The sequence below is a fragment of the Saccharothrix coeruleofusca genome, from assembly GCF_017876325.1.
In the GTDB taxonomy this organism is placed as follows: Bacteria; Actinomycetota; Actinomycetes; order Mycobacteriales; family Pseudonocardiaceae; genus Actinosynnema; species Actinosynnema coeruleofuscum.
Genome location: NZ_JAGINV010000001.1, coordinates 4,336,653 through 4,393,164, shown reverse-complemented (window position 1 = coordinate 4,393,164; position 56,512 = coordinate 4,336,653). Strand labels below are relative to the sequence as shown.

The window sequence follows — 56,512 nt, the reverse complement described above, 5'->3', positions numbered from 1 at the left end:
CCGCTGGTCGCGCGGTCGCTGGTGGTGCTGCAGCGGACGGGCGTGGCATGAGCGGGGCACCCAGCTCCACCTACCGGCTGCAGTTCACCCCCGAGTTCACCTTCGCCGACGCCGAGGCGGTGGTGGACTACCTGGACGCGCTGGGCGTCGGGGCCCTCTACGCCTCCCCGCTGCTGGAGGCCGTCAAGGGCTCCACGCACGGCTACGACGTGGTCGACCCGACCCGCGCCCGCGAGGAGTTCGGCGGCGAGGCCGGGCGGGTCGCGCTGAGTCGGGCCGTGCGCCGGGCCGGGCTCGGGTTCGTGGTCGACGTCGTGCCCAACCACATGGCCGTCGACCACGACGACGCCAACCCGTGGTGGTGGGACGTGCTCCAGCACGGCCGCGAGTCCGCCTACGCGAAGTACTTCGACATCGACTGGGAGGCCGGACCGCTGCTGCTGCCCTTCGCGGGCGACGAGGACTCCGAGGAGGAGCACGAGCACTACCGGCTGGCGTTCTGGCGGCGCGGCAACCAGGAGCTGAACTACCGGCGGTTCTTCGACATCACCACGCTGGCCGCGGTGCGCGTGGAGGACCCGGAGGTCTTCGAGGCCACCCACGGCGAGGTGCTGCGCTGGGTCGCCGCGGGCGAGGTGACCGGGCTGCGGGTGGACCACCCCGACGGCCTGGCCGACCCCGGCGGGTACGTGCGACGGCTCAAGGAGCGCTCGGGCGTCTGGGTGGTGGTGGAGAAGATCCTCGGCGCGGACGAGTCGCTGCCGGTGAGCTGGCCGGTCGAGGGCACCACCGGCTACGACGCGCTGCGCGAGGTGTGCGGGCTGTTCGTGGACCCGGCGGGCGAGGCGCCGTTCACCGCGCTGGCGCGGGAGCTGGGCGTGCCCACCGACTTCGACGAGGTCGACCGGGCCAGCCGGGAGCTGGTGGTGGGCTCGATCCTGCGCGCCGAGGTGCGCCGGATCGCCGCCCTGCTCGACCACCCCGACCGGGACCAGGCCGAGCGGGCGGTGGCCGAGGTGATGGTCAACTTCCCGGTCTACCGGTCCTACCTGCCCGAGGGCGGGCGGGACTGGGCCGAGGCGGTGCGCCGCTGCACCAGCCCGGCGGTGGAGGCGCTGGACCGGCAGGTGCGCGCCGACCCGCGCGGCGAGCTGGCCACCCGCCTCCAGCAGACCTCCGGCATGGTGGTGGCCAAGGGCACCGAGGACACCTCGTTCTACCGCTACACCCGGTTCGTCGCGCTCAACGAGGTGGGCGGGGCGCCGGACCGGTTCGGCGTGCCGGTGGCGGAGTTCCACCGCCGGGCCGCCGCCCGCGAGGCGGGCTCGCCCCTGGCGATGACCGCGCTGTCCACCCACGACACCAAGCGCTCGGAGGACGTGCGGGCGCGGCTGGCGGTGCTGGCCGAGGTGCCCGACGAGTTCGCCGAGGCGGTGCGCCGGTGGACCGCCGCGCACCCGATCGACGAGCCGTCGCTGAACCTGCTGGCCTGGCAGTCGCTGGTGGGAGCGTGGCCGATCACCGCCGACCGGATGCGCGCCTACCTGGAGAAGGCCGCCAAGGAGTCCAAGGTCCGCACCACCTGGGTCGACCACGACGAGGAGTTCGAGGCGGCGGTGGACGCCTGGCCCGCGCGGGTGCTCGACGGCGAGGTCGCGGGTGAGGTGGCCGCGTTCGTCGACACCATCGCCCAGCCCGGCTGGTCCAACGCGCTGGGGCAGAAGCTGGTGCAGCTGACCGCCCCCGGCGTGCCCGACGTCTACCAGGGCACCGAGCTGTGGGACCTGTCGCTGGTGGACCCGGACAATCGCCGCCCGGTGGACTACGGGCTGCGGCGCAGGCTGCTGGCCCGCCTCCAGCAGGGCTGGCTGCCCGAGGTGGACGACTCGGGCGCGGCCAAGCTGCTGGTGGTGCACCGCGCGCTGCGGCTGCGCCGGGAGCGGCCGGAGCTGTTCCGCGGCTACCGCCCGGTGCGCGCCGAGGGCGAGGCCGCCGAGCACGCCGTGGCGTTCGAGCGGACCGGTCTGATCACGGTGGCGACCAGGCTGCCGGTGGGCCTGGCGCGCTCGGGCGGCTGGCGGGACACCGTGCTGCCGCTGCCGCCGGGGGAGTGGACCGACGTCCTGACCTCCCGGCCGGTGTCGGCCCCGTCCGGCTCGGTCCGGCTGGCCGAGCTGCTGGACCACTACCCCGTGGCACTGCTGGTGCGAGGAGATCGGTGAGCTTTTCGGTGTGGGCGCCGCTGCACGAGCGCGTCCAGGTGAGGGTCGACGGCCAGGACCACGAGATGACCGCCGGGCAGGGCGGTTGGTGGCACTCGGACGCGGAGGGTCGCGCGGGCGCGGACTACGCCTTCGTGCTCGACGGCGAGCCGCTGCCGGACCCGCGTTCGCTGTGGCAGCCCAACGGCGTGCACGAGGCGTCGCGGGTCTACGACCACGGCGCGTTCCGGTGGACCGACGACGGCTGGACCGGCAGGGCGCTGCCCGGCGCGGTGATCTACGAGCTGCACATCGGCACCTTCACCCCCGGTGGCACCTTCGACGCCGCGATCGAGCGCCTGGACCACCTGGTGGACCTGGGCATCACGCACGTCGAGGTGATGCCGGTCAACTCCTTCGACGGCACCGCGGGCTGGGGCTACGACGGCGTGCTGTGGGGCGCGGTGCACGAGCCCTACGGCGGCCCGGACGGGTTCAAGCGCTTCGTCGACGCCTGCCACGCGCGCGGGCTGGCCGTGCTGCTGGACGTGGTCTACAACCACCTCGGACCGTCCGGGGCCTACCTGGACCGGTTCGGGCCGTACTTCGCGGGCAGCAACGAGTGGGGGCCGGGCCTCAACCTCGACGGCGAGGGCGCCGACGAGGTGCGCCGCTACGTCATCGACAACGCGCTGGGCTGGCTGCGCGACTTCCACGTCGACGGGCTGCGGCTGGACGCGGTGCACGCGCTGGTCGACCGCAGCGCGCTGCACGTGCTGGAGCAGCTGGCGGCCGAGGTGGACGCGCTGGCGACGGCGCTGCGGCGGCCCCTGTCGCTGATCGCCGAGTCCGACCTCAACGACGCCAGACTGGTGACCGCGCGCGAGGCGGGCGGCTACGGGCTGACCGCGCAGTGGGCCGACGACCTGCACCACGCGCTGCACGTGGCGCTCAGCGGCGAGACGCACGGCTACTACCCGGACTTCGAGGGCGAGCTGGCCACCACGCTGCGCCGGGTGTTCCTGCACGCGGGCACCTGGTCGTCCTTCCGCGGCCGCACCCACGGCAGGCCGGTGGACACCGCGCGCGTCCCCGGCTACCGGTTCCTGGCCTACCTGCAGAACCACGACCAGGTCGGCAACCGGGCCGTCGGCGACCGGCTGTCGGCGACGGTGTCGCGGGCGAAGCTGGCGGTCGGCGCGGCGGTGGTGTTCTGCTCCCCGTACACGCCGATGGTGTTCATGGGCGAGGAGTGGGCGGCCAGCACGCCGTGGCAGTTCTTCGCCTCGTTCCCCGACCCGGAGCTGGCCGAGGCGGTGCGCACCGGGCGGCGGCGCGAGTTCGGCAGGCACGGCTGGGGCGAGTCCGAGGTGCCCGACCCGATGGACCCGGAGACCGCGCGGCGCTCGACGCTGCGCTGGGACGAGGTGGACCAGGAGGGGCACCGCGAGCTGCTGGAGCTCTACCGCGCGCTGATCGCCCTGCGGCGGGCGCGGCCGGAGCTGTCGGACCCGAGGCTGGACCGGTTCCGGGTGGAGCAGGACGGCCCGGTGCTGGTGCTGCACCGGGGCGGCCTGCGGGTGGCGTGCAACTTCGGCGGGGCCGCGGAGGTGCGGCTCGACGGCGAGGCTGCGGAGGTGCTGCTGGCCTCGGCGGAGGTGGTCCCCGCCGGGCGGTCGCTGCACCTGCCCGCCGAGTCGTTCGCCGTGGTTCAGCTGTCCGGCAGCCACCCGACCTCGGTGAGCCGCTCGGCCAGCAGCTGACCCGCCAGGGTCACCTGGTCGGCCAGCTGTCTTCGCACCTCCGGCCGCTGGTCGGAGGTGGCGGTGGCCGCGTCGTAGGCCGCGACCAGTTGCCGTGCCGCGTGCACCACCTCCACCCCCGGCCAGTCGACGACCTCGGCTCGCCCGTTGGACTCGCCGGACAGGTGCACCGCGCGCACGGCCTGGCGCGGCCCCAGCTCGACCGCCAGGTCGATCAGCTTCACGGCGATGGTGTGCAGCTTCACGTTGTGGTGCTGCGACATGCGCACCAGCAACTGGAACCCCTGCTGGGGAGTGCAGCCCTGCACGGCCGCGATCAGGCCGGTGGCCTGACCGATCACGGTGCGGGTCTGCACCGCGTTGCGCAATCCGATCACCTCGGCTTCGAGGCTGGCGATCCGCGCGGTCAGCGAATCGTCCTGGCCCATGTCCCCGACCACGGTCGGGCTCCTCTCGCACGTACGGAACTGGTCAGCCTTGCCAGCGGTGCGAGGGACGTGGCGCGGCGAGAGAGCCCGCTCGGCAAGCCCTCAGCGCCTGTTCCTCGCTGACCCTGGTACCCCTGGCGGGGGTGCCCGGTGGCTTGCGGCTGGCTTTTCAACCGCGTGGACGATCACCGTAGTAGAGGCGGGGGAGCGGGGTGAACAGCAGGTACCGGTTTCCGGATGACCCCACCGGGTAATCCTTCGGCGACAACGGCGTCGAGGGAAGGGGAACCGGCCATGGGGGCCGACGACAAGATCAGCAACAAGGCCGAGGAGCTCAGGGGCCGCGCCAAGGAGGCGGTCGGTGACGCCACCGGCAACGAGCAGTGGCAGACCGAGGGCCGCGTCGAGCGGGGCACCGGTGCGCTCAAGCAGGCGGCCGAGAAGGTCAAGGACGCCTTCCGCCCCAACCGCTGATGCCCACCCGCCGCAGCGCCGCCGAGTTCGTGCCCGAAGGCGCGGACCTGGCGGCGCTGCGCTCCGCCGCCCAGACCTGCCGGGGCTGCGACCTGTACGCCGACGCGACGCAGGTGGTGTTCGGCGACGGGCCCGAGTCGGCCGAGCTGGTGGTGGTGGGGGAGCAGCCCGGCGACGTCGAGGACCGCCGGGGCGAGCCGTTCGTCGGGCCCGCGGGCAGGTTGCTGGACAAGGCGCTGGCGGAGGCCGACCTGATCCGCGGCGGCGTCTACCTGACCAACGCGGTCAAGCACTTCAAGCACACCGAGCGCGGAAAGCGCCGCATCCACAAGACACCGGGGCGCACCGAGGTGGTGGCCTGCCTGCCGTGGCTGACGGCGGAGCTGGCGCTGATCCGCCCCAGGCTGGTGCTGTGCCTGGGGGCGACCGCGGCCAAAGCCGTGCTGGGCAACGACTTCAAGGTGACCGAGCGACGCGGGCAGGTGGTGGCGCTCGACGAGTACGAGGTGGTCGCCACCGTGCACCCCTCGTCGGTGCTGCGCGCGCCCGACCGGGACGAGGCCTACCGCGCTTTCGTGGCCGACCTGCGCGGCGTGCGCGAACACCTCGGGAAGCTCGGGAAGTAGAACGGCCCCCGGATCACTTCCCGCCTCGCGGCGGGCCGAGCTGGACTGAGCTCGGGATCACGGGGGCCGGGTGGCCGCCTGGTATTCACCAGGACCACCGTCGCCTGGGAAAGGCCAGGTCCTAGCGGACAGCCACCTCACAAGTCCTGCAGCTATACAACTTCGGACCACCTCCTTCCTTGTGTACTGCGAACCTATGCGCTGCCGGGCGGGGCTCGCAACGGAAAATCCGCGTGAGGTTCGCCATGCGTCGAACTACAGCTGCATGGTGTCGATGTCGCTGTTGGCCCGGACGAACCCGGCCGCCAGGATCGTGGTGGGGTGCGCGTCGCCGAGCACCCGGCGGAAGCTCTCGACCACGCGCGCGTGCCGCCGCGAGGACTCGTCCCGCTCCCCGGTCCGGCGCAGGTCGATCGCCAGGTTGAGCGCCACGGCCAGCGTGGAGGGGTGCTCGGGGCCCAGCACGCGGCTCGACCTGCGCAGCGTGTCCTCGTCCGCGGCCAGCGCGCCCGCGTGGTCGCCCAGCGCCGCCAGGTCGCTTGCCAGGTTGGTCGAGGCGACCAGCGTGAAGGGGTGGTCGCTGCCGAAGAGCCGCCGCAGCGCGGAGGTCGCGGCGGCGTTGAGCTCCTGGGCGTGGTGCGGGTCGCCGGACAGCCGGTGGGCCACGGCGAGGTTGGTCGCCGCGATCAGCGTCGTCGGGTGCTCCTCGCCCTGGGTCTCGACGAGCAGGCGGTGGCTCCGCTCGGCCAGTTCCGCCGCGCCGGGCGTGTCGCCCAGGTGCCGCAGGACCACCGACAACGTCATCAGGGCGGTGGCGGAGTCCAGGTGCTGTTCGCCGTACTTGCGCCGGTAGCGGCGCAGGCAGTCCTCGGCCAGCGTCCTGGCCCCCTCGTGGTCGCCCGCCCGGCAGCGCGCGACGGCGAGGTTGCGCACCGCGCCGATCGTGGAGGGGTGGTCGTCGCCGAACAGCTCGCGCTGCCGCCGCAGCGTGCTCTCCTGCATCGACCTGGCCGCCCGGTAGTCGCCCAGTTCGCGCAGGTCCATCGCCAGCCCGTTGAGCGACCGGAAGGTCAGCAGGTGGTCGGCCCCCAGCACGGTGGTCCTGCGGTCCAGGGTGTCCTGGTCCAGCAGGCGGGCTCTGCTGAACAGGCCCATCAAGCGGTAGCAGCCCGCCAGGTTGTTGGCGTACCGCAGGGTCGCCGGGTCGTCCTCGCCCAGGACGCGGCACGCCTTGGCGTAGACGGTCTCCTGCAGTCCGAGCTCTTCCGCGAACCTGCCCTCGGCGCGGTAGCCCGCCGCGACCGTGTCCATCATGCTGATGACGGTTTCGTGGTCGTCACCCAGCTGCGCGCGCAGTTTCTCGTAGGTGGTGTGGTTGAGCCCCGTCGCCTCCGCCACGCGGCCCGCGCGGAGCAGGCCCGACGCGTGCAGGCGGGACATCTCCAGCGTGTCCAGGTCGTCTTCGCCGCGGATCGACCGCCACGCCCGCACGCCCTGCCCGGACAGCTCGATCGCACCGTCGTAGTCGCCGCTGGCCAGCAGGTACTTGACGAAGTTGATCATCAGGGCGCAGGTCCAGCTGTCCGTGCACGCGATCGCCTCCGACATCACCGCGTGCGGCAGGAGCGCGGCGTAGCGCGGCCACGTCGAGGCCACGGCGGGGTAGTTCGGGTCGCCGTTGACCAGCAGCATGTGCACCGCGTGCCGCATCCGCTCCCGCTCCTCGGCGTCGAGGCGGTCTTTCACCACCGCCTGGACCAGGCGGTGCAGTTGGAGGGTGTTGTTCCGGTGGTCGATCTTGGCCAGGCCGTAGCGGGTGATCTCGCGGGTCGCCCGGTCGAGCTTGATCGGCGCCCTGAGCGCCTCGGCCAGCGCGTCGGGCACCGGGGCGTCGCGGATGCCGCGGAACAGCTCCAGGGAGATGGGCTCCGGGCCGAAGAACGCGCACACCCGCAGCAGCTGCAGGGCCGCCGGGTGCTCCTCGGCCAACCGGTTGAGCGGGACGCTCCACGCCGCGGCGATGGGCAGCCGGTCGTCCGACGCGCCCGCGGCCGACCGCTGCGCCCGGTCCTGCTCCAGCAGCCGCAGGTACTCGGCGACCGCCATGCCGGTCTGCGCCCGCCACGCCGCCGCCTGCTCGATCGCCAGCGGCAGGTCGCCCAGCGCCTCGGCCAGCGCGTCCGCGTCGGCGTCGGCCAGCTCCCGGTCGCGCCGGTGCAGCAGCTCGATGCTCTCGGCACGGGTGAACAGGTCGACTTCCACCGGGTGCGCGTGCTCGTCCCAGGCGGGGTTGCGCGAGGTGATCACGACGTGGCCGGTCCCCGAGGGCAGGAACGGCAACAGGTCGTCGGGGTCGTCCGCGTTGTCGAACACGAGCACCCAGCGGGAGTAGGGCTTGCTGTCGCGCAGCGCCGCCAGCACCGCGGGCACCGCCGCGTCCGCCGTGCTGGGCAGCCCGAGGCGCTTGGCCAGGTCGATGAAGCTCGCCTTGACCTGCGCCTGCCGCTCGGCGGGCACCCACCACACCAGCTCGTAGTCGGAGGCGTGCCGGTACAGGTACTCCACGACCGTCTGGGACTTGCCCACGCCGCCCATGCCGTGCAGCGCCTCGGGCAGCACCGCCGTGGTGCCGCCTTCGGCCAACCTCCTGCGCAGCAGGTCCAGCAGTTCCTCGCGGCCGGTGAAGTCGGGGTTGCGCAGCGGGACCTCACCCCACACCGAGGGGCGCCGGTCGGGGTCGCCGCTGTCGGTCCCGTCGCCCTCCGAGGAGCCACCGCCCCGCTGCCGCGCTCCCGGCAGCAGGGCCGCCAACCGCTTCGCCCTGGCCAGGTAGGGCCCGGACAGCGCGCGGAACACCGCCGCCTGCACGCGCACGTGCCGCAGGTCCTCGGGCAGCGCCGAATCGGGGTCGTCCAGCGCGGCGGCGAAGTCGCGCAGCGCGGTCGCTCCCGGCGGGGCCTGCTCCGCCACCAGCCGGGCGACCCGGACGGTGTCCGAGCGCCGTGCGGCGGCCAGCAGCTCCTCGCGCACACCGGGGCGGAAGTCGTAGGCCGCCACCGCCGGGTCCGCCGCCCGGTCGCGGACCAGCAGGCCCCCGAGCACGACTTCGGCCAGCACCGACAGGCCGCTGCGGGGCAGCAGCGCCCGTTGCACCAGCTTCATCGTCGGCAGGTCCAGCGGGGCCGCCGCCAGCAGGCCCGCCAACCGGAACGCCGCGGTCGAGGCGACGGTGCGGAAGTTCAGCACCCGCTCCCGCGCGGTCGGCTCGACCGCCGGCTCCTCCGCGGCCTCCTCCGCGGCCTCCGGCGCGCTCTCCCCGTCGAACGGCCGCACCAGCGCCGCGGTGCACTCGACCCACTCCGGGCCCGGCGCGCTGACCAGCCGCGCCCACGCCGTCGTCCAGGTCCCCGGCAGTTCGAGCACCGGCACGGGGGTGGCGGGAGCCCCGGCGACAGCGCTGAAGCCGAGCTCCGGCCGGACCGCCGAGACGCGCAGCCGCCGGTTGGCCACCCAGGGGGCGGGCGCGGACAGCCGGACCCGCCGCGCGTCGAGCCCGCCCCAGTGCCACAGGCGCTGCTCGAGCACGTGCACCACGGCCACCGGCATCCGCTGCGCCCACTGGTGCAGCACGTGCTCCGCCGCTCCGCTGTGCCAGGCCCCGCCCACCGCGTCGGTCAGCACCAGCACCAGGCGCCTGCCGGTCGGATCGGTCAGCCTGGCCCAGCGCACGGGCTTCGCCTCGGCGTTCTCCGGGCGCAGCACCACCTGCCCTGGCCGGTCCACCGAGAAGTCCGCGTGGTGCAGCCGCACGTCGCGGAACGCGCCCTGGCGGGTGAGCAGGTCGTGGAACTCCCGCGCGGTGTGCCGCCAGATGGCCATCGACGGCGAGTCGTCCACGACCAGCGCCACCTCGAAGCGGTGCCAGGCAGCGGGCCGCCACTCGGGCACCCACAGGGCGTCCTGCGCCGCGCGTTCGGCGGTCCGCTCCTCGTCGAGCACCTGCCGCCAAGGCGAGGGAGCGCTGCGCATCAGCGGCCGCAGGGCACGGGCGATCCGCGTCCGGGCGGGCAGGGCGGGCAGTGCCGTCGGCACGGCCACGCCTGGTCCGCCGTCGTGGGCGCGCTCTTCCGCGCCCACGACAGCGGACCACTCCCACGCCCGCGAGGCGGGTGGTGGGTCCTCCGGGTCAGGCGGCGACGAGGACCGCGCACCTCCCTCCGGCGGACCCGCCGCGGAGCCGTCCGCCGAGGCCGGGGACAGCGGAGGCGGAGACCACGCGGCGGGGGCCGCGCCCCGCAGGCGCAGCGCCAACCACAGCGCGTCGCGCAGCTCCCGGTGGGTCAGCTCACGGGTGCCCAGTGCCGCCTCGGTCGGAGGGGTGCGCTCGCCGGCGCCCGCCCTCGCGCCGGTGGACGCACCCCTCCCGGCGCCGGTCATCCCACTTCGGCCGACAGCGGGTGCCAGATCGCCCGCAGCAGGTCTTCCCAGTCCCGGTCGGGCCGGTACGCGCCGGAGGTGACCAGCTGGGCGGCCAGGTGCACGGCGTTGAGCAGCTGGTCGGAGGCCAGTCCGCCGACCTCCTGGCTGCGCTCCAGGAAGGTGCTGATCAGCCGCGCCAGGTCGATGCCCTCGGCCTGCCCGAAGTGCGCGGCCACCATCTGCCCCAACTGGTCGTAGTCGGGCGGGGGCACGTGCAGCCGCAGGCAGCGGCGCAGGAAGGCGGGCGGGAACTCGCGCTCGCCGTTGCTGGTGATGATGACGATCGGGAACTCGCGGCAGCGCACCGAGCCCTCGTGGACCGTGGCCGTGCCGCCGTGGTCGGCGGTGAGCACCTGCACCTCGGGCCTGCTCTTGGCGATCCGGACCAGCTCGGTGATCTCGTACTCGCCCTCCTCGAACACGTTGAGCAGGTCGTTGGGCAGGTCGATGTCGCCCTTGTCCAGCTCGTCGATGAGCAGCACCCTGGGCAGGTCGTAGGGCAGCAGGGCGGTGCCCAGCGCGCCGAGGTGGATGTAGTCGCCGATGTCCGGGTCCGCCGCGCCCCGCCCGCCCGCGCCCGCCGCCTGCACCCGGCCGATGGCGTCGTAGCTGTAGAGGCCGTCGCCGAGCTTCGTGCGGCTGGTGATCGGCCACCGCAGCACCGGTCCCAGGCCCAGCTCGCGGGCGATCAGGTAGGACAGCGACGACTTGCCGGTGCCGGGGTTGCCGGTGACCAGCAGGGGGCGCCGCAGGTGGATGGCGGCGTTGACCATCGCCACTTCGTCGGGGTAGGGCGTGCGGGGCGTGGTCAGCGCCCGGCCCAGGTGGCGGTCGGCTTCCCCGCCGTCGTCCAGCGGTCGGGGCGCGTTGCCCCGACCCGTGAACCTGCGCCACGGCGGCGCCTCGGGCCACGGGCCCACGGGCTCGGTCGCCCGTTCCGCGGTCCCCCGGTAGACGTGCCACGGCGGACCGGGTTCACCGCTCGGCCGCTGCGCACCCGCGCTCGCGTTCATGCCGCTGAAACTCCTTCCGGTGGGGTCGGGCGGACGGGCGCCACCACCCGCGCGGGGTCGTCCCACAGCACGGTCAGCGCGGCGCCGCAGTGGCGGCTGCCCGGACCCTGGTGGAAGGCGCCGGTGCGGGCCAGCCGGACCCGCTCCAGCAGGTCCCGCGGATCGCTGTCGTGCAGCAGGCGCCGGGCCGCGTCGGTGAAGGCGGCACCGCAGTCCTCGCGGTGCCACAGCATCACCGGCACGCCCGCGCGCAGCCCGACCGCGACCTCGTCGCGCCCGGCCGACTCCGCGCGCGGCGGTGAGCTGAGCACGAGCGAGACGGCGGAGGGCTTGCGGTCGAACGCGGCGATGAGCTCGCGCAACCCGTCGGCGCTGCCGTCACGGCCCCAGCAGCCCGCCTCCTCGGCGATGGCGCCGCTGCCCTCCAGCTGGGACCGCAGCTCGCGCCAGCGCGTGCGCCACATGCGGTGCCACTTCCGCTTCCCCATCCGCTCCAGGCTGCGCACCACGACCGGGTAGCGGCAGCCCAGCGGTTCGGGGAGCGGGTTGTCGGTCTCCCACGGCCACTGGTCCACGTCGAGGTTGAGGACCTCGGCGGAGAGGACGAACTCGACGTGGATGGCGGGGGCCTGCTCGCTCCACGCGGCCTCCACCTCCTCCAGCACGTCGGCGACCCGGTGCTTGACCGAGGCCAGATCGCCGGTGTGGTCCTCGCCGCGCTCCGGGTACCAGCCCCCGGACAGGTCGAGCTGCCGCCAGTGCAGGAGGCGGTAGACCTCGCCGGAGGTGCCCTCCGGCTGGAGCTGGAAGACCACGTAGGCGTTGGCGGGCCGCGCCTGCGCGGGGGCGGGCGAGCCGAGCTTTCGCCGGAGGTCGTCGAGTTCCGCGGTCAGACCCATGTCGACGGCGCGGGCATCGGACCACCGGCGCAATTCCGATGCCAGTTCGGCGGAGGTTACCGCGGCGACGCGCTCGACGAAGAGCAGCGGTTTCGGCAACCCGTCCGGTTCGGCGTTGAGGGTTTCCAGCAATCGGAGGGCGTCGAGCGGGGTCGACCGCTCGCGCAGCGGGGGCGCCGAGGGGCCCGCCGTCGCCCGGTAAATCTCCGGGAGGTCGTCCACGACCACGCCGCGCAGGAGGTCGAAGACGGGACGGCGCTCTTCGTGCGACCACAGCGGAAGCGCGCTCATGCCGCGCACGGCCGCGCGCACCTCGGCCATGGGTTTCGATTCCTGCTCTATCCGGCCTAATACCCGCACTAATGCGGATAAACCATCGGGTCGCTGTCCGCACACCTCGACGATGCTGAACAGGTGGCCGAATGCCAGTCGGTGCTCCTCGACCGGCAACTCCTCGCGCAGTTCATCGCACAGCATCCGGACGAGGAGGTTCCGCCCGTTCCGGTCGGCCAACGACGGTATCCGCCGCAAAGCCTCCACCAGCGGCCACAGCACGCCCCGCGCGGAGCCCCCTTGCGTCCACACCCGTGTGCTCCCTCGTGGTCGACGGAGTGCCCGATCGCGCACATCGTAAGGCTGAATCCGGCGATCGACTTCAGTTTCCGCCGCGCAACCAATGGCGCGCCGCGGTTTCGACCCCGCGCACGGCTGTCGAGTCGCCTTCGAGTTCGCGAACGGCGGCCAGCAGGTTGGCCAAGCCGTCCTCGTAGTCCAAGCACGTGCGCACCAGTTCGACCACCTGCAACCGAGGGCGGCGCTGATGCGGCACGGCCTGCCGAACTTGCGGTGGGAGCAGGCCGAGCAGCGTTTCGCGGCCCGCCTCCTCACGCACGCTCGGCACCTCCAGCAGCGCGTCCACCAGGCTCGACAGCCGCTCGGCGGGGCTGGTCGAACGCTGCGACGACTGGGGGCTCGGCGGTGTGGAATACTTGATCCACGCCTTCACCCGCAGTTCTTTCACCCGCACGAAGACCGGGTGGAACTTCTCGGGCTCGGTTCGCGGGTCGTGCCGGACCACGTCCCGGTGGAAACCATCGGAAACGATTACCGCGATCGCCTCTGCGGATTGCCGCAGCGCTTCCCGTAGTTCTGCGGAGTCGAGCAGCCTGCTGGCGTGGATGACGCCTTCGCCGACGATGCCGTGGTCCACCCGGCGCACCTCGCCCGCGTGCAGGGCGAATCGCAGCCGAATGCGCTCGGGCGCCGGGGCGAGGGCGTTGTGGTCCTCCAGTTCGGCGGCCAGTTTCGGCAGCACGTCGGTCAGCAGGACGTTCTTGGGGGTGCTCGCGGGCACCAGGACGAGCGCACCGTCGCCCCCGTCCTGCACGACGCACCGGTCCCAGTCGATCGACGCCTGGGCGAAAGCGTGGCGCAAGGCGCGGTTGAGCCCGTTGTGCACCGCCGCGCGGTGGTGGTCGGTTCTCTCCGGGGCCCCGTACCGCTCGACGTCGACCACCAGGATCGTGTGGTGCAGGGGCAACTCATGCGATAACACGAACGATCACCTCGATCGGCTCCGGGGATCGGTTCCGGACAGCGGACACGAGGCAAAGGTAACCACCGCCGACCTCACTCGTCAGCTTTTCACCGGACGAGCGCGACAGGGTGAAGTCTGTTTTCCGCCGGATTTCGGGTTCCCCGCGCGACAAGGTGATCCACATGGACATCGGGAACAGGGTCGCGTTCGTGACGGGTGGCAGCCGGGGGATCGGCGCGGCGGTGGCGGTGCGGCTGGCGCGCGCCGGGGCCGAGATCGCGCTGACCTACCGGGACAACGCCGACGACGTGGTCGAGCGGATCAAGGGCATCGGGCGCCGCGTGGTGGCGATCAGGGCGGACAGCGGGGACGCCGAGGCCGTCGCGGCCGCGGTCGAGGAGGCGGCCGGGACGCTGGGGCGGTTGGACGTCGTGGTCAACAACGCCGCGGAATTCCCCGTCGGACCGCTGGAGGCGTTCTCGGTCGACGAGTTCGACCGGACCTTCGCGGTGAACGTGCGCGCGGCGTTCGTCGCCGCCAAGGCGGCGCTGCCGCACCTGGGCGAGGGCGGGCGGATCATCAGCGTCGGCAGCAACCTCGCCGAGCGGGCGGTCTTCCCCGGCTTCTCGCTCTACACGGCCAGCAAGACGGCGCTGGTGGGCTTCACCAAGGGCTTGGGCAGGGAGTTGGGGCCGAAGGGGATCACGGTCAACCTGGTGCACCCCGGCCCCACCGACACCGACCTGAACCCGGCCGACGGCCCGAACGCCGAGCACATCAGGGGGATCACCGCGGTGGGCCGCTACGGGCGGCCCGAGGAGGTCGCGGAAGCCGTGGCGTACCTGGCGTCCCCCGAGGCGGCCTGGGTCACCGGAGCGGTGCTGAACGTCGACGGCGGCTTCACCGCCTGAGTGCGCTTGGATGGCCCGACTCGCGTGATCGGGGACCGCGACGCGAGCCGGGCCGTCCGGGGCTGCTCGGCGCGGATCAGCCGACGTTGACGTCGACGCAGGCGTAGAACGCGTTGCTGGTGTCGCCGATGTTCCAGATGGCGAGCACCTTCTGCCTGCCCGCGGGCAGGGTCACGGTGTGCGACACGGTGGCGCCGGGGATCTGGTTACCAGCGTCGAAGTAGCCGACGCGCGTGCCGCCGACGTAGTACTCGTAGTTGGCCGTGCGGTGCCGGACGGTGAAGGTCCAGTTGAAGGTCACGTCGCGCCCGACGTTGGTCACCCTCCAGCCCTTGTTGTCGTCGTTCAGGTCGGCGAACCGGGACACGCCGCCGTTGCAGCTGCGCAGCCCCTTCGGGCCCTCGACGCTCTGCGGCTCGTACTTGATGTCGCCGCAGGGCACCAGGTTCTGGGCGCACTGGGCCTGCCTGCTGGGCGGCGAGGAGATGTAGCCGTGGGCGAACGCGGGGGCGCTCGGCAGCGCCACCACCATCAGCGGCGCGGTGAGGGCGCCTGCCACCATCGCGGCGACCCTCTGGCGGATCTTCGTCATGTCAGCTCCCATTGGACGGGCGGAACGCTGGAGGCGAACGCCTACCTTCTTGGCAGCGGTCTTGCGGAGGACCGCATTGGACGAGTCGTTCACCAATGCGGCGGCCGGTCTAGACCATACTCTCCGTGAGCAGCAGGTGACAACTAGTCGGATCACCGGTTCCAGCTGCTCGTGCTCCGCGGGTGAGGCGATGGTGCCCGGGGCGAGGTGGTGAGCGGGGCCGCAGACCGGGCAGCCGGTCGCGAACCGCCGTCGCGCTCCCGGTCAGCCGCCTGCTGTGAAGTCGGTCAACTGGGGATCGAGAGCGCCGGTCAGCTCGGCGACGAGCAGTTCGGTGAGCGTCCCGTCGAAGGTGTGCCGATCGAATTCCACGTCCCACAGGATTGGCCAGCGGTCGGGGTCCGGGTTCGACGTGTCCCACCACAGGACGTCACGGCCCTCGGTGGTCGCGCACAGCAGCAACCCACCGGGGTCCGGGTGGATCGGCCGAGCCCCGCCGGGCTCGTCGGCGAACCAATCACGAAGGCCGTTGGCCTGCACCTCGTGCTCGGCCGGGAGATTGTCCGGGGAGACGATGAAGATCCCGCCCACGACGAGATCGCCGTAGCCGTCCATGAGCCGCTTGTAGTCCGTCGGAAGCCCGATGCCGACACCGTCTTCGACAGCGGTCCAGTCGTGGGCATGACTGGACGGGTCGTACAGCAGGCCGGACATGTCGTAGGCGAGGCCGGTGGGGAAGCAAGCCAGGACAGCGCGCAACCGTGCGAGTGGGGCGAGATCCATGCGCTGATCCTCCCGGCCCCATCGCGGCACGAACTCCACCGCGTGTCACAGGTCCCTGGCCTTGTCCAGCAGTACCGGTCAGACAGCCTCCAGGACGAAGAACAGGAAGCTCAGGAAGGAACCGGAGGGGAACCGCGCGAGTTCGTCGGGGAAGAGCTCGCGGGCTTGCGGTGCCGGGGGCGGTTCGCTGATGACGGCCGTGCGGAAGCCCGCCGCGGTGAAGGCGTCGGTCATCGCGTGCAGCGGCCGGTGCCAGTAGGTGAGCACGGCCTTCTGGCCGTGGAAGGTGTACTCCTGGGACCACTTGCTGATCGCGAAGTAGTCGGCTTCGCGATCCACCAGCTTGAGGATGATGGGGTGGTTGACCGCCACGATCAGCCTGCCGCCGGGCTTGAGCACGCGGCGCAGCTCGGCCAGCGGTGCCGCCCAGTCCTGCAAGTAGTGCAGCACCAGGGCGGCGATGGCGTCGTCGAACGCGGCGTCGGGGTACGGCAGCGGACCGGTCAGGTCGGCGACCCGCAGGTCCGCGTCGTCGCCCAGGCGTCGCCGGGCCAGCTCCACCATCTTGGCGCTGCGGTCGAAGCCCGCGACGACGGCTCCCCGGTCGCGCAGTCCGGCCGACACGGTGCCCGAACCGCAGCCCGCGTCGAGGATGCGCCTTCCCGCCACGTCTCCGGCCAGGTCGAGGATCGCGGGTTGCGCGTAGTAGGCGTTGATGAGGCTGGTCTCGTTCTCGGCCGCGTAAGCCTCGGCGAAGCTGTCGTAGTCGTTCTCCGCGACCGCTTCGGCGCCTCGGGTGGAATTGCCTGCTTCGGTGGACACGGCGCCCATGCTGCCGAATGATCGGCAAGGATGTCGGTGAATCGCGATCACCGGTAGGGCGGTCCGCCGGGTTCGCGGGCCGGAACGAGGACGTGATGTCGATCGAGGTTCGCCCCGCCCGCCCCGCCGACCTCGAAGCCGTCGCCGGGTTGCGGTGGCGCTGGGTGGCCGAGCGGGACGGACCGCCCGGCACCGACCGCGACGAATTCGTGCGCGGGTTCACCGCGTGGGCACGTGAGCATGCGGCCACGCACCGGTGCCTGGTGCTGGTGGATGAGGACCGGGTGATCGGAATGGGGTTTCTCGCGATCGTGACGCGCGTGCCGACGCCGCCGAGGTTCTCGCGGGCCTCCGGCGACGTGCAGTGCGTGTACGTGGTGCCGGAGGCCCGTGGCGGCGGATTGGGCGGCCTGCTGGTCGACGCGATCCTGCGCCTGGCGGTGGAACTCGGGCTGGAGCGGGTCACCGTGCACTCGTCGGAGCGCGCCGTGTCGGTCTATGAGCGGCACGGGTTCGCCGTGTCACCGAACCTGCTCCAGGCCTGGACGCGGCCGAATTCGCCGACAGGCGGGAAAACTGGATGAGTCGACCGTCCTCTGAGGACGTTCGCGGTGTCGTCCTCACGTCCTGCCGGGGTTCCGGTTCGCGTCGCGGCGGTAGGTGTAGAGGATGAGCCCTTCGGCGAACCTGCCCACCTCGTCGTACAACGCGCGAGCCGGGGCGTCCGCCAGGGTGTTCCAGTACAGGCGTGGGGCGTCGTGCTCCTCGGCGTCCCGCGCCACCCACTCGATCAGCGCCGTCCCGAAACCTCGCCGCCGGGCCGCCGGGGCCACGAACAGGTCCGCCAGGTAGCACCTCCCGGCTCCCCAGACGCCGGGGTGGAACAGGTAGTGCGCGATGCCGACCACCTCGCCGTCCATCCGAGCGGCGGCTCCGCGGATCCGCTCGGCGTCGAGGAGGAGCCGCCAGGTCCGCTCGTAGCGCCCGTCGTCGACCTCGACGCCGAAGTGCTCGTGGTGGCCGCGGGCCAGCACCTCCCAAGCCGCGCGGTCGGGTTCGGCCAAGGAGCTGATCTCGATCACGGTGCCCATCCTGGCCTGACCGGTCGCGCGCGTGGTGGATCTCGTCGGCGTCACCGCGCACACCGCGATGCGCGCGGTGGCCCGGCGGATTGCGCCATCGGGGTGAGGATTTCCGCTGATTCACTTCCCGATCGCCGACCGGAATAGACCTGTTGGCCTCTCCCCGGTATCCGGCTGGACGCTGACGGGCCTGTTCCCCCTCGGGCATGATGGGGCGTGCCGGCACGAGAGGCGGTCGACATGGCAGTGAAATCGACGGATGAACTCCCCTCGGAGGTGCTCGACCTCACCTCGACGACCCTGTTCGAGATGAGAGCCCTGCGCACCCCCGAGCTGGAACGGGCCATCCAGCACACCATTCGCGAAATCCGGCTGGGCCGGTTCGGCGACTGCGTCCAGGGACAGCGTGACTAGTGGCGACGCGGCCGCCGCCGGACCGGGCACGCACCGATTGCCCCGTTTCGTCTTCGACCAGTTCCTCACCGGAGCGGTGTCGAGCGCGGGAATCGCATTTCTGCGGAAAGGGCAGTACAGCCTGCGCAGGCTGAAGTTGCGCGTGCTGGCGGACGCGGCGGCCGAACTCGCCCACCGGCTGGGGCCGTTCGCCGACGTCGACGCCGCCTGGCGGGTTCTCGCCGAAGTCGAGCGGTCCGACGCGGCCGTGGTCGAGGACGTGCTGCTGTACCCCTCGGTGGGGGTGTGGCTGAGCCGGGCGCTGCGCCACGTGCTGGGCGGCATCGAGGACCCGACGCCGATGTGGTCCGAGGTCGGCGGGTTCCACGCCCTCGCGGCGGCGGCCGCGGTGCGCGGCGGAGTGCCGTGCGAGCTGGCCGTGCCGGTGGTGCACGGCTCGGTCGCCCTGCCCTCGGTGGGGCTGTTCCGGCTGTCGACCGGTTTCCCGGTCGGTCACGCGCGGTTGCGCAACACCGCGAGCGAGACCGTGGTCACCGCGTTCGGGAGCACCTCGCCCGCGCGGTTCGAACCGGTGAAGCGGTACTCCGAGCACCGCCGGGGACACCGGGTGCGAGTGGTGTTCGACGACCTCGACCCCTACCGGGGGTTCGGCGGCCCGAAAGCCGCCGACCCCTTGGACGACAACGAGTACGACCAGTGGCGCAAGCTCATGGGCGAGGCGTGGGACCTGCTGACCGCCCACCACCCGAGGTGGGCGGAGGAGCTGTCGGCGACGCTGGCGACCGTGATCCCGCTGAGCGCCGAGCACGACGTCTTCGCCGCTTCGTCCTCCGCCGCGTTCGGCGGCATCGCGATGTCGCCCAAGCGCTCGGCCACCGAGTTCGCCGAAGCGCTGGTGCACGAGGTGCAGCACTCCAAGGTCAACGCCCTGCTCGACCTCGTCGACCTGCACCACGGCGACGAGACGCCCCGCTACTACGCGCCGTGGCGCGACGACCCGCGGCCCGTCGTCGGCATGCTGCACGGGATCTACGCCTTCATCAGCGTCGTGGAGTTCTGGAACGCCCAGCGCGGCTCCGCGCCGCCCGCGCTGGCCCGGCGGGCCCACTACGCCTTCGGGCTCCGCACGCACCAGGTCGGCCAAGCCGTGCGCACCCTGCTCGCGGTGGAGGGGCTGACCGGGTTGGGCCGCGAGTTCGTCACCGCGGTGGCCGACCGGTTGGCCGCCTGCGGTCCGGTGGAGCTGCCGGGGGAGCTGGCCGCGACCGTCGAGGCGATCACCACCGAGCACCGCGGCCGGTGGCGGGTGCGCCACGTCCGGCCCGAACCCGCCGTCGTGGCGGAGCTGGCCGACGCCTGGCTGAGCGCGGGCAGCGCGTTCCCCGTCGTCGGGCCCGACCACGTCGTGCCCGCGCCGTCGTCGGGTGGGTCTCGCCTGGGCGAGCTGCTCAAGCGCCGCGCGATGGGGACCGACCGGCTCGACTTCGGCGACGGTCCGGATTCCGCCCTGGTGCGGGGCGACCGCCGTGGTGCGGTCGAGGGCTACGCCGCGCTGATCCGGGCCGCGCCGCACGAGGAGGCGGCGTGGGTGGGGCTCGGCCTCGCCCTCGGCTCGACGGCGCTGCGGCGCACCCCGGAGGTGGTGCGGGCGGTGCACCTGGCGGCGACGCGGTCCGGCGCGGCACCGGACCCGGTCGAGCTGGCGGCCTGGTTCGACCGGACCGCCAGCTGAGACCACCTCACAGCTGCATGGTGTCGGTGTCGCAGTTCGCCCTGGCGCTCTGCCCCGCGGCGATCGTGGCCGGGTGCTCCTCGCCCAGCACCTTGCGGAAGTTCGCGACCGTCGCCGCGTGCAGCACCGCGGCCTCGGTCTTCTCGCCGAGGCCGTCCAGGTCCAGCGCCAGGTTCAGCGCGACCGCCAACGTGGACGGGTGCTCGACGCCCAGGACGCGGGTGGTCCGCTCCAAGGTGTCCCGGTCGAGGTCACACGCCGCCTTCAGATCGCCGAGGGCGGCCAGGTCGCTGGCCAGGTTGGTGGCCGCGACGAGGGTGTAGGGGTGGTCGGCGTCGAAGACCTCCAGCAGGTCGTCGTGCGCCTGCCGGTCGATCTCCAGCGCCTGCGCCACCTCGCCGCGCAGCCGCAGCGTCACCGCCAGGTTCAGCGCGGCGATGATGGTGTAGGGGTGCTTCTGGCCCTGCACCGCGCGGAGCACCTCGTGGCTGCGCCGCGCCCGGTCCCGCGAACCGTCGAGGTCGCCCAGGTGCCGCAGGTCGGTCGCCAGGTTCATCATCGCGGTCGCGGTGTCCGGGTGGTTGTCGCCGTGCCTGCGGCGGTAGAGCAGCAGGCACTTCTCGGACAGCTCCTTGGCCCGCTCGTGGTGGCCCGCCTTGCGCAGCGCGACCGAGAGGTTGCGGGTGGCGCCGATGATCAGCGGGTGGTCGGGCTCGAACACCTCCGCCGCGGCGGCCAGCACGTACTCCTGCTCGCCCGCCGCTTGGCCGTACTGGCCGACCTCGCGCATGTCCATGGCCACCGCGTTGCGGGAGCTGAAGGTCTGGGGGTGGCTGGTCCCCAGCACCGCCGTGCGCCGCCTGAGGTTCTCCTGGTCCAGGTCCAGCGCCCGGCCGTACTGCCCCATGAGGCGGTAGCAGCTGGCGAGGTTGTGGGCGTACCTGAGGGTGTCCGGCTCGTCCTCGCCGAGGAGGTCCCGCGCCCGCGAGTAGACCTTCTCCTGCAGTTCCAGCTCCTCGGCGAACCTGCCCTGCGAGCGGCGGTCGGCGGCCACGGTGTCGAGCATGTCGATGACCGCCTCGTGCTCCTCGCCGACCACTTCCTGGAACAGCCGGAAGGTCTTCTCGTTCAGCCGCGCGGACTCCTCGTTGTGGCCGAGCCTGCGCATGGCGATGGCGTAGCGGCGGGACATCTGCAGCGTGTCCAGGTCCTTCTCGCCCAGGTGCTCGCGCCACGACCGCACGGCCTGCTCGGCCAGGTCGCGGGCGCCGCCGTAGTCGCCGCTGCTGAGCAGGTAGCGGACCAGGTTCTGGATCAGCTGCCGGACCCACTTGTCCTGGCACTCCACCGCCCGCGACACCAGCGCGTGCGGGAGCAGCTCGGCGTAGCGCGGCCAGTTCACCGGCGTGTCCGGGTCGGCCGGGTCGCCCTTGAGCAGCAGGATGTGCACCGCGTGCCGCATGGTCCGCTGCTCGTCCGGGTCGAGGCGGTTCTTCAGCACGGTCTGCACCAGTCGGTGCAGTTGCAGCGCGTTGTTGCGGTGGTCCAGCTTCGCCAGGCTGTACCGGCTGATCTCGCGCACCGCCCGGCTGAGCTTGATCGGGTCGCTGAGCGCGTCGCTGAGCGCGTCGGGCACGGGCACGTCGGTGACGCCGCGGAAGAGCTTCTGGGAGATGGGTTCCGGGCCGAAGAAGGCGCAGACCTGGAGCAGTTGCAGCGCGGCGGGGTGGTCCTCGGCCAAGCGGTTGAGCGGGACGTTCCAGGCCGCCGCCACCGGCAGCTGGTCGGCGCTGGACGTGCCCGCTTCGAGCAGTTCGGTGCGGTTCTGCTCCAGCAGGCTCAGGTACTCCGAGACCTGCATGCCGGTCTGCGCCCGCCACGCCGCGGCCTGCTCCACGGCCAGCGGGAGGTCGCCGAGGGCTTCGGCGAGCGCGTTGGCCTCCTCCTGCTCCAGGTCACCCGCTCGCCGGTGCAGCAGCTCGATGCTCTCCTCGCGGGTGAACAGGTCCACCTCGACGGACCGGGCGAACCCGCCCCACTCGGAGTTGCGCGAGGTGACGACCACGTGGCCGGTGCCGGTGGGGAAGAACTGCCGGACGTCCTGCGGGCGGTCGGCGTTGTCGAACACCAGTATCCAGCGCTTGTACGGCTCCCCCTTGCGCAGCGCTTCCAGCACGGCGGGCACCGCGGTGTCCGCCGAACCGGCCGTGGCCACACCCAGCCGCCGGGCCAGCTCCACCAGGCTCGCGGTGATCTGCGCCGGGTGCTCGGCGGGAATCCACCACACCACCTCGTACTCCGAGGCATGTCGGTGGATGTACTCGACGACGGTCTGCGACTTGCCGACGCCGCCCATGCCGTGCAGGGCCTCCGGCAGCACCGCGGTCGTGCCCGGCTCGGTCAACCGGACGCGCAGCTGCTCCAGCAGTTCCACGCGGCCGACGAAGACCGGGTTTGGCAGCGGCACCTGGCCCCAGACCTGCGGCTGGTTGCTGGTGGGACGTCGTTGGCTGAACGCGGGGGAGGCACCGGGAGTGGTGGAGGTACCGGGAGTGGCCACGTCGTCTTCTCCTTCCGGCGGTGCTCCTGTTTTCACCGCGGGTACCTGCTGCGCGTCGATGATCTTCACGGGGGCCTCCCGGTTCGCCTTCGATGTCGGATCACGCCCTTCCGGCCGTACTGGTGGGGACGTGGCGTCGAGGCGTTGCCCAACGGCGAGCTGCCCGCCGGGGAACTGGTTTGCGGGGAACTGGCTCGCGGGGAGGCGGCCGTGGCTGAGCAGGGAGCGGTAGATCCGCTTCGACCTGCGGGCGTAGGGGCCGCTCAGCGCCCTCAGGACGGCGGCCTGCACGCGGAGGTAGGGCGCGTTCTCCGGGGAGACCTCCGGCTCCTCGGTGTGGTCGGGGGCGTCCAGGGCGGCCCCGAAGTTGCGCAGCGCGGCGATGTGCGGGCCCGCGTGCTCGTCCAGGACCCGCGCCACCCGCGCGGTGTCGGCGCGGCGGCAGGTGGCCAGCAGCGCCTCCCGGACGCCGTCGTCGAACTCGTAGGCGACGGCGTCGGGGGTGCCCGGCGAGTCGGGCAGCCTGCGCATCAGCCCGCTCAGCATCACCTCGGCGAGGGAGGTCGTGTCCGAACCGGGCAGCAGCACCCGCTGGACCAGCTTCATCAGCCGCACGCTCAGCGGCGTCGCCGCCAGCAGGCCCGCGAGCTGGAAGCCGTCGGCTGAGGCGTAGGTGCGGAACCGGCGCACCCGGTCGGCGGCCGAGAGGCGCTCGTCGCCCTCGTGGTCCACCGAGGGGGCCTCGCCCTGGGGGCCGACCAGGGTGGCGGTGGTCTCGACCCACTCCGCGCCGGGGGCGGTGACCAGCCGCGCCCACCCCGCCATCCACTCGGCCGACAGGCCGAGCACCGGGACCGGCACCAGGTGGGGGGCCTGCCTGCCCGCCGCCACCCGCAGCAGGCGGTTGGGGGCACCCGCCGCGGGAGCCGACAGGCGCATCCGCCGCGCGCTCAGCCCGCTCCAGCTCCACAGGCGCTGGGCGAGCACCTGCACCACGGCCACCGGCATCCGCTGGCCCCACGCGTGCAGCACGTGGCCCGCCGCGCCGCTGCGCCAGGCGGGTTCGGTGGCGTCGGTGAGCACCAGCACGATCCGGGTGCCGGTGGGTTCGGCCAGGTGGCGCCAGTGGTGCCGGGCGCCGCCCTCGCCGCGCAGGGCGAGAGCGGCGGCGTCGGTGCCGGAGCTGTCGAGCAGGTAAGTGCGGACGTCCCGGAACGCGCCCTGCCGCCGCAGCAGGGTCTGGAACTCCTCCACGGTCTGCTGCCAGATGCTGCCGGTCAGCGAGGTGTCGACGACCAGCGCCACCTCGTAGCGGCGCCAGGGCTCGGCCCGCATCACGGGAATCCACAGGCCGTCCTCGGCGGCGCGGACGGCGGTGGCGACCTCGTCCAGCGCGGAAGCGCGCGGCGAGGGGGCGCTGCACGACACCGGCCGCAGCGCGCGGCTGATGGCGCCGCGGTCGGGCAGTCCGGGGACGGTGGGCCACGCCGACCGGGCGACCGGTCCACCGTCGCGGGACCGGGCACCGCCCGCGGGCACCATGGTGACCGGGCCGGGAACCCACTTCTCCAGGGCCGGTGAACGAGGGGGCGGCCGGTCCCGCTCGGCGACCGGCGCGGAGTCGGACGCGGGATCGGGGCTGGGATCGGGCGGGGCGTCGGACGGGGGAGCGGGTGGGGGACGCTCGTCCGGGGGCTCGGCGGGGGTGGGGGAGTCGGCCGGTCGCGGGGCGGGTGCCTGCGCGTCGGGCAGCAGCGCCCGGCCCGCCAGCCACAGCGAGTCGCGGACCTCTGCCAGGGTGAGGTCCGCCGTGCGCAGCGCTTCGCCGCGGTGACCGCCGGGCGGGTCGAGGTGCTGGAGCACCACCTCCCGGACCGGGTGCCCGTTGTGGGACGCGGTCATCCCGGCTCCGCCGGGTGCGCGTCGAGGTCGTGGGCCAAGCGACCGCCCACCGTGCTCGCCGCCGTGCTGTTCACCGCGTTCCCCACCGCGTTTCCCCCCGCGTTCCCCACGGGGGCGCGGGGCTGGGCGGGCACGACGGGGCGGTCGGGGTCGTCGTAGAGGACGGTCAGCGCGCCGCCGACGTGGCGGCTGCCGGGGCCCGCGCGGAACGCGGCCGTGCGGGCGCGGCGGGCGCGCTCCAGCAGGTGCTGGTCGTCGGCGTCGTGCAGCAGCTTCTCGGCCAGGGCGGTGAACTCGGCGGAGGCGCAGTCCTCCCGGTGCCACACCATCACCGGCACGCCCGCCCGCACCCCGGCGGCCAGCTCGTCCCAGCCCGGCGTGTCGGGCCGGGGCGGCGCGCTGAGCACCAGGCAGACCAGGTCGGGGCGGTCGTTGAGGGCCGCCATCAGCTCGCGCAGGCCGTTCTCGCCGGTCCGGCCGCGGCAGCTGGACCCGGCCCGCACCGAGTTGCCCGTCCTGAGCTGGTCGGTCAGCTCCGCCCAGCGCTTGCGCCACGCGCCGTGGTAGCGGCGTTCGGCCAGCCGCACGGCCACCGGGTACCGGCAGCCCATGGGCTCGTCCAGCAGCGGGTCGTCGTCCCACGGCCACTGGTCGACGTCGAGGTTGACCGTGTCGCGGCCGAGCACCCACTCGATGTGGATCTCGGGGTCGTAGGCGGCCCACTCGTGCTCGACGCGGCTGATGATCTCGGCCACCCGCGACTTGATCGCCTCCAGCGTGCCGGTGACGTCGTGGCCGGGCAGGGGCGCCCACTCCTCGCGCAGGTCGAGCTGGTGCCAGTGGCGCAGGCGGAACACCTCGCCGGTGGGGCCCTCCGGCTCCAGCTTCAGCACCAGGTAGGCGGGGGAGCTGGGTGGGGGTGTGCCGACCGGGACCGCGCCGTGCCCCAGTTCGGCGCGCAGCGCCTCCAACTCCTCGGTGAGGTCCATCTCCGCGGCCCGCTGGTCGGCCCAGCGCCGCAATTCGATGGCGAGTTCGGCGCGCACGGCCATGGCGACGCGCTCGACGAACAGCAGCGGCAGGGGTATTCCAGAAGGAGTGGAATTCAAGGTGCCCAGGACCCGGAAGACCTCGGGGTAGGTCGTCTGACCGCGGAGCGCGGGGGCGTCGGGGCCCGCGACTTCCCTGTAGATGTCCGCGATCTCAGGAACGACCACTCCAGCCAGCAATGTGAACAGTCTTCCCAGTTGGTCCTGTTGGAACAACTCTAGCGGAGTCAATTCGTCGATGACGCGGCGGACCTCGTAGAGCGGTTTGGCGTCCTGCTCGATCAGAGTGAGAACCCGCAATAATGCGGAAAGGCCATCCGTGCGTTGCAGGCAGGCCAGTGCGAGGTTGGACAGGTGGATGCCCTGGTGGTGGCTTTCCGGCACGGACAAGGGCTCCCGCAGCTCGTTGCCCAGCAATTGGACGACGGTGTTGCGACTGGCCAAGTCGTTCAGGCAGGACACCCGGCGCAGCGCCGAGACCAGCGGCAGGAGCAACCGCCGTCCCGTGCTGTCCTCGGCTTCCAGCATCCCTCGCACACCACCCGCGCTGTCGTCTCCTACGTCGTCTCTCCGGGGTGCTCGCGCGTTACCGCGCCGCCGCGGAATCGCGCGGCCGAGCGCCCGCCACTGCGGATTCCTGCGGCGTGCCGCAGTGCCCGCCCACGCGAGGTCGGGCCGCCCACCCTAGTGAAATGCGGTGCCGGTCAGCCACGGATTACCCATAGTCGCAGGTGGTGGTGGTCGGGTGTGGCGCGAGAGCGCGTGGTCCGGCAAAGCGACCACCTCCAGTGGAAGGTGCATGGCCACCGCTACCTAGCCACGTCGGGGCTTCGGCGTCAACCGCTGGCCAAGGTGCAACTCGATCAGGCGGTCAGATCTAGGGTGAACGCTCGAGTTCGGCCCATGCTCTAGGCAACGACCGCGCGACGGTGAATTTGTCGCCTGATCGGACGTACTTATCAAGAATCTTTCGGACCGTAATCGAGCGGGACGGCTGTCGCGCCGGATGACCTACTCCGCGGTCGCGAAACAGCACCGGAATCTCGGACTTCCGTGACGCGGCGTGATTCATCCCACCGGGGCGGTGCTGGCGCGCACGCGCAGGGTCGTGGGCAGGGTGCGAGTGGCCGGGCCCGCCCCGCCCAGGCACTCCAGCAGCAGGTCCACCGCGGCCCGCCCGCCCGCATGGGCAGGGCCACCGTGGTCAGCGGGGGCGCGCACATCGCGGCGTAGAGGATGTCGTCGAAGCCGAGCACGCTGACCCGCTCCGGCACGGCCACCCCCAGCTCGGCGAACCGCGCGAGCACCCCCAGCGCCATCAGGTCGTTGAAGGCGATGACCGCGGTCGCCCCCGTGGCCAGCGCCAGGTCGGCCGCGCCCGCGCCGCCCGCGAAGTTCGGGTCGAACGGGCCCAGCTGGTGCACCGCCACGCCGTGCTCCTCCGCCGCCGGGAGCAGGCCGCGCAGGCGGCGGTGGTTGGACCAGGCGCCCGCCGGTCCGGAGAGGTAGGCGCACTCGCGGTGGCCCAGCGCGGCCAGGTGCGCCACCGCGTCCGCCATGCCCGCCGAGCTGTCCATCAGCACCGAGGGCACGCCGGGCAGGACGCGGTTGATCAGCACCGTGGGGCGCACCGAGGCCAGCTGGGCCAGGTGGTCGTCCGCGGCGAACGGCGCGCACAGGATCAGCCCGTCCACCTGGCCCGCCATGCCCCGCACCAGGACCTCCTCGGTGGCCGGGTCCTCGCCGCTGTCGCTGAAGAACACCGAGCAGCCCACCTCGCGCGCCCGCGCCTGCACACCGCTGAGCACGCCGGGGTAGAACGGGTTCTGCAGGTCCGGCACGACGATGCCGAGATTGCCTGTGCGACCCGTGATCAGGCTGCGGGCGGCGCGGTTGGGCTGGTAGCCCAGCTCGTCGGCGACGTCGAGCACCCGCTGCCTGGTGGTCTCGCGGACCAGGGCGGGGGCGCTCAGCGCGCGCGACACGGTGGACACCGACACCCGAGCCTCGCGGGCGACGTCCCGGATGGTGACCGGCATGGCTGAGAGGATGCGAGGGGGCGCGCGGGCCCGTCAAGATCCGCGCGCGGCGGTGATCGCGTCCTCCAGCACGGCCAGGCCCTCGGCCAGCAGGACGTCCGGGATCACCAGGGGCGGCAGCAGGCGGACCACGTTGCCGTACGTGCCGCAGGTCAGCACGACCACCCCGGCGGCGTGGCAGGCCGCGGCCACCCGCCCGGCCACTTCGGGAGTCCGATCGGCGAACTCCACGGCCAGCATCGCCCCCCGACCGCGGACCTCGGCGACCAGCGGCGAGTCCAGCGCGCGCAGCCGGGGCAGCGCGGTCGCCCCGATCCGCCGGGCGGCGGCGCCCAGGTCCAGCTCGCGCATGGTGTCGATGGCGCCCAGCGCGGCGGCGCAGGCGATCGGGTTGCCGCCGTAGGTGCCGCCGAGGCCGCCCGCGTGCACCGCGTCCATCACCTCGGCCCGGCCGGTGACCGCGGCCAGCGGCAGGCCGCCCGCGATGCCCTTGGCGGTGGTCACCAGGTCGGGCACCACGCCCTCGTGGTCGCAGGCGAACCAGGCGCCGGTGCGGCAGAAGCCGGTCTGGATCTCGTCGGCCACCAGCAGCACGCCCCGTTCCCGGCACCACCGGGCCAGCGCGGGCAGGAACCCCGGCGCGGGCACGACGAACCCGCCCTCGCCCTGGATCGGCTCGATCAGCACGCACGCCAGGTCCTCGACCCGCTCGATGGCGGCGATGGCCCGCCGGGCGGCCTGCTCGCCGGTCAGGCCGTCGTGCAGCGGGTAGGAGCCGGGCACCCGGTGCACCTCGGGGGCGAAGGGGCCGAAGCCGTGCTTGTAGGGCACCTCCTTGGCGGTCAGCGCCATGGTCAGGTTGGTGCGGCCGTGGTAGGCGTGGTCGAACACCACCACCGCGGCGCGCCCGGTGGCCCGTCGGGCGATCTTGACCGCGTTCTCCACCGCCTCCGCGCCGGAGTTGAGCAGCACCGAGCGCTTCTCGTGGTCGCCGGGGGTCAGCTCGCCCAGCCGCTCGCACACCTCCAGGTAGCCCTCGTAGGGCGTGACCATGAAGCAGGTGTGGCTGAAGCGGTCGACCTGCTCGCGCACCGCCCGCGCCACCCGAGGCGCCGGGTTGCCCACACTGGTCACCGCGATGCCCGAGGCGAGGTCGATCAGCCGGTTGCCGTCCACGTCGACCAGCAGGCCGTCCTCGGCGCGCTCGACGAACACCGGCAACGCCGAGCCGACCCCCGAGGCCACCGCGCTCCCCCGGCGCGCGGTCAGCTCGCGGGAGCGGGGACCGGGGATCTCGGTGCGCAACCGGGTCATGCCCCCAGCATCCGCTCGCGGACCTGGCCGCGCACAGGACCGGCGTGCCCCTCGATCGCGGGGATTCGGCGATCATGGGGTTTGCGGCCCGTCCGGCACGGGTACGAAAGCCCGAATGGCGAGTCGGCGGCGCGGGAGGCCAGCGGCATGTGGGACGGCGAGCTGACCGGTCAGGTGGTGGGTGGGCGGTACGCGCTGGGCGAGCTCTACGGCTCCGGCGGCATGGCCGACGTGTACCGGGCGCGGGACACCCGGTTGGACCGCCCCGTCGCGGTCAAGGTCTTCCAGGGCGTGGCCACCTCCGGCGAGGAGGTGCGGCTGGACCGCGAGGCGCGGGTGCTGGCCGCGCTGCGCTGCCCCGGCCTGGTCGCCGTCTACGACAGCGGCGTGTTCCGCGGCCACCCCTACTTCGTGATGCAGGCCGTCGAGGGCGGCACGCTGCGCGCGCGGATGCACGAGGCGCTGTCCCCGGAGTCGGTGGCCAACCTCGGCGTCCAGATCGCCAGGGTCCTGGCCCACGTGCACGAGCGGGGCGTGGTGCACCGCGACGTCAAGCCCTCCAACGTGCTGCTCGACGTCGACGAGCGACGCGCCTACCTGACCGACTTCGGCCTGGCGCTGCAGCCGCAGCTGACCAGGGTGACGCGGTCGGGGATGATGGTCGGCACCGCGGGCTACCTCGCGCCGGAGCAGGTGCGCGGCGCCGAGGTCACCCCGGCCGTCGACGTCTACGCGCTGGGTCTGATGCTGCTGGAGTGCCTGACCGGGCGGCCCGAGTACCCCGGCGGCGACACCGAGGCCGCGCTGGCCCGGCTGCACCGCCCGCCGCGCATCCCGGCGGGGCTGCCGGAGCCGTGGGGCGAGGCGCTGGCCGCGATGACGGACTCCGACCCGGCCCGGCGGCCCACCGCGGCCGAGTGCGCCGAGCTGCTGCGCTCGGCGCAGCTGGCCAGCGGGCAGGCCCCGCCGCTGGACGAGGTGCTCACCGCCGAGGTGGAGCCTGCCGCCGCGAACGAGGCCCCGCCGTCCCGCCGCCCGGTGGGCGCGCTGGTGGCGGGCGCGCTGGCCGCGGTGGCGGTCACCTCGGCGGTCGTGCTCAACCTGGACGGCCCGCCGCCCGCCCAGCAGCGCTCCGAGGGCACCGCGACCACGAGCGAGCAGCCTGCCGCGCGAACCACCGCGCCCCCGCCGCAACCCGCTCCCTCGACGGTGACCGTGGTCCAGCAGATCCCCGTCCCCACCCAGCCCCAACCGCGACCGAATCCCGACCCCCAACCGGACCAGCAGGTTGACCACGAGCCGGAACAGCAGGTCCGCGAACGCCTGGAAGCCGCCAAGTCCGAGGGCAAGTCGAAGGCCACCCCACCCGGCAAGGCCAGGAAGGAATCCGACGGCGACCGCTGACTCCGCCACACCCGCCCTGGCGCAGCCGGGTCAGTTCAACGCGGGCAGCAGCTCGCCCTTGGCGAAGTCCAGGAACTCCCGCTGGTGCTCGCCGCCGATCTGGATCAGCGCCAGGTCGGTGAAGCCCGCGTCGCGGAACTGCCCGACCGCCTCGACGATCGGCCCGACCTCCGGGCCGCACGGGATGCTCTCGGCCACGTCCTCCGGCCGCACGAACTGGGTGGCGCCCGCGAACCCGGCCGGACCGGGCAGCTCGGAGTTGACCTTCCAGCCGCCGCCGAACCAGCGGAACTGCTCGTGCGCCCGCGCCACCGCGGCGTCCCGGTCGCGGTCCCAGCAGATCGGCAGCTGGCCCACCTTGCGGGCCCCGGTCCCGTCGCCCTGGAACACGTCCCACTCCCGGCACAGCTCGGCGTCCGGCTCGGTGGTGATCATCACGTCGGCGAGCGGGGCGAACTGGCGCACCGACTGGCCGCCGGAGACCGCGACCCCGATCGGCACGCGCTGCTCGGGCAGGTCCCACAGCTTGGCCGAGTCCACCCGGAAGTGCTCGCCCGAGTAGTTGACGTAGCCGCCGTCGAACAGCAGGGAGATGATCTCGACCGCCTCGCGCAGCATCTCGTGGCGCACGTTCACCGGCGGCCAACCGCCCCCGACCACGTGCTCGTTGAGGTTCTCACCCGCGCCCAGCCCCAGGGTGAACCGGCCCTGCGACAGCAGCTGCACGGTCGCCGCCTTCTGGGCGACCACCGCCGGGTGGTAGCGCACGGTCGGGCAGGTCACGTAGGTCATCAGCTCGACCCGCTCGGTGACCTGGCTGACCGCGCCCAGCACGCTCCACGCGTACGGGGCGTGCCCCTGCTCCTCCAACCACGGGAAGTAGTGGTCGCTGATCACCTCGAAGTCGAACCCGGCCTGCTCGGCGAGCCCGGCATGCTCCACCAGCGCCCGCGGCCCGGCCTGCTCGGTCATGAGCGTGTACCCGATGCGCATGGCAGTACCTCCTGTGTTGGATTGACCTGGCTCCGGCGCGGTGGTCGGTTGGGAGGATGTCCTCGGCCGGTCGAGCGGGCGGGTGACCGGTGACCGGGGCATGGGGTGGAGGCGTCCGGACCTCTAGACGTCGGCGAAGGGGAGGTCGGTCAGGTCGGCGCGCAGGGCGTCGAGTTCCTGGTAGACGGCGGTCGCGCCGCGCTCCAGCAGTTCGGCCTCGGCGAACCCGCCGGTGAGCAGGCCCACCACCGGCAGCATCGCCTTGCGGGCGGCGTCGCAGTCCCACACCGAGTCGCCGATGACGACCGCGCGCCCCGCGTCCACCTTGCGCAGCGCGACCTCGATCAAGTCGGGGGCGGGCTTGCTCTCGGCGACCTCGTCGGAGGAGGTGGCGGCGAAGTCGCGGGCGTCGAGCAGGTCCAGGTAGTGGTCGACGTGGTGCTTCTTGCCGGAGCTGGCCAGCACCACGGCCAGGTCCTGCTCGGCGGCGGCGGCGAGCAGCCGGTGCGCGCCCTCCAGCGGCTGGACCTCGGCCAGCATCGGCTCGAACTCCTCTTCCCACGCCGCGCGCAGGTCGTCGCCGCGCTCGTCCTCCACCCGCTGCCCGGCGACGGCGGCGACCAGCTTGTCGCCACCCATGCCGATGGCGCGGTGCAACTTCCAGGTGGGCACGGTCAGGCCGTGGCGGCGGAACGCGCGGAACCAGGCGACGGCGTGGTGGTAGTTGGTGTCCACCAGCGTGCCGTCCACGTCGAGGACGAGCGTGTTGGTCATACCGCTCGGGTTAGCCCGAGCGGCGCAGGACCAAACCGGTTCAGATCTCCGCCAGGAAGCCCTCCACCAGCGCCACCCACTCGCGGGGCGCTTCCAGGGCGGGGGCGTGCCCGGTGGCCAGCTCGGCCCAGCGGGCGCCGGGGATCGCGTCGGCCAGCGCGCGGGTGCGGGCCGGGGTGATGAGCCGGTCGTGCTTGGTGCCGATGACCAGGGTCGGCACCGCGACGCGCGGGGCGTCGTCGGTGAGGTCGACCCGCCGCACGAGGTCGACCTGCGGCTCGGAGCCCTCGGGCACGGTGGCCGCGATCAGCTCCTCCAACCCGGCCAGCTGCACGGGGTCCATGCCGCGCTGGAACGGCTCGCCCAGCGCGGTCGACACCAGGAACCTGGCCAGCTCGGCGCGGTCGCCGCGCAGCAGCCGCTGCCAGCGGGCCAGCCGCGCGTCGGTCTCCGCGTCCACCTTGTCCAACCCGGCGGTGAGCACCAGCGCGCGGACGCGGTCGGGGTGGCGGACCGCCGCGCGCACGGCCACCGCGCAGCCCAGGGAGAAGCCCAGCACCGCGAACTCCTCGGCCGGGCCCGCGGCGGCCACCAGCCGGTCGGCCAGGTCGTCCAGCTCCAGCCTGCCCGCGACCTCCGGGCCGGGGTGGTCCACGCCGATGACCTGGCGGCCGCGCGACAGCGCCGGGACGGTCGAGCCGAAGTTGGCGCGAACCGTGCCGCCCGCGCCGGGCACTAGGAGTAGTGGAGGAGTCACTCGATCGATTTTGCCGGACGCTGCGGCGTGAATCAGTCGACGTGGTTCCGATCACATCGCGGGTTCGGCCTCGGTCGCGGTCGGCGGGGCGACCGGGCGGCGCAGGCACACGCGCGTCGCCGGGTCCAGCCCGCGCGCGGCCTCGGCGGCCACCACCGCGCGCAGGCCCGGTGTCGGCTCGGTGATCTCCTCGAAGCCCAGCCGCCGGTAGTAGGGGGCGTTCCACGGCACGTCGCGGAACGTCGTCAGGGTCACCGCGGTCAGGCCCTCGTCCGCCGCCCACCGCCGCACCCGGTCCAGCAGCGCCGCCCCGATCCGCTTGCGCGCGTGATCGGGGTGCACGCTGATCTGCTCGACGTGGGCGTTGCCGTCGACCACCTCGACGGCGACCCAGGCGACCGGGTGCGGGTCGAGGGCCACCCACACCCGCGAGCGCTCCAGCACCGCCAGGGGCATCGGCTCGTCGTCGGCGATCCAGGGCATCCCGATCTCGCGGAACGCCTCGCCCGAGGCGACCTCGATCGGCGGCAGCAGGGGCAGGTCGGCGGCGACGGCCTCGCGGATCTCCACGCGCTGATGATCAGCCGTCGGTGAAGGCGCGCTCAACCTCTTTCCCCAGCGCCTCCAGCAGCCGGGCGGCCAGCTCGCCGTCGGGGCGGTCCAGCTCCAGCTCGGCCACGCTGCCCGCCGCCCCCGCCAGCTCCACCCGCAGCCGCGCGCCGCAGCCGTCCTCGGCCAGCGGCTGGAACACCAGCAGCAGCCGGTCGAAGTCGGCGGCCAGCCGGTACTGCCTCGGCTTGTCGTGGCAGCTCAGGATCAGCACGTCGCCGTTGCGGCCGAGCACGCCCAGTGGTTCGGGCAGCCACGAGGCCAGCCGCTCGGGCTCGGCGGCGGTGGCGAAGACCAGGTCGGGCAGCGCGGCGATGTCACGGCGGGCCCGCGCCGGCGTCACCGCGCCGCCCCCGCCGAGCGGCGCGGCGACCCCTGGCCTGCCGGGGCGGGCACCGCCCGGCCGGACACCGCGGCGGCCGCGTCGGGGTAGCGGGGGAACAGCCGGTCCAGGTCGGTGCGCTCGAACACCCGGCGCACGTGCGGCGGCACGGCCGCCAGCCGCAGCCAGCCGCCCTCCCGCTGCGCCCGCGCCCGCGTGCGCACCAGCGCGCTCATCGCCTGCGCGCCGCAGAAGGCCACCCCGGACATGTCCAGCACGATCCGGTTGCGGCCCTCGGTGATGAGCCGGTCGAGCTTGTCCAGCACCTTGCGCGCTCCCGTGAGGTCGATCTCCCCGGTCACCCCCACCACCGCGCACCCCGTGCGGTGGGTCACGACCGACAACGCCAGCATCAACGCTTCCTCTCACGCCACCCAGCAGATCTCGTCATCGCTGCCCGGCGCCTCGTCCTGCAGGCTCAGCAGCAGCCCCTCCCTGGTGGACCAGGGGCAGATGTCCACCACGTCGTGGCCGGTCACCGCCATCAGCGCCTCGGCGACCACCGCGCCCGCCGCCGACTGGGCCGCCCGGTGCGGCGAGATGCCGGGCAGCCGGGCCCGCTTGCGCGCGGGCATCGCGGCCAGCCGGGGCGCCCACCGGCGCAGGTCGGCCAGCCGCAGCACGCGCGGCACGTGCGGGCCGTCCCGCTGGGGTCGGGCACCTGTCAACCTGGCCAACTGCTGGAACACCTTCGAGCAGGCCACCCCGCGGTGGCCGCGCACGTCCACGTCCGCCAGTCCCGCGCGCACCCGGTCGCGCACCAGGGCGGGGTCAGCGCTGGAGCGGGCCAGGGTGCGCGCGCCCAGCGGCAGCGACCGCACCACGCGCGGCTGGCCCGCCTCGCCCGCGGCGAACTCCACCGTGCCGCCGCCCACGTCCAGCACCGCCAGCGGGCCCGCCGACCAGCCGTACCAGTGGCGGGCCGCCACGTAGGCCAGCCGCGCCTCCTCCTCGCCGCTGAACACCCGCAGCGCGATGCCGGTGCCGCGGTGGATCTCGGCGAGCACCTCGGCGCGGTTGGGGGCGTCGCGGATGACGGAGGTCGCGAACGGGACCAGCAGCGGCACGCGCTCGCGCCGGGCCGTGCGCCCGGCCTCCCGCACGGCGAGCACGAGCTGGTCCAGCCCCGCGCGGGTGATGCGGTTGTGTTCGTCCAGCGCCAGGTCCAGGCGCAGCCTGGTCTTGTGCGACAGCACGGGGTGCAGCGGCGACCCGTCGACCACCAGCAGGTGGGCGCTGAAGCAGCCGACGTCGAGGACACCCACCCGACCTGGTCTTCCGGACATGCCACCGCCCCTGCTCGACCGCCACCGACTTGAGAGCTGAAGCGGAATTCCCACTCGTCGGTGAGGTCAAACCACTGGAAGACGGGAAATTTCCGAAACGCACGGCGATCCGGACCCCAGGAGGAGTGCCCGTGATCGCGAACCCGGTGTCACCCTACCGGTGGGGCCGAGGCGGTGCGTGACACGACCGCGCGGGTGCGGGCCGAGCACCGGCGTCAGCCCAGCTCCACCCAGACCACCTTGCCGCTCGGCGTCGGCTCCGCCCCCCACGAACTGCCCAGCGCCGCGACGATGAGCAGGCCGCGCCCGCGCGCCGAGTCCACCTGCACCGGGCGCGGCTGCGGCATCGCCGACGAGGTGTCGGACACCTCGATGCGCATCCCCGCCGCCGTGCGCGACACGGTCAACCCCAGTGGCCCCGAGGCGTGGTCCACGCCGTTGGACACCAGTTCGGTCACCACCAGCGCCGCGTCGTCGGCCAGGTCGTCGGACAGGCCCCAGGCGCCCGCCGCCTCCGCCACCACCCGACGCGCCCGCGCCGACGAACCGCCCTCGGCGGGCAACGTCACCGCGATCGCAGCCGCTGGCTCGTTCCGCACATCCGCTCCCGTTGATCGGCTGTCACCGCATGGTCGCACATCGGTCTCTTCCACCACCCAGTGGTCGCGCCCTGGGTCGTCGTGTTGCACGATCTGTGGCGGCACGGCACCCCGTCGTGCGGAGAGGCTCGGTGTGATGGACTTGCAGGTGCGCAGTGAGGTCCGGGGGAGCTGGACCGTCGTCGCGGTGGAGGGCGAGCTGGACGCCGACACCGTGCCGGTGCTGTCCGATCACCTGGAAGGGACAACCGGCGGCCAGGTGGTCGTGGACCTCAGCGGGGTGCCGTTCATGGACACCACCGGCCTGTCCCTGATGCTGGACTGGCACCGCCGCCTCGACGCCGCGGGCGGCCAGTTCCGGATGGCCTGCCTGCAGCCCTCGGTGCACAAGCTGTTCCGCCTCACCGAGCTGACCGAGGTCATGCGCATCCACGACACGATCGCCTCCGCGACCGCGCAGTGACCGCCGCACCCACCTGCTAGTCCTGGTCGACGCCCAGGTAGAAGGCGATCAGGCGGAGCAGGTGGTCGGTGTCCACGGGCTTGGTGACGTAGTCGGTGGCGCCCGAGGCGAGGCTCTTCTCGCGGTCCCCCTTCATCGCCTTGGCCGTCACCGCGATCACCGGCAGGTCGGCGTAGCCGTCCATGGCGCGGATCGCCGACATCGTGGCGTTGCCGTCCAGCTCCGGCATCATGATGTCCATCAGGACCAGCGTGATGTCGTCGTACTGCTCCAGCGCCCGCACCCCGGTGATCCCGTTGTCGGCGTAGATGACCTGCAACCCGTGCAGCTCCAGCACGCTGGTCAGCGCGAACACGTTGCGCAGGTCGTCGTCGACGATGAGCACCTTCTCGCCGTGGAACCGCAGCGGCGCGGGCGGCAGCTCGGCGGGCGCGACCAGCGCCTCGGCCACCGGCTCGTCGACCGGGGTGATCAGCTCGGGCAGCGCGTCGGGCTCCGGCGCGGGCACCGCCGCCTGGCCCTGCGCGACCAGCGGCAGGTACAGCGTGAAGGTGCTGCCGTAGCCCGGTTCGCTGCGCACGTCCAGCCTGCCGTCGAGCAGGGCGGCCAGCTCCCGGCTGATCGACAGGCCCAGCCCGGTGCCGCCGTACTTGCGGCTGGTGGTGCCGTCGGCCTGCTGGAACGCCTCGAAGATCACCGACAGCTTCTCGGCCGGGATGCCGATGCCGGTGTCCTGCACGTCGAACGCGACCGCGCCGCCCGACCTGCGGATGCGCAGCCGGATCTCCCCCTCGTGGGTGAACTTCACCGCGTTGGACAGCAGGTTGCGCAGGATCTGCTGCAGCCGGTGCTCGTCGGTGTGCAGGGTGGCGGGCACGTCCGGGTCCACCGTGACGTCGAAGGCCAGCCCCTTCTCCGCGGCCAGCGGCCGGGTCAGCGACTCCACGTAGGCCACCACGTCGGCCACCCGCACCGAGTCGGTCTGCACCTGCATGTGCCCGGCCTCGACCTTGGTCAGGTCCAGGATGTCGTCGATGAGCTGCAGCAGGTCGGTGCCGGAGGAGTGGATGGTCCTGGCGAACTCCACCTGCTTGGGGTTGAGGTTGCCGTCGAGGTTGTCGGCCAGCAGCTTGGCCAGGATCAGCAGGCTGTTCAGCGGCGTGCGCAGCTCGTGCGACATGTTCGCCATGAACTCCGACTTGTACTTCGACGCCGAGGACAGCTGCCGGGCCCTGGCCTCCAGCTCCACCGAGCCCGCCCGCAGCTCCTCGGTCAGCCGCTGCGACTCGGCCAGCAGGCTGTCGGTGCGGGCGTTGGCCAGCATGGTGTTGACGTTGACGCCGATGTTCTCCTTGAGCTGGTCGAGCAGGTCCAGGTGCACGTCGCTGAACTCGCCGAACGAGCCGAGCTCGATCACCCCCAGCGTCTCGCCCTGGAACAGCACCGGCACGATCACCAGGTTCGCGGGCGCCGCCGCGCCGAGCCCGGAGCTCACCTCCACGTACCCCGGCGGCACGTCGGTGACCAGCACCGTCTTCTTCTCCACCGCCACCTGGCCGACCAGCGACTCGCCCGGCGCGTACCGGGTCGGCCGCTCGCCGCGCGGCCGGTAGCCGTAGGACGCGGTCAGCTCCAGCACCTCGGAGTCGTCCGCGACCAGGAAGAACGCGCCGTACTGGGCGGAGACCAGCGGGGTCAGCTCGCTCATCACCAGCGACGCCATCGCGCGCAGGTCGCGGTGGCCCTGCATCTGCCCGGACAGCCGGGCCAGGTTGGTCTTGAGCCAGTCCTGCTCGCGGTTGGCCCTGGTGGACTCCTTGAGGTTGCTGATCATCCGGTTGATGTTGTCCTTGAGCTCGGCCACCTCGCCGGAGGCGTCCACGGTGACCTGCCTGGTCAGGTCGCCCGCGGTCACCGCGGTGGCCACCGCCGCGATGGCGCGCACCTGGCGGGTCAGGTTGCCCGCCAGCTCGTTGACGTTCTCGGTCAGCCGCTTCCAGGTGCCCGACACGCCCTCGACCTCGGCCTGGCCGCCGAGCTTGCCCTCGGTGCCGACCTCGCGGGCGACGCGGGTGACCTCGTCGGCGAAGGACGACAGCTGGTCGACCATCGTGTTGATGGTGGTCTTGAGCTCCAGGATCTCGCCGCGCGCGTCCACGTCGATCTTGCGGGTCAGGTCGCCCTGGGCGACCGCGGTGGTGACCTGGGCGATGTTGCGCACCTGGTTGGTCAGGTTGTTCGCCATCGAGTTGACGTTGTCGGTCAGGTCCTTCCACGTGCCGCCGACACCGGGCACCCGCGCCTGGCCGCCCAGGATGCCCTCGGTGCCGACCTCGCGGGCGACGCGGGTGACCTCGTCGGCGAACGCGAGCAGCGTGTCGACCATCCGGTTGATGGTGTCGGCCAGCGCCGCGACCTCGCCCTTGGCCTCGACGGTGATCTTCTTGGACAGGTCGCCGCCCGCCACCGCGGTCGCCACCGTCGCGATGCTGCGCACCTGGGTGGACAGGTTGTCGGCCATGACGTTGACGTTGTCGGTCAGGTCCTTCCAGGTGCCCGCCACACCGGGCACCCGCGCCTGGCCGCCCAGCCTGCCGTCGGTGCCGACTTCGCGGGCGACGCGGGTGACCTCGTCGGCGAAGGCGGAGAGCTGGTCGACCATCGTGTTGATGGTGCTCTTGAGCTCCAGGATCTCGCCGCGCGCGTCCACGGTGATCTTCTGGGTCAGGTCGCCGCCCGCCACCGCCGTGGTGACCTGCGCGATGGAGCGCACCTGCGCGGTCAGGTTGTTGGCCATGAAGTTGACCGAGTCGGTGAGGTCGCGCCAGGTGCCCGCGACGCCGGGGACCTGGGCTTGGCCGCCGAGTCGTCCTTCGGTGCCGACTTCGCGGGCGACGCGGGTGACTTCGTCGGCGAAGGCGGAGAGCTGGTCGACCATCGTGTTGATGGTCTCCTTCAGCTCCAGGATCTCACCGCGCGCGGCCACCGTGATCTTCTGCGACAGGTCGCCGCGTGCCACCGCCGTGGCGACCTGGGCGATGTTGCGGACCTGGCTGGTGAGGTTGCCCGCCATGAAGTTGACCGAGTCGGTGAGGTCGCGCCAGGTGCCCGCGACGCCGGGGACCTGGGCCTGACCGCCCAGCCTGCCGTCGCTGCCGACCTCGCGGGCCACGCGGGTGACCTCCGCCGCGAACGAGGACAGCTGGTCGACCATCGTGTTGATGGTGGTCTTGAGCTGCAGGATCTCGCCGCGCGCGTCCACGTCGATCTTCTGCGACAGGTCGCCCTGCGCCACCGCGGTGGTGACCTGGGCGATGTTGCGGACCTGGCTGGTGAGGTTGCCCGCCATGAAGTTGACCGAGTCGGTGAGGTCGCGCCAGGTGCCCGCGACGCCGGGGACCTGGGCTTGGCCGCCGAGTCGTCCTTCGGTGCCGACTTCGCGGGCGACGCGGGTGACCTCGTCGGCGAAGGCGGAGAGCTGGTCGACCATCGTGTTGATGGTGTCCTTGAGCTCCAGGATCTCGCCGCGGGCGTCGACGGTGATCTTCTGGGTCAGGTCGCCGCCCGCGACGGCGGTGGCGACCTGGGCGATGTTGCGGACCTGGCTGGTGAGGTTGCCCGCCATGAAGTTGACCGAGTCGGTGAGGTCGCGCCAGGTGCCCGCGACGCCGGGGACCTGGGCCTGGCCGCCGAGTCGTCCTTCGGTGCCGACTTCGCGGGCGACGCGGGTGACCTCGTCGGCGAAGGCGGAGAGCTGGTCGACCATCGTGTTGACGGTGTCCTTGAGCTCCAGCATCTCGCCCGCGACGGTCACGGTGATCTTCTGCGACAGGTCGCCCTGCGCCACCGCCGTGGCCACCTGGGCGATGTCGCGCACCTGCGCGGTGAGGTTGCCGGACATGAAGTTCACCGAGTCGGTGAGGTCCTTCCAGGTGCCGCCGACGCCGGGCACCTCGGCCTGGCCGCCCAGCCTGCCGTCGGTGCCGATCTCGCGGGCCACGCGGGTCACCTCGCCCGCGAACGTGCGCAGCGTCGCGGTCATCGAGTTGAAGCTCTCCACCACCGCGGCCACCTCGCCGCGCGCGGCCACCGTGATCTCCTGGGACAGGTCGCCCTCGGCCACCGCGGCCAGCACCCGGCTCAGCTCGGCGGTCGGCCGGGTCAGGTCGTCGATCAGGCCGTTGACCGAGTCCACGGCCAGCGCCCAGCCCGCCGGGCCCGCGCCGGAGGCCATCCGGTCGCCCAGCCTGCCCTCCTGGCCCACCCCCTGGCGCACCCGCACCAGCTCGCCCACCAGCCACTGGTTGCGCTCGGCGATCTCGTTGAACACCTCGGCCAGCTCGGCCGCCACGCCCCCGCGCGGCACCACCAGGCGGCGGCGGAAGTTGCCGTCGCGCATCTCCCGCATGGCGGTCAGCAACCGGTCGAGGGTCACGTCCGTGTCGTCCTGAGCGGTCGTCACACCAGCCTCCGATGTCGCCTCTGAGGTCCGCCTGAGGTCCGCCTGATGTCCGCGGTCTGCGTCAAGCCTGCCACTGTCCGCACGCCGCCGTGCCGGGGCGGTCCGATAAGTTGGGTCCGACCCGACACACAGGAGCCGCGATGGCCCAGGGGTACCGGAACGGCACCGAGGCGGGCTTCGACCTCGACGGCTGGCGGCTGCTCGTCGACGGCTTCCGCGAAGCCGTCGTGGTGCTCGACCCGGACGGCGTGGCGCGCCTGGCCAACTCCATGGCCGCGGCGCTGTTCCCGGACGTCCGGGTGGGCGAGCGCGCGCCCGAGCCGGGCGGGCGGCGCCAGGACCTCGGCGGCGGCTGGACCGCCTGGTACCGGGACGCCGACGAGCTGCTGGACCGGCTCTCGCGGCGGCTGGTCGAGCTGACCGACCGGGCGGCGGCGGTGCGGGCGGTGGTGGAGGTGGCACCCGCCGATCACCCGGTGGTGGTGGTGCCGGGGGCGCGCGGAAGGCTGGAGTGGTGGCGCCGCACGCCCGCCGGGGACGTGGCGGTCAGCCGCACCACCCGCCAGGTCGCCGACGGCGTGCCGGGCCTGGCCGCCGTGCTCGCGCGCGAAGTCGACCACGCGCGGCTGGACGAGCCGGGCGAAGGGCCGTGGGGCCTGCCGCCGGGCGTCGGGCCGCCCGCGCTGGCCGTGCCGCTGACCGACGGGGCGGCGCTGGTGTGCTTCCGGTGCTCCTGCGACGTGCCGATGCTGCGCCGCTTCGCCGAGCGCGCCGCGGCCGCGCTGGAGGCCGGGACCAGGTTCGGCGAGCAGCAGCGCACCGTCGAGGCGCTGCGCAGCGGCCTGCTGCCCAGTTCGCTGCCCAGCGTCGCGGGCGTGCGGCTGGCCGCCGTGTTCGAACCCGCGCACCGGCGGGCGGCGGTGGGCGGCGACTTCTACGACGTGCACCCGCGCGAGGACGGCAGCGCCGCGTTCGTGCTGGGGGACGTGGCGGGCAACGGCATCGAGGCCGCCGTCCACAGCGGCCGCGTGCGGCAGAGCCTGCACACCCTGCTGCTGGTGGAGCAGCGGCCCGCGCAGCTGCTGCACCTGCTCAACGCGGCGCTGCGGGCGGCGGGCAGCAGGCTGTTCACCACCGCGGTCGTGGGCAACCTGGTGCCGGTGCAGTCCGGTGGGCTGCGGCTGGCGCTGGCCACCGGCGGGCACCCGGTCCCGCTGGTGCTGCGCGCGGACGGGCGGGTGGACGAGGTGCCGGTGCACGGCGGGATCGTGGGCGTGCTGCCGGAGGTGCGGTTCCAGCAGGTCGAGCTGTCGCTGGCGCCGGGGGAGTCGCTGCTGCTCTACAGCGACGGCGTGACCGAGGCCCGCTCGCACCGGGACCGCCGGGAGCTGTTCGGCGACGAGCGGCTGCGCGCCGCGCTGGCCGCGTGCGCGGGCGAACCCGCCGAGGCGATCGCCGAGCACCTGCGGCGGGTGGTGTTCGAGTGGCTGGGCGACACCGAGCACGACGACCTCACCCTGCTGCTCCTCCAAGCCACCCACTGACCGCGTCGGCAAGTACCACCCGAGCCCCGTCCCAGGGCGTTCAACTACTACCCGTGCGCTTCGGGTAGTGGAAAACGGCCACCGCGGACCCGTCGGGTAGTACTTGCAGGCGCTGGAAATCGGGTGAGCTGGGTGTGGAGGGCTGCCAGACTGCCGGGATGACCGCTGACCGGGATGTGGACGCGAACAGGCTGGCCGCGCGCTCGCTGGCCGAGGGGGACCCGACGGGGTGGTTCGAGCGGCTCTACGCCGAGGCCGCGACGGGCTCCGCGATCGTGCCGTGGGAGCGCGACGCCCCCAATCCGCTGCTGGCGGACTGGACCGCGCGGCGAGGCCTCGACGGCACGGGCAAGCGGGCTCTGGTGGTGGGCTGCGGGTACGGCGTGGACGCCGAGCACGTCGCCTCCCTGGGATTCCGCACCACCGCCTTCGACATCTCCGAGACCGCGATCCGCAGCGCGCGTGAGCGCTTCCCCGCCTCCGCGGTGGACTACGTCGTGGCCGACCTGCTGGACCCGCCCGCCGAGTGGGCGGAACAGTTCGACCTCGTGGTGGAGTCGATCACGGTGCAGTCCATGCCGCTGTCCGTGCGCGACCGGGCGATCGCGGGCGTGGCGCGGATGGTCGCACCGGGCGGTGAGCTGCTGGTAATCGCGGGCATCCACGACGGGGGCGAGCACGCGGACAACCCGCCCTGGCCGCTCACCCGCGAGGAGTTGGAGTCGTTCGCCGTGGGCGGGCTGCGGCTGGAGCACGTGGAGCGGGTCGCGGAGGCGCACCGGTGGCGGGCGGTGTTCCGGCGGGGCTGAGGCAACCTTCCGCGCCCGCCGTGTTGTCGTAGGGGTGTGGCGGGTGCACCCGAGGGGTTCGAGGAGTTCGTGGCGGGCGCGTCGCCCCGCTTGTTGCGCACGGCGTACCTGCTGACGCGCGACCAGGGGCACGCGGAGGACCTGCTGCAAACCGCGCTGGCGCGCGCCTGGTCGGCGTGGCGGCGGATCACCGTCGACCCCGAGCCGTACGTGCGGCGGATCATGGTCAACACCTACGCCACGTGGTGGCGGCGCAGATGGCGTGGCGAGGAGCCGACACCGCTGTTGCCGGAGGGCGCGAGTGCCGCGCCCCAGGACGCGGTGGCCGAGCGCGAGTGGCTGTGGCAGGCGCTGGGGGAGTTGCCGCGCAGGCAGCGGGCGGTGCTCGTGCTGCGGTTCTTCGAGGACATGACCGAGGCGCAGGCGGCCGGGGTGCTGGGGTGCTCGGTCGGCACGGTGAAGAGCCAGACCAGCAAGGCGCTCGCGAAGCTGCGGCTCGACGAGCGGTTCAGCGCGGAGGAGTCGCGGCGATGAACCTCACCGATCTCACCGATGTGCTGCGCGACCGCGCGGAGGTGCCCGACGGCACCGCCCACGCCGCCCGGCTGGAGGGGGTGCGGACCAGGGTGCGGGCCACGCGGCGCAGGCGGGTGCTGAGCGCGGCGGTGGTGCTGCTGCTGGCGCTGGCGGGCACCGCGTACGTGGTGGTCGCCCCCGCCCGGCACTCCTCCGAACCCGCCGTCCCGAAGGAGTTGTACGGGGTGGAACCCTTCGCCGAGTACGAGAGCGGAACCCGCATCGTGGCTTCGGCCTATCAGTCGCTGCCCGAGCGGACCGTCGTGACGGCCTTCGTGCCCCGGAGCCCGGACGTGACGGTCTTCCACCGCTGCGGGACCGACAACGGTCGGCCCTGGCTGTACACCTTGCGCGTCAACGGCAGGGAACTCGACTCCTCCTCGTGCTCGGTGGGGGGCAGTGCGACCATCCGGCACGAGGACTGGGCGGTGTTCGGCATCGAGATCGGGAAGCGCTCTTCCGTCGAGTTCCACGTGACGGGGACGGGGGACTTCGGCGCCACGTCGCCCGGCCCGCTGCCGAAGCGGGGCGCCATCGGCATCGCGGTCGGGGAAGCCGTGCCGCTGAGCGAGTACCGGTTCCCGCCGCGCCCGGACACCCTGGTCGACTTGGCCGAGGCGACCAGGGGGGAGGACGCGGTGGTGCGCGCCGACCCGGCGGACCCCGCCGCGCCGGTGAAGACCACCTTGGCGTGGCCGGGGGTCGCCGCCCCCCAGTTCCTCAGCGCCACGCCCGGCGAGTTGCGGCTGCTCGTCAACGGGGTCGAGGTGGGCAAGCACGTCAGCTGGGACTACCGGGCGGTCCTGGCGGGAGGGCTGCTGCTCAACGACTTCGCGCAGGACAACCATGGGCTGAACCTGGTGGAGGGGCAGCCGGTCGAGGTCGAGGTGATCCCCTCGCGGACCACCGGGGACTGGGCCGTCTACTTCATCCGGTGGTGACGCCTCAGCCCAGCAGGGCGCGCGCGGTCAGGCCCAGGCCGACCACGAGCACCAGCGCGGCGGTGAGGGCGGGCAGGGCGGTGAAGCGGTCGCGCCACCGCTCCACCGCCGTCAGCCGGTCCCGCAGGCGCACCAGCAGCAGGCCGACCGCCGTCAGGGTGGCGGCCATGCCCAGGCCGTAACCCAGCACCAGCAGGACGCCGAACCAGGTCCGGCCCAGCGCCACCGCGCCCAGCAGCACCACCAGCGCCGAGGGGCTGGGCACCAGGCCGCCCGCGACTCCCATGCCCACCAACCCGGCCCGACCCACGCGATGCCCGTGCCCATGACCGTGCCCATGACCGTGCCCGGCGGGGACGAGTTCGCGGTGCCGGGCGGCGGAGCGCAGCAGCGCCGCGCCCACCCCGGCCACGATCAGCCCGCTGGCCACGCCCAGCCAGCGCAGCACCGACTCCCCCGCCAGGGCGCTGCCCGCGCTGATCACCAGTCCCAGCACCAGCACACCGGCGGTGTGCGTCGCGGTCACCGTCGCCCCGACGACCACCGCGTCACGCGCGGTGCCCGAGCGACCCGCCAGGTACGCCGCGATCACCGTCTTCCCGTGCCCCGGCAACGCCGCGTGCGAGGCCCCCAGCACCAGGGACAGCAGCACCGCCAGCACGCCCACCAGCGGCGTCAGCGACCGGCTGCCCGCGAACGAGGTGAACGCCGAGGTCGCCGCGCCCAGCACCGGTCCACCCGCCGAAGACGCGGCGGCAGGGGCCTCGCCGCCCGCGCCCGCGCGCACCGCCAGCGCCACCGACCGCATGTCCGGCGGGTCGGTGAGCAGGTCCTGCGGGTAGGACCGCAGCTCGTCGCTGACGCTGGTCGCGGGTACCGGCGAGTCCAGCGCCACGCCCCGGCCCACGGCGGTCATCTCCCGCCAGCCGATGCGGTCCGCGCGGTAGTCGCCGCGGACCACCACGCTCGACGCCGGGGCGGCGTCGGCCCGCACCAGGCAGGTCAGCCGCGTCGTGGGCAGCCCGGCCTCGCCAGGGGGGAACTCCACCGCGCTGGAGCGTACCGCCGTGGCCACCGCCCGGCCGTCCACCTCCACGGTGGTGGCCCGGTTCACCTCGGCGCACTCACGGGCGGCGTAGTCGTCCACTTCGGACGGACGCTGCTGGAGCGTCGGGATCTCCGCGATGTCCACGACCGCGCGCAGCTCCACGTGGTCGGGGTGCACGGTGATGCCGTGGTAGTGGTTGACCGTGAAGTTGCCCAGCGGGTGCGCCGATGCCTCGGCGGGCACACCGAGGAACAGCAGCACCAGCGTGAGCAGGAGGGCCGCTCTCACCGCAGGCCCGCCAGCGTCGCGGTGGCCACCGGGGCGTCCACGGGGGAGAAGTGCGGGTTGATCCGCAGCGCCTCCTCCAGCGCCCCCGCGGCCTCGTCCCGCCTGCCCAGCGCGGCCAGCACCACGCCGCGGTGGAAGGCGAACACCGCGTTGCGCCAGCCGGAGGACGCGGCGCGCTCGGCGAAGCCCAGCGCCTCGGCGTCGCGCCCGTTGAGGTGCAGCGCCCACGCCAGCGCGTCGGCCACCAGCGGGTGCTGCCTGCGACCCCACTCCGCCTCGGCCAGCCGCAGCGCCTGCGCCGCGTCACCGCGGTCGGCGGCCACCACCGACGCGGCCAGGTCGTCCGGCACCAGTCGGAACTGCTGCGCCAGCACGTCGAACTGCCGCGCGGCCTCCTCGTGGCGGCCCGCCGCGCGCAGCAGGTTCGCGTGCTCGTGCAGGTACTGCGGCAGCGGCGTGCGCGCGACCAGCTCCGCGTAGGTGTCCAGGGCGCGGTCGCGCTCACCGCGCGCGGCGGCGACCTTCGCCGTGCCCTGCAACAGGGTCGCGTCGCGGGGGTCGAGCCGCAACCCCTCCTCGTAGTGCCGGGCGGCCAGGTCGAGCTGCCCGTTGTCGAACGCCAGCTCACCCAGGTGGTAGCGGCAGAACACCACCTCGGCGGGCGCGGACGCCACGCCCAGCGCCCGCTCCAGCGCCTCGCGCGCCGCGGTCACCTCGCCGCGCTGCTCCATGTCGTACGCGGCCCTGGTGAACGAGGCGACGCCCGGTTCCAGGTCCAGCATCCGCTGCACCGCCGCGGTCGCCTCCGCCGCGGCACCCAGCTGCGTGAGCGCGTCGGCGAGCACGCCGTGGGCCTCGGCGGTGTCGGGCAGCAGCGCGGTGGCCTTCTGCCCGAAGTCGCGGGCCGCGGCGAAGTCGTGCCGCGCGTTGGCCAGCGCGCCCAGGCCGAGGTAGGCCCAGCCGTTGTCGGTGGGCCGGTGCCGCACGGACTCGTCCAGCGCGCCCTGCGCCTTCTCGTAGTACGACGGGTCGCCGGTCACCCTGGCCTGCTCCACGTACGCCGAGCCGAGCGCGGCCCACGCCTGCGCGTCGGACGGGGTGCGCCGCAACTTGTCCTGCGTGGCGGAGATGGTGCGGTGCAAGGCGGATTCGGCGACAGCGGCGACCGGTTGCGGGGTGTCCGATGTGGACACCGACGACACGGCGGTCACCAGGAGCGCGACGCCGCCGACGATGGCGGTGACCGCGAGGAGCCGGAACATGGTGCCTCCACGGTGGGACGACCACGGGGGGCGCTAGGCAGGGCGCCCCCCGTGGGGTGGACTACTCGCTCGGGGAGACCTGCTGGCCGCGGTGCCGCAACACCCAGCCGCCCGCGCCGATCAGCAGGATCGCGAGCAGTCCGCTCAACAGCGGCGCGGTGGGCACGCCCGTCTCACCCGCTGTCGGCTTGACGGCGACGTCGGTGCCGCCGGAGTTGACCGCGACGTTGTTGGGCAGCGCCACGTAGGGGAAGGAGTTGCCGAAGGACTGCTCGTTGGCGTCGACCTTGTCGCCCGCCGCCAGCGCGGCCACCACGCCGCTGACCGCCGCGCCCTCCAGCGCCTGCAGGCCGATGTCGAGCACGTCGTCGGTGAGCCTGCGGCCGTTGGGGAAGCCCTGGTTGTCCTGGGCCAGCACGCCCAGCCGGTTCGGCTCGCCCGCGGGCGCGACGCCCATGTTCAGCCGAAGCTGCTCGGAGGGCACGAACCTGCGCTTGTCCACGTCGGCGTTGTTCAGCTGGGAGTTCAGGTCCGCCTTGATCGGCCCGCCCGCCTTGGTGGTGATGCCGGTCAGGAAGATCTCGGCCAGGTCGGTCCGGGGGCCCTCGGGCGCGGGAACCCGGTAGATCGCCTCGACCAGCTTGGGCACCTCCGGGTCGTTGACCCGGTCCACCAGTTCCTGGACCTTGGCGTCCTTGTCCGGGGTGAGGGAGTTGAACGTGTCCTTCAGCGCCGCGGGCACCACGACCTCGTTGACCAGCGGGTTGCCCAGCCGGGAGACCTGCACGAAGTCGCCGTGGGCGCGGGACTTGCCCGGCGTCAGCTGCATCGACTGCCGCTCGGCGTCGCTCCACACGCCGATCACCGGGTTGCGCTCGTGGTCGCCGCGCAGCGCCAGCACCGCCTTGGGCACCTGGAGGGCCAGCGTGTTGACGTTGTAGCCGCGCAGCGTGTCCTGCCCGACCTCGGACAGGTCGCCGCCGTAGAGCAGGTCGAACACCCGAAGGTCCAGGAAGAACGGGTCGTCGGCCTGACCCGCGAACGCCTTGCCCCCGCCGCCGATCTCGGTGATCGCCTGCTGGCGCAGCGCGCCGTAGTCCGGCATGGACTTGGGGCCGTTGTTGGACGGCGCGACCTTGCCGTGCTGCACCAGCTTCTTGGCGTTGCCCTGCTCGTCGATCAGCTCCAGCGTGTAGGTCTGGCGGAACAGCAGGTTCTCGTCGTCCAGCGAGGTGACCGCGCCGTTGCTGTAGAGGAAGGTCCCGCCGCCGCGCCGGTCGTCGTCGCGGAAGGTCCACCGGAAGGTCAGGTCCGCCTTGGCGTCGCCGTCGTTGTCGATGTTGATGTCGTAGCGGGCGTCATCGGCGAACGGGTAGAAGTTGGGGCCGCCGTTGGGTTCCTGGAACGGGGCCCAGTTGGCGATCAGCGTGACGGTGTCGGGGCGGTCCGGGCTGACGAACGCGTACAGGTCCGTGCCGTCCACGGCGGGGTCGCCCGCGATCAGCGGGGCCTCGCGGTGGCTGGACGCGCCCGCGGGCCCCGGCGCCGCGCCGACCAGCCCGGCGGCCAGCGCGGCGGTGCCGACCGCGGTGAGCGCGGCGACCGCCCTGGTCGTCCGCCGCGCGGTGTGCGGTGATGCCATGCCCAATCCTTCCGTCGGGTACGCCAGGCAATTCGGCGTGCGCGGGCATGGCGTTCAGAAAGTAGGGGTCGGCGCGACGTTTCTCCAGGTCGGAGCAACGTTCGAAAAGGGAACCCAACCCGCCCGGAGGACACCCGATGCGCCTGCAAGTACTACCCGGCCCCTCTGCCGAGGCCGTCGACTACTACCCGGCCTCAAGGGCTGCCGAACCGCAGTTCAGCGTGCCTCCCTCCGCCTGCCCCCGAGAGGATGGTGTGGTGAGTCCGCTCAACCGTCGTTCGGTGCTCGTCCTCGGCACCGCCGCGGCCCTGCCGGGACTCGGGTCCGGCACCGCACCCACCCGGTACGTCGCCGAGTTGGTCACCGCCCTGCACCGCGACTGCCAGGCGGCCAAGTACCGCGAAGTGGGCCGCGCGCTGCCACGGGTCGGGGAGGCGGTGGAGCGCTTGGTCACCGACCGCCGGAACAGGCAGACACTTGCCCTGAGGTGTGGCGTGCTGATCGCCCAGGCGAAACTGGCGACCAAGCTGGGTGATGGCGTCACCGCCTACGCGGCCGCGGAAGAGGCGTTGCGCACCGCCGAAACCACTGACGACCCGATCGGTCGTGCCAGGGCGGCCTACTGGCTGACGTGCGCCCTGCTGAAGCTGGCCGATCCGGAAGAGGCCGAGCGCAACGCGGTCGCGGCGGCGGAGGTCGTGACGGGGCTCGACCCGCGCAGCCTGTCCTGTCGCGGATCGCTGGTGCTGATCGGCTCGGTCATCGCCGCTCGCAGGGGCGACGCGGCGGAGGCGCGGCGGAGGCTGGCGCACGCCGCGCGACTGGCCGACCGGCTGGGGCGGGACGGCAACATCGGCTTCAGCGCTTTCGGGCCGACCAACGTCGCCATCCACCGGATGTCGGTGGCGGCTGCTCTGGGTGATCCCGACGCGGTGCTGTCCTCGGGCGAGCGCCTCGACGTCGACTCGATGCCGCCCGGCTTGCTGGGGCGGCGCGGGCAGTACCACCTGGAGAGCGCGTGGGCGCACAGCAGGCGTGGCGAGCCCGTCTCCGCGGTGGTCCACCTCTTGGAGGCCGAACGGGTCGCACCGGAACTGGTGCGCGCCGAGCGCACCAACCGGACCGCCCGAGCACTGGTGGAGGACCTGCTCGCACAGCGGCACCCTCGTGCCGTGCCCGGCCTGCGCGGCTTGGCCTGCCGGACGGGGCTGCTCGCGTGAGCCCGTCCGACCGCTGCGCCTACGTGGTGGCCTCCGCCGCGCCCCCGGTCCTGCGCGTGGCGGATCTCGTCACGCGGCTGATCGGCGACGGCTGGCGGGTGTGCCTCGTGGCCACGCCCACCGCCGCCTCCTGGGTCGACCTCGACGCCATCGCGGCAGGCACCGGTTGCCTCGCACGCCCCGCCCCCGACCCGCCGGGGCGGGGCACGCCGCTGCCGAGGGCGGACGCGGTGCTGGCCGCGCCGCTGACCTTCAACTCCGCCAACAAGTGGGCGGCGGGTATCAGCGACAACCTGGCGCTGGGCTTGCTGAACGAGCTGCTCGGCGTCGACGTGCCGGTGATCGCCGCCCCGTGCGTGAAGGAGTCGCTGCGCCGCCACCCGGCCTACGGCGACAGCGTCGCCAGGCTGACCGCCGCGGGTGTCGTGCTGGTGGACGCCGTCGCCGGGCGCGGGCCGGACGGCTTGGTCGCCTTCGACTGGGCGCGCCTGGCCGACGCGCTCCACCACGCGGCGGCCGATCCCGATCAGGCCCGCGTGCGGCCCACGTAGACGTCGCGCGCCCGGTACAGCGTGTCGCCCGACGGCCCGGAGGAGCCCGAGGAGCCCTCCATCTGGAGGTTGATGATGATCCACATCGGCTGGTTGACGAAGTTGGCGCCGCGGTGCTGCCCGACCCACTTGTCGTCGACGTAGTAGTGGATGTCCACGTCGGTGGCGCTGACCTTGGCGATCCAGGCGCGGTAGGAGTGCCAGGCGCCGGGATTGGCCACCGGCGTGGTGGTGCTCGACCAGCCGCCGTCCGCGTTGCGGTAGGTGTTGGACCAGTTCCTGGTGTCGCCCTTGTACTCCAGGATGTCGCTCTCCGGCGGCCAGCTGTTGACGCCGGTGAGCCAGAACGCGGGCCAGGTGCCGCGCGCGGGCGGGGCCTGGAACTCGCCCTTGACCTCCCAGTTCGGGAACTGGTCGGTGACCCGCACCTGCTGCTTGGCGTGCACCGCGCCGGAGTGGTAGCGGATGGGCAGGTGCGGGTCCGCCGAACTGGTGCCCTCGTCCCAGTTGATCCGGCTGGCCCTGATCGCCAGCACCCCGGAGCCGTCCAGGAAGACGTGGTTGTGGTCGGAGGCGCTGGCGTACATGCGCGCGCTGCCGTTGTGGTCCGAGCCCCAGGGGTAGCGGTAGTTCCACGCCGATTCCAGGGCCGAGTAGCTCGCGAACGAGCCGCTGAGCACGGTTTCCCAGGTGGCCGCCCGAGCGGTCGCGGTCGGCAGCGCGACGCCCGCCGCGCCCGCGCAGCTCGCGGCCAGGAACCCCCGTCGACTGAGTGCCATGACGTGAACCTCTCCGTTCGGCTCGACACCGGACGCGGCGGCAGGCGCTTCTGAAAGCGCTTTCCCCGACCGTAGGGACGCGGCCCGCCGCGCGTCAACAGCGCAGTTCGCCCGCCGCCGCCCGGAACACCGCGTCGGCCACCCGCGCCAGCGGCGGGGAGTCCAGCTTCCACTGCTGCCAGTGCAGCGGCACGTCCACCGGGCGGTGCGGGGACAGCCGGACCAGCTCGACGTCCAGCCCGGCGATCTGCGCCTCGGTCAGCAGCGCCCAGCCCGCGCCGGAGGTGACCGCGTCGACGAACACCGGACCGTCGGGCAGGTGGTGCCTGGGACCGGTCGCCTCGCGGCCGGTGGTCTCGCGGCAGAACTGGTCCTGCAGGTCGTCCTTCTCGTCGAAGACCACCACGGGCGCGTCCGCGACCGACCCCGGCGACAGCCACCGCGCGGCGAACTCCGGCGTGGCCACCGCGTGGTAGCGCATCCGGCCCAGCGGTCGCGCCACGCAGCCCTGCACCGGGCGCGGGGACGAGGTGACCGCCGCGACCACCAGGCCCTGCCGCAGCAGCTCGGCGGTGTGGTCCTGGTCGTCGCGGTGCAGCTGGAGCACCAGGCCGGGATCGCCCGCCAGCTCGCGGACCACCACGCGGAACCACGTGGACAGCGAGTCGGCGTTGACCGCGACCTGCACCCTGGTCGGCTCGGTCAGCAGGCCCAACCCGGTATTGACGTCCCGCTCCAGCAGCGCCAACTGCCTGCCGTAGCGGGCGATCACCGCACCGGACTCGGTCAGCCGCACGGGCTTGGCGCGGACCAGCAGCACCCGCCCGGTGCGCTGCTCCAGCACCTTGATCCGCTGGCTCACCGCGGACGGCGTCACGTGCAGCGCGCGGGCCGCGCCGTCGAACGTGCCCTCGTCGACCACGGCCAGCAGCGTGCGCACGCACTCCGGCGGCAGGTCCACCATCACGAGCGCTAATGGTACTGAAGAAAATGTAGCTGGCCTTATCAGCTGGGGCTTCTTAGCGTCGTGCCGTGATCCCGCTGCAAGCACTGGCCGCCGGCCTGGGTACCGGACTGTCCCTCATCGTCGTCATCGGCGCGCAGAACGCCTTGGTGCTGCGCCAAGGCGTGCTGCGCCAACAGGTTCCGGCGATCGTGGCGATCTGCGCGGTCTCCGACGCGCTGCTCATCGCGCTGGGCGTCGGTGGTGTCGGGACGGCGCTGACCTCGTGGCCCGTCGCGCTGGAGGTGGTCCGCTGGCTGGGGGCGGCGTTCCTGGTCGGCTACGGCGTGCTGGCCGCCCGACGGGTGCTGCGCCCCGGCGCGCTGGTGGTGGGCGGCGCGGCCCCCGCCGCCGCGGTGCTGACCTGCCTGGCGCTGACCTGGCTCAACCCGCACGTCTACCTGGACACCGTGCTGCTGCTGGGCACGGCCTCCACCGGCTGGGGCGACGCGCGCTGGTGGTTCGCGGCGGGCGCGATGACCGCGAGCGCCCTGTGGTTCTCCTCACTGGGCTTCGGCGCGCGCAGGCTGTCCACCGCTTTCGCCCGCCCCGCGACCTGGCGCGTGCTCGACGCCTCGGTGGCGGTGGTGGTGACCGCCACCGGCATCTCCCTCGCGCTGGGCTGAGCGGGACTCGCGGCTAGGGCGCGGGGGAGTTGGCCTCGGGCACCAGGACGCGGGGCGTGCCGGTGCCGTCGGCGGGCACCGTCCAGACGTCGTTGGTGCCGTCGCCGCGCTGCACCCCGTAGACCACCGCCGAGTCGTCCCACCACGCGGGCTGGTCGTCCACGCTCCGCGTCTCGGCCAGCGGCGTGCTGCTCAGCGTGGCCAGGTCCATGACCGACAGCCGCCAGCCCCGCCCCGGGGCGCCGTCTACCGCCGCCTTGTAGGCGATCCGCCTGCCGTCGGGGGACAGCGAGGGGCACTCGACGTTGTCCACCAGCGGGCGCAGGGTGCGCGCGGCGAAGTCGCCCACCACCAGGTAGCGGTGGCCGCCGGTGGACATGGTGGCGTAGAACCGGTTGTCGTCGGCGGTGAACGTGACGCCCCAGAAGTTGCGGTCCGCGGCCTGGCCCGGTTCCCCGTCGACGGTGAACTCCTCCAGCGAGGTGACCAACGCGCCGGTGCGGGTGTCCAGCACGCCCGTGCTGGTGGAGAACCCGCCCGCCGCGTATGAGTGCCCGTCGACGAACAGCGTCCACGCCACCATGCGCCCGCTGGCCGACACCCTGGCCCGGTTGGGGAACCCGGTCAGCGGCACGGTCCGCAGCTCGCGCAGCCCCTCGTCCAGCACCACCAGCGCACCGGCCGCGAGCGCTCCAGCCGGGCGCAGGCAGGCGATCGTGCCCCCGGCCGCGTGCGCGCGGTCGCACCGCTGGCCGGTCACCTCGCGCGGCCCGGCCGGGTCGGCACGCGACACCGCCGACAGCCTGCCGTTGCTCAGCACGTGCATCCGGGGGCCGGTGACCGGCGCGGACGGCAACGGCTGGGCCGGGTCGGCGGCCAGCCGGGCGTACCCGACCGCCACCCCGCCCAGCACCACCGCCGCCACGGCGGTGACCGCCAGCCTGCCGCGCCGGGACAGCGCGGTCACGACCGGCGTCCCAGCAGCGCGGCCGTGCCCACGAGGGCCAGCGCCACACCGGCCGCGGCGATCCAGCTCGCCGCCTCCGGGCCGAAGTGCTGCCACGCCAAGCCGAACAGCACGGAGGAACCCAGGTACGCCAGCGCCTGTCCACTTTGGACCAGAGCGATGCCGGTGGCCCGCAGGCGCGCGGGCAGCACCGGCCCGGCCAGCGCGATCAGCACGCCGTCGGTCGCCGCGTAGAAGGCCCCGTAGAGCAGCAGGACCAACCCCACCAGCGGCCAGCCGCCCAGCGGGCCGGACAGCAGCAGGTGCACCAGCACCAGCAGGGCGTAGCCGCCCAGGACCACCGGCAGCCTGCCGACCCGGTCGGCCAGCGCGCCCAGCGGGGCGGCCAGCAGCAGGTACACCAGGCTGGTGCCGACCGCCAGCAGCGGGAACCAACCCAGCGACAACCCCTCCCGCTGCTGCAGCAGCAGGTAGACGAACCCGTCGCCGACCATGGCCAGGCCGAGCAGCACGGCGGCGGCCACGACCCGCCGCACGCCCCCGTCCCGCAGCAGGGGCCCGACCGCGCGCGGGCGGACCGGTTCGGGCCGGGCCGGTTCAGTCGCGCGGGCCTCGCGGTGGTCGCGCACGAACAGCACCAGCACCACCACGCCCAGCGCGGCGACGCAGGCGCTGGTGACGAACACCGAGTCGAACGACTGCCCGGCGGCGGCCAGCACGGCCAGCGCCACCAGCGGGCCGAGGAACGCGCCTGCCCCGTCCATCGCGCGGTGCACGCCGAACGCCCGGCCGAGGTCGTCGGCGTGGGTGGACAGGGTGATCAGCGCGTCGCGCGGCGCGGTGCGCAGCCCCTTGCCCGCCCGGTCCACGGCGATGGCCGCGCCGATGCCCGCGGCGGAGGTGGCCAGCAGGCCCAGCTTGGCCACCGCCGACAGGCCGTACCCCAGACCGGCCACGGCCTTGCGCCGGTCGGTCAGGTCGGCGACGAACCCGCCGACCAGGCGCAGCAGCGTGGTTGCGCCGGTGTAGAGGCCGTCGACCACGCCGTAGGCGGCCGGGCTGAACTGCAGGCCGACGACCAGGTAGAGGGGCAGCACCGCGGTCACCATCTCCGATGACATGTCGGTGATCAGGCTGACCGCGCCCAGCGCCAGGACGTTGCCGCTGACGCCCTTCCAGCCCAGCGTCCTCGGGCGGTCGGTGGTGGACAGGTACACGGGGCACCTCCGCTGGCGGGGGAGCGGGTCAGTGGCAGGCGGTGGTGCCGCTGTCGCTGTAGCTCCTGCCCGCCTCGGGGACGAACTGCCAGTCGTAGCTGTCGCTGTGCAGGGTCAGCTTCAGCACGCCGTAGGTGTCGCTGTTGCGCGCCTCGCTGTTGGGCTTGATGGTGCCGAACCGGTAGTGGCCCGCACCGCCCATGCCCGCCACGAACGAGCGGATGCCGCGCGCGGTGTCCAGGCCCCCGTTGGGGTTCTGCGGGGCGAACCGCTCGTACTGGTGGTTGTGCCCGGTCAGCACCACATCGGCGTTGTAGTCGTAGAGCGCCTGGAAGAGCGGGCGGGTCGCGGTGGAGGGCGAGTGGTTGGCGCCCGAGGTGAACAGCGGGTGGTGCCAGTACGCGACCGTGCACCGCTTGGTGCTGGCGGCCAGGTCCGCGCGCAGCCACCGCTCCTGCGGCGAGCCCGCCGACATGGAGATGTTGGAGTTCAACGAGATGACGTGCCAGTCGCCCAGGTCGTAGGAGTAGTAGCCGCGACCGGACGGACCCGCTTGCGCGCCGAAGTAGTCGTAGTACCCGCTGGCGCCGCTGGTGTTGTAGTCGTGGTTGCCGGGCGAGGGCCTGGTGCGCGCCTTGTGCCTGCCCCAGGTGGGCTCGTAGTAGCTGCTGAACTCCGACCTCGTGCCGCTGTCGTAGACGTTGTCCCCCAAGGTGAACACCGTGCCGGGGATGTCGTCCAGCAGGTCGGCGGTGACGCTGTCGCCGGACCCGGAGTCGGAGATGTCGCCCACGCCGACGAGCACCGGGTCGGCGCTGGGCGCGGGCGTGGTGGTCGTCGTGCCCGTGGTGACCACCAGTTGCGGCGCGGTGGCGCCGGTCTCCCGCGAGTCGTAGTCGGCGCCGTCGGTGCTCGTCGAGGTGACGCCGATGCTGTAGGTGCCGTTGCCGGTCACGTAGGAGGTCACGTCCAGCTCGTGCCAGGCGTTGCGCGACACCGCGCCCAGCTCGCCGAGGGCGGTGCCGTCGATGGCGGGCTGGTCGTTCCAGGTCACCCCGGTCTCCGACCACGTGGTGTCGGTGGTGGCGCGGAAGGTGCCGCCCGCGCCGCTGTGCGCGTCGGCCACGTCGTCGGTGTGCACGCGCAGCTTGGCGCCGCTGACCGCGCCGGGCAGGCCGCTGACGGTGAACTTGAGGAACAGCCGCTTGACCGGTGAGCCGTCCACGCCGAGCTGACCGGAGGTGCCGTGGTTGGTGGCGGCCGCCGAGCTGTCCACGAAGGCGTCGGCGGTGGCGGTGAAGGTGGTGGTGGCCGCCGCGGCGGCGGGCGCGTCGCCAGAGGCGGCGGTGAGGGTGGCCGCGGTGGCGATGCCGACCGCGACGACGGCGAGAGGAGCCCTACGACCTGGCATGGTGCGCTGTCCTTCGCAGCGGGGACAAGGGCGGCTCGACGCTACGCAAGCCAGGACGCCACGGGGTGAGCGCCCGCCGTCCGCAGGGTGAACGGGCGGGGAACCTCCGCGACCTCAGGGGTTCATCTCGTGCCCGGAGCGGCCATCGGTGGTGTTGCGCTGCTTCATCTCCGACTCGAAGACGTGCCGGACCCCGCCGAGCAGCTCATCCCGCACCTTCCGCTCCCAGTCCCGGAACAGCTGGTAGTAGCCCTCGTCGTACTCCTCGACCAGCTGGAA

50 protein-coding genes (2 of these 50 only partly in view) are annotated in these 56,512 nt (G+C 73.2%); 18 read left to right on the top strand and 32 right to left on the bottom strand.

The annotated features are described in order from the left end of the window. The 3 genes in view from glgX to treZ are tightly spaced (each overlapping or abutting the next) and all read left to right on the top strand, a layout consistent with a single transcriptional unit that may run on beyond the window. A protein-coding gene (glgX, locus tag JOF41_RS19335) for a glycogen debranching protein GlgX (protein ID WP_189227464.1) crosses the window boundary here: on the top strand, positions 1–51 show its end. Its footprint begins 2,073 nt before the window's first position; the window shows 51 of its 2,124 coding nt (coding positions 2,074–2,124); the start codon falls outside the window, past its left edge; it ends in the stop codon at positions 49–51. Next, positions 48–2,222, top strand: a complete 2,175-nt coding sequence (gene treY / locus JOF41_RS19330) for a malto-oligosyltrehalose synthase (RefSeq protein WP_189227463.1) — start codon at positions 48–50, stop codon at positions 2,220–2,222. Before glgX ends, treY begins: the two co-directional genes overlap by 4 nt. After that, on the top strand, positions 2,219–3,964 hold the full coding sequence (gene treZ, locus JOF41_RS19325) for a malto-oligosyltrehalose trehalohydrolase (protein WP_189227462.1): 1,746 nt from the start codon (positions 2,219–2,221) through the stop codon (positions 3,962–3,964). The genes treY and treZ overlap by 4 nt, the downstream gene beginning before the upstream one ends. Here the strand turns inward: treZ and JOF41_RS19320 are convergent. Then, a complete protein-coding gene (locus JOF41_RS19320) occupies positions 3,913–4,404 on the bottom strand; it encodes an ANTAR domain-containing protein (protein WP_189227461.1) in 492 nt (163 codons plus the stop codon). The genes treZ and JOF41_RS19320 overlap by 52 nt on opposite strands. A 282-nt stretch (positions 4,405–4,686) precedes the next feature. Between JOF41_RS19320 and JOF41_RS19315 the strand changes: the two genes are divergently transcribed. Together JOF41_RS19315 and JOF41_RS19310 are read left to right on the top strand one after the other, a co-directional pair. Next, the gene (locus tag JOF41_RS19315; RefSeq protein ID WP_189227460.1) at positions 4,687–4,866 is read left to right on the top strand and encodes a CsbD family protein; all 180 of its coding nucleotides are present in this window, start codon (positions 4,687–4,689) and stop codon (positions 4,864–4,866) included. Then, positions 4,866–5,492, top strand: coding sequence for a UdgX family uracil-DNA binding protein (locus JOF41_RS19310; RefSeq protein WP_209620988.1), 627 nt, complete (start codon positions 4,866–4,868; stop codon positions 5,490–5,492). Before JOF41_RS19315 ends, JOF41_RS19310 begins: the two co-directional genes overlap by 1 nt. Positions 5,493–5,747: 255 nt before the next feature. On the opposite strand, the gene fxsT (JOF41_RS19305) is transcribed toward JOF41_RS19310, so the two are convergent. The 5 genes from fxsT (JOF41_RS19305) to JOF41_RS19285 form a co-directional block, all read right to left on the bottom strand. Continuing rightward, positions 5,748–9,929, bottom strand: a complete 4,182-nt coding sequence (fxsT, locus tag JOF41_RS19305) for an FxSxx-COOH system tetratricopeptide repeat protein (RefSeq protein ID WP_209620986.1) — start codon at positions 9,927–9,929, stop codon at positions 5,748–5,750. After that, positions 9,926–10,984 (bottom strand): AAA family ATPase, encoded by a 1,059-nt coding sequence (locus tag JOF41_RS19300; RefSeq protein ID WP_189227457.1) that lies wholly within the window; start codon positions 10,982–10,984, stop codon positions 9,926–9,928. The genes fxsT (JOF41_RS19305) and JOF41_RS19300 overlap by 4 nt, the downstream gene beginning before the upstream one ends. Then, positions 10,981–12,468, bottom strand: a complete 1,488-nt coding sequence (locus JOF41_RS19295; protein ID WP_209620984.1) for a VMAP-C domain-containing protein — start codon at positions 12,466–12,468, stop codon at positions 10,981–10,983. Before JOF41_RS19295 ends, JOF41_RS19300 begins: the two co-directional genes overlap by 4 nt. Before the next feature lie 70 nt (positions 12,469–12,538). After that, positions 12,539–13,438, bottom strand: a complete 900-nt coding sequence (locus JOF41_RS19290; protein ID WP_209620982.1) for an effector-associated domain 2-containing protein — start codon at positions 13,436–13,438, stop codon at positions 12,539–12,541. Further along, entirely contained in the window at positions 13,425–13,610 is a 186-nt protein-coding gene (locus JOF41_RS19285; protein ID WP_189227454.1) for a hypothetical protein, read from the bottom strand. Before JOF41_RS19285 ends, JOF41_RS19290 begins: the two co-directional genes overlap by 14 nt. Between JOF41_RS19285 and JOF41_RS19280 the strand changes: the two genes are divergently transcribed. Next, on the top strand, positions 13,603–14,331 hold the full coding sequence (locus tag JOF41_RS19280) for an SDR family NAD(P)-dependent oxidoreductase (RefSeq protein ID WP_209620980.1): 729 nt from the start codon (positions 13,603–13,605) through the stop codon (positions 14,329–14,331). The genes JOF41_RS19285 and JOF41_RS19280 overlap by 8 nt on opposite strands. A 76-nt stretch (positions 14,332–14,407) precedes the next feature. Here JOF41_RS19280 and JOF41_RS19275 read toward each other — a convergent pair whose 3' ends face one another. The 3 genes from JOF41_RS19275 to JOF41_RS19265 form a co-directional block, all read right to left on the bottom strand. Continuing rightward, positions 14,408–14,923 carry a lytic polysaccharide monooxygenase auxiliary activity family 9 protein gene (locus JOF41_RS19275; RefSeq protein WP_189227452.1) on the bottom strand — a complete coding sequence of 172 codons (516 nt, stop codon included), beginning with the start codon at positions 14,921–14,923 and terminating at the stop codon, positions 14,408–14,410. Positions 14,924–15,187: 264 nt separating this feature from the next. After that, positions 15,188–15,745: an SMI1/KNR4 family protein gene (locus JOF41_RS19270; RefSeq protein ID WP_209620978.1), complete on the bottom strand. Its 558-nt coding sequence runs from the start codon at positions 15,743–15,745 to the stop codon at positions 15,188–15,190. Positions 15,746–15,784: 39 nt separating this feature from the next. Beyond that, positions 15,785–16,537 (bottom strand): class I SAM-dependent methyltransferase, encoded by a 753-nt coding sequence (locus JOF41_RS19265; protein ID WP_209620976.1) that lies wholly within the window; start codon positions 16,535–16,537, stop codon positions 15,785–15,787. A gap of 83 nt (positions 16,538–16,620) precedes the next feature. Between JOF41_RS19265 and JOF41_RS19260 the strand changes: the two genes are divergently transcribed. Then, a complete protein-coding gene (locus JOF41_RS19260) occupies positions 16,621–17,112 on the top strand; it encodes a GNAT family N-acetyltransferase (protein WP_209620973.1) in 492 nt (163 codons plus the stop codon). A gap of 36 nt (positions 17,113–17,148) precedes the next feature. Here the strand turns inward: JOF41_RS19260 and JOF41_RS19255 are convergent, their stop codons facing one another. Continuing rightward, the gene (locus JOF41_RS19255; protein WP_307867465.1) at positions 17,149–17,664 is read right to left on the bottom strand and encodes a GNAT family N-acetyltransferase; all 516 of its coding nucleotides are present in this window, start codon (positions 17,662–17,664) and stop codon (positions 17,149–17,151) included. A gap of 186 nt (positions 17,665–17,850) precedes the next feature. Between JOF41_RS19255 and JOF41_RS19250 the strand changes: the two genes are divergently transcribed. Together JOF41_RS19250 and JOF41_RS38340 are read left to right on the top strand one after the other, a co-directional pair. Continuing rightward, positions 17,851–18,024, top strand: a complete 174-nt coding sequence (locus tag JOF41_RS19250; RefSeq protein WP_189227446.1) for a hypothetical protein — start codon at positions 17,851–17,853, stop codon at positions 18,022–18,024. Beyond that, entirely contained in the window at positions 18,017–19,756 is a 1,740-nt protein-coding gene (locus tag JOF41_RS38340) for an HEXXH motif domain-containing protein (protein ID WP_209620969.1), read from the top strand. The genes JOF41_RS19250 and JOF41_RS38340 overlap by 8 nt, the downstream gene beginning before the upstream one ends. Positions 19,757–19,763: 7 nt before the next feature. Here the strand turns inward: JOF41_RS38340 and fxsT (JOF41_RS19240) are convergent, their stop codons facing one another. The 4 genes from fxsT (JOF41_RS19240) to gabT all read right to left on the bottom strand — a co-directional run bounded on the left by fxsT (JOF41_RS19240) (position 19,764) and on the right by gabT (position 28,620). Further along, on the bottom strand, positions 19,764–24,218 hold the full coding sequence (gene fxsT, locus JOF41_RS19240) for an FxSxx-COOH system tetratricopeptide repeat protein (protein ID WP_209620966.1): 4,455 nt from the start codon (positions 24,216–24,218) through the stop codon (positions 19,764–19,766). Then, positions 24,215–25,795: a VMAP-C domain-containing protein gene (locus tag JOF41_RS19235; protein WP_209620963.1), complete on the bottom strand. Its 1,581-nt coding sequence runs from the start codon at positions 25,793–25,795 to the stop codon at positions 24,215–24,217. Before JOF41_RS19235 ends, fxsT (JOF41_RS19240) begins: the two co-directional genes overlap by 4 nt. Before the next feature lie 431 nt (positions 25,796–26,226). Continuing rightward, positions 26,227–27,306, bottom strand: coding sequence for a LacI family DNA-binding transcriptional regulator (locus JOF41_RS19230; protein WP_244989629.1), 1,080 nt, complete (start codon positions 27,304–27,306; stop codon positions 26,227–26,229). Positions 27,307–27,339: 33 nt separating this feature from the next. Continuing rightward, positions 27,340–28,620, bottom strand: coding sequence for a 4-aminobutyrate--2-oxoglutarate transaminase (gene gabT, locus JOF41_RS19225; protein ID WP_209620960.1), 1,281 nt, complete (start codon positions 28,618–28,620; stop codon positions 27,340–27,342). 147 nt (positions 28,621–28,767) lie between these two features. Here gabT and JOF41_RS19220 point away from each other — a divergent pair, with 147 nt between their 5' ends. Further along, complete coding sequence (locus JOF41_RS19220; protein WP_209620957.1) at positions 28,768–30,024, top strand: serine/threonine-protein kinase; 1,257 nt, start codon at positions 28,768–28,770, stop codon at positions 30,022–30,024. A 30-nt stretch (positions 30,025–30,054) separates the two neighbouring features. Here the strand turns inward: JOF41_RS19220 and JOF41_RS19215 are convergent, their stop codons facing one another. The 8 genes from JOF41_RS19215 to JOF41_RS19180 form a co-directional block, all read right to left on the bottom strand. Beyond that, a complete protein-coding gene (locus JOF41_RS19215) occupies positions 30,055–31,017 on the bottom strand; it encodes an LLM class F420-dependent oxidoreductase (protein WP_209620954.1) in 963 nt (320 codons plus the stop codon). Positions 31,018–31,140: 123 nt separating this feature from the next. After that, positions 31,141–31,791 (bottom strand): HAD family hydrolase, encoded by a 651-nt coding sequence (locus tag JOF41_RS19210; protein WP_189227438.1) that lies wholly within the window; start codon positions 31,789–31,791, stop codon positions 31,141–31,143. Positions 31,792–31,831: 40 nt separating this feature from the next. Continuing rightward, positions 31,832–32,548, bottom strand: coding sequence for an alpha/beta fold hydrolase (locus JOF41_RS19205; RefSeq protein ID WP_209620952.1), 717 nt, complete (start codon positions 32,546–32,548; stop codon positions 31,832–31,834). A gap of 51 nt (positions 32,549–32,599) precedes the next feature. Beyond that, a complete protein-coding gene (locus JOF41_RS19200; RefSeq protein WP_307867464.1) occupies positions 32,600–33,118 on the bottom strand; it encodes a GNAT family N-acetyltransferase in 519 nt (172 codons plus the stop codon). 10 nt (positions 33,119–33,128) lie between these two features. Beyond that, positions 33,129–33,500, bottom strand: coding sequence for a hypothetical protein (locus tag JOF41_RS19195; RefSeq protein WP_209620950.1), 372 nt, complete (start codon positions 33,498–33,500; stop codon positions 33,129–33,131). Then, positions 33,497–33,892, bottom strand: a complete 396-nt coding sequence (locus tag JOF41_RS19190; RefSeq protein WP_209620949.1) for an STAS domain-containing protein — start codon at positions 33,890–33,892, stop codon at positions 33,497–33,499. The genes JOF41_RS19195 and JOF41_RS19190 overlap by 4 nt, the downstream gene beginning before the upstream one ends. Positions 33,893–33,904: 12 nt before the next feature. Continuing rightward, positions 33,905–34,825, bottom strand: a complete 921-nt coding sequence (locus JOF41_RS19185) for a Ppx/GppA family phosphatase (RefSeq protein ID WP_189227434.1) — start codon at positions 34,823–34,825, stop codon at positions 33,905–33,907. A 215-nt stretch (positions 34,826–35,040) separates the two neighbouring features. After that, positions 35,041–35,424, bottom strand: coding sequence for an ATP-binding protein (locus tag JOF41_RS19180; protein WP_189227433.1), 384 nt, complete (start codon positions 35,422–35,424; stop codon positions 35,041–35,043). A 136-nt stretch (positions 35,425–35,560) separates the two neighbouring features. Between JOF41_RS19180 and JOF41_RS19175 the strand changes: the two genes are divergently transcribed. Next, positions 35,561–35,887 (top strand): STAS domain-containing protein, encoded by a 327-nt coding sequence (locus JOF41_RS19175; protein WP_189227432.1) that lies wholly within the window; start codon positions 35,561–35,563, stop codon positions 35,885–35,887. 16 nt (positions 35,888–35,903) lie between these two features. Here the strand turns inward: JOF41_RS19175 and JOF41_RS19170 are convergent, their stop codons facing one another. Next, on the bottom strand, positions 35,904–40,349 hold the full coding sequence (locus tag JOF41_RS19170) for a hybrid sensor histidine kinase/response regulator (RefSeq protein WP_372448489.1): 4,446 nt from the start codon (positions 40,347–40,349) through the stop codon (positions 35,904–35,906). Between the two features lie 140 nt (positions 40,350–40,489). On the opposite strand from JOF41_RS19170, the gene JOF41_RS19165 reads away from it, so the two are divergent. The 4 genes from JOF41_RS19165 (at position 40,490) to JOF41_RS19150 (ending at position 44,219) form a co-directional block, all read left to right on the top strand. Next, positions 40,490–41,893 carry a PP2C family protein-serine/threonine phosphatase gene (locus tag JOF41_RS19165; RefSeq protein ID WP_189224902.1) on the top strand — a complete coding sequence of 468 codons (1,404 nt, stop codon included), beginning with the start codon at positions 40,490–40,492 and terminating at the stop codon, positions 41,891–41,893. 158 nt (positions 41,894–42,051) lie between these two features. After that, a complete protein-coding gene (locus JOF41_RS19160; protein ID WP_209620947.1) occupies positions 42,052–42,702 on the top strand; it encodes a class I SAM-dependent methyltransferase in 651 nt (216 codons plus the stop codon). Between the two features lie 36 nt (positions 42,703–42,738). Further along, positions 42,739–43,236, top strand: a complete 498-nt coding sequence (locus tag JOF41_RS19155; protein ID WP_209620944.1) for a SigE family RNA polymerase sigma factor — start codon at positions 42,739–42,741, stop codon at positions 43,234–43,236. Next, positions 43,233–44,219 (top strand): hypothetical protein, encoded by a 987-nt coding sequence (locus JOF41_RS19150; protein WP_209620941.1) that lies wholly within the window; start codon positions 43,233–43,235, stop codon positions 44,217–44,219. Before JOF41_RS19155 ends, JOF41_RS19150 begins: the two co-directional genes overlap by 4 nt. 4 nt (positions 44,220–44,223) lie before the next feature. Here JOF41_RS19150 and JOF41_RS19145 read toward each other — a convergent pair whose 3' ends face one another. The 3 genes from JOF41_RS19145 to JOF41_RS19135 form a co-directional block, all read right to left on the bottom strand. Then, the gene (locus JOF41_RS19145; protein ID WP_307867463.1) at positions 44,224–45,555 is read right to left on the bottom strand and encodes a nickel/cobalt transporter; all 1,332 of its coding nucleotides are present in this window, start codon (positions 45,553–45,555) and stop codon (positions 44,224–44,226) included. After that, positions 45,552–46,817, bottom strand: coding sequence for a tetratricopeptide repeat protein (locus JOF41_RS19140; protein ID WP_209620938.1), 1,266 nt, complete (start codon positions 46,815–46,817; stop codon positions 45,552–45,554). The genes JOF41_RS19145 and JOF41_RS19140 overlap by 4 nt, the downstream gene beginning before the upstream one ends. 61 nt (positions 46,818–46,878) lie before the next feature. Further along, a complete protein-coding gene (locus tag JOF41_RS19135) occupies positions 46,879–48,459 on the bottom strand; it encodes a DUF4331 domain-containing protein (protein ID WP_209620935.1) in 1,581 nt (526 codons plus the stop codon). A 257-nt stretch (positions 48,460–48,716) separates the two neighbouring features. On the opposite strand from JOF41_RS19135, the gene JOF41_RS19130 reads away from it, so the two are divergent. Together JOF41_RS19130 and JOF41_RS19125 are read left to right on the top strand one after the other, a co-directional pair. Continuing rightward, complete coding sequence (locus JOF41_RS19130; RefSeq protein ID WP_209620932.1) at positions 48,717–49,679, top strand: XRE family transcriptional regulator; 963 nt, start codon at positions 48,717–48,719, stop codon at positions 49,677–49,679. Continuing rightward, the gene (locus JOF41_RS19125; RefSeq protein WP_209620929.1) at positions 49,676–50,230 is read left to right on the top strand and encodes a flavoprotein; all 555 of its coding nucleotides are present in this window, start codon (positions 49,676–49,678) and stop codon (positions 50,228–50,230) included. Before JOF41_RS19130 ends, JOF41_RS19125 begins: the two co-directional genes overlap by 4 nt. On the opposite strand, the gene JOF41_RS19120 is transcribed toward JOF41_RS19125, so the two are convergent. Both JOF41_RS19120 and JOF41_RS19115 read right to left on the bottom strand, forming a co-directional pair. Then, positions 50,206–51,009 (bottom strand): glycoside hydrolase family 16 protein, encoded by an 804-nt coding sequence (locus JOF41_RS19120; protein WP_209620925.1) that lies wholly within the window; start codon positions 51,007–51,009, stop codon positions 50,206–50,208. The genes JOF41_RS19125 and JOF41_RS19120 overlap by 25 nt on opposite strands. Positions 51,010–51,103: 94 nt before the next feature. After that, positions 51,104–51,973, bottom strand: coding sequence for a LysR family transcriptional regulator ArgP (locus tag JOF41_RS19115; RefSeq protein ID WP_189225080.1), 870 nt, complete (start codon positions 51,971–51,973; stop codon positions 51,104–51,106). A 68-nt stretch (positions 51,974–52,041) separates the two neighbouring features. Between JOF41_RS19115 and JOF41_RS19110 the strand changes: the two genes are divergently transcribed. Beyond that, positions 52,042–52,638 (top strand): LysE/ArgO family amino acid transporter, encoded by a 597-nt coding sequence (locus tag JOF41_RS19110; protein ID WP_209620921.1) that lies wholly within the window; start codon positions 52,042–52,044, stop codon positions 52,636–52,638. Between the two features lie 13 nt (positions 52,639–52,651). Here JOF41_RS19110 and JOF41_RS19105 read toward each other — a convergent pair whose 3' ends face one another. From JOF41_RS19105 to JOF41_RS19090, 4 genes are all read right to left on the bottom strand, one after another. After that, entirely contained in the window at positions 52,652–53,596 is a 945-nt protein-coding gene (locus JOF41_RS19105) for a hypothetical protein (protein WP_244991403.1), read from the bottom strand. A gap of 5 nt (positions 53,597–53,601) precedes the next feature. After that, positions 53,602–54,822 carry an MFS transporter gene (locus JOF41_RS19100; RefSeq protein WP_209620915.1) on the bottom strand — a complete coding sequence of 407 codons (1,221 nt, stop codon included), beginning with the start codon at positions 54,820–54,822 and terminating at the stop codon, positions 53,602–53,604. Between the two features lie 28 nt (positions 54,823–54,850). Then, positions 54,851–56,233, bottom strand: coding sequence for a CBM96 family carbohydrate-binding protein (locus JOF41_RS19095; RefSeq protein WP_209620912.1), 1,383 nt, complete (start codon positions 56,231–56,233; stop codon positions 54,851–54,853). A 114-nt stretch (positions 56,234–56,347) separates the two neighbouring features. After that, positions 56,348–56,512 carry the 3' portion of a hypothetical protein gene (locus JOF41_RS19090; RefSeq protein ID WP_189224912.1) on the bottom strand. It continues 261 nt past the right edge of the window, so 165 of the gene's 426 nt are visible here — the last part of the coding sequence; its start codon lies beyond the right edge, outside the window — the gene reads right to left on this strand; it ends in the stop codon at positions 56,348–56,350.

Bases quoted from the DNA above. Each gene is read 5' to 3' on its own strand.
- treY (WP_189227463.1), top strand. From the start codon at position 48: ATGAGCGGGGCACCCAGCTCCACCTACCGGCTGCAGTTCACCCCCGAG.
- JOF41_RS19315 (WP_189227460.1), top strand. From the start codon at position 4,687: ATGGGGGCCGACGACAAGATCAGCAACAAGGCCGAGGAGCTCAGGGGC.
- JOF41_RS19310 (WP_209620988.1), top strand. From the start codon at position 4,866: ATGCCCACCCGCCGCAGCGCCGCCGAGTTCGTGCCCGAAGGCGCGGAC.
- fxsT (WP_209620986.1), bottom strand. From the start codon at position 9,929: ATGACCGGCGCCGGGAGGGGTGCGTCCACCGGCGCGAGGGCGGGCGCC.
- JOF41_RS19300 (WP_189227457.1), bottom strand. From the start codon at position 10,984: ATGAACGCGAGCGCGGGTGCGCAGCGGCCGAGCGGTGAACCCGGTCCG.
- JOF41_RS19280 (WP_209620980.1), top strand. From the start codon at position 13,603: ATGGACATCGGGAACAGGGTCGCGTTCGTGACGGGTGGCAGCCGGGGG.
- JOF41_RS19285 (WP_189227454.1), bottom strand. From the start codon at position 13,610: ATGTCCATGTGGATCACCTTGTCGCGCGGGGAACCCGAAATCCGGCGG.
- JOF41_RS19275 (WP_189227452.1), bottom strand. From the start codon at position 14,923: ATGACGAAGATCCGCCAGAGGGTCGCCGCGATGGTGGCAGGCGCCCTC.
- JOF41_RS19265 (WP_209620976.1), bottom strand. From the start codon at position 16,537: ATGGGCGCCGTGTCCACCGAAGCAGGCAATTCCACCCGAGGCGCCGAA.
- JOF41_RS19250 (WP_189227446.1), top strand. From the start codon at position 17,851: ATGGCAGTGAAATCGACGGATGAACTCCCCTCGGAGGTGCTCGACCTC.
- fxsT (WP_209620966.1), bottom strand. From the start codon at position 24,218: ATGACCGCGTCCCACAACGGGCACCCGGTCCGGGAGGTGGTGCTCCAG.
- JOF41_RS19235 (WP_209620963.1), bottom strand. From the start codon at position 25,795: ATGCTGGAAGCCGAGGACAGCACGGGACGGCGGTTGCTCCTGCCGCTG.
- JOF41_RS19230 (WP_244989629.1), bottom strand. From the start codon at position 27,306: ATGCCGGTCACCATCCGGGACGTCGCCCGCGAGGCTCGGGTGTCGGTG.
- gabT (WP_209620960.1), bottom strand. From the start codon at position 28,620: ATGACCCGGTTGCGCACCGAGATCCCCGGTCCCCGCTCCCGCGAGCTG.
- JOF41_RS19220 (WP_209620957.1), top strand. From the start codon at position 28,768: ATGTGGGACGGCGAGCTGACCGGTCAGGTGGTGGGTGGGCGGTACGCG.
- JOF41_RS19215 (WP_209620954.1), bottom strand. From the start codon at position 31,017: ATGCGCATCGGGTACACGCTCATGACCGAGCAGGCCGGGCCGCGGGCG.
- JOF41_RS19210 (WP_189227438.1), bottom strand. From the start codon at position 31,791: ATGACCAACACGCTCGTCCTCGACGTGGACGGCACGCTGGTGGACACC.
- JOF41_RS19190 (WP_209620949.1), bottom strand. From the start codon at position 33,892: ATGCTGGCGTTGTCGGTCGTGACCCACCGCACGGGGTGCGCGGTGGTG.
- JOF41_RS19185 (WP_189227434.1), bottom strand. From the start codon at position 34,825: ATGTCCGGAAGACCAGGTCGGGTGGGTGTCCTCGACGTCGGCTGCTTC.
- JOF41_RS19175 (WP_189227432.1), top strand. From the start codon at position 35,561: ATGGACTTGCAGGTGCGCAGTGAGGTCCGGGGGAGCTGGACCGTCGTC.
- JOF41_RS19165 (WP_189224902.1), top strand. From the start codon at position 40,490: ATGGCCCAGGGGTACCGGAACGGCACCGAGGCGGGCTTCGACCTCGAC.
- JOF41_RS19160 (WP_209620947.1), top strand. From the start codon at position 42,052: ATGACCGCTGACCGGGATGTGGACGCGAACAGGCTGGCCGCGCGCTCG.
- JOF41_RS19150 (WP_209620941.1), top strand. From the start codon at position 43,233: ATGAACCTCACCGATCTCACCGATGTGCTGCGCGACCGCGCGGAGGTG.
- JOF41_RS19140 (WP_209620938.1), bottom strand. From the start codon at position 46,817: ATGTTCCGGCTCCTCGCGGTCACCGCCATCGTCGGCGGCGTCGCGCTC.
- JOF41_RS19135 (WP_209620935.1), bottom strand. From the start codon at position 48,459: ATGGCATCACCGCACACCGCGCGGCGGACGACCAGGGCGGTCGCCGCG.
- JOF41_RS19120 (WP_209620925.1), bottom strand. From the start codon at position 51,009: ATGGCACTCAGTCGACGGGGGTTCCTGGCCGCGAGCTGCGCGGGCGCG.
- JOF41_RS19115 (WP_189225080.1), bottom strand. From the start codon at position 51,973: ATGGTGGACCTGCCGCCGGAGTGCGTGCGCACGCTGCTGGCCGTGGTC.
- JOF41_RS19095 (WP_209620912.1), bottom strand. From the start codon at position 56,233: ATGCCAGGTCGTAGGGCTCCTCTCGCCGTCGTCGCGGTCGGCATCGCC.